The organism is Rhodococcus sp. WWJCD1, assembly GCF_002258735.1.
GTDB lineage: Bacteria > Actinomycetota > Actinomycetes > Mycobacteriales > Mycobacteriaceae > Rhodococcoides.
In genome coordinates, this window is record NZ_NOXY01000016.1 from 1 (window position 1) to 55,798 (window position 55,798).

Genomic DNA, 55,798 nt, shown 5'->3' on the forward strand with positions numbered 1-55,798 from the left:
CCCGCTGATCCTCTGTAAGTGAACTTCGTACACGCATGCACACGCTCCCCAGTAGTCGGAACTGAATTACTCAGTCCAACTTCCGGGGAGCGGTGCACATACGTCTGACCGGTGCAAGGGTCCATTGACGCGAACGGGGTGGGCGCGAACGGGGTGGGCGCGAACCAGGGCGGCCGGGTGAACACCCTCGCCTCGAACAGCAAGAAGCCCCCGTGACATGTCACGGGGGCTTCTCTGGCGGAGGATAGGGGATTTGAACCCCTGAGGGCGTTAACCCAACCCGCGTTCCAGGCGAGCGCCATAGGCCACTAGGCGAATCCTCCGTGGGGGAGCTTACCCGGTTACCCCCACCATCTCCCAAATCGGGAGGCGCGAAGGGTGGTGATGCGTTGCCCGCCGGGAGGCGGCTACACTTCCTATCGGATCCCGCGCGGCGCGCATCCTGTGAACTCCCCCAGGGCCGGAAGGCAGCAAGGGTCAATGGGCTCTGCCGGGTGCGCGGGGTCCCCTTTATTTCAGTGACATCAACACTGTCCGGGGAACCCAGTCACCGAGAGGCCGCTCCGCATGCCAGCGCAAACCCAGTTGGGTCTGATGAACCATGAGGAGCTCGCCTCCGAGCACGAGCGGCAGAGCGCGAAGTACACGCAGCTCAAGGCCGAGAATCTGAAGCTGGATCTCACCCGCGGCAAGCCGTCACCCGAGCAGCTCGATCTCGCTGCCGATCTGCTGACGCTTCCCGGCGCGGATTTCAAGGACGGCAACGGCACCGATTGCCGCAACTACGGTGGCCTCGCCGGTCTGCCTGAACTGCGTGCCATCTTCGGCGAGTTGCTCGGCATACCGGTGAAGAACCTGGTGGCCGGTAACAATGCCAGCCTCGAGATCATGCAGGACCTGGTGGTCTGGGCGCTGCTGCACGGACTACCCGATTCGCCGCGCGCGTGGTCGGCCGAGCCCAACGTTCGCTTCCTCTGCCCGGCTCCCGGTTACGACCGACATTTCGCGATCACCGAGAGCTTCGGCATCGAGATGATCCCGGTTCCGATGGGGCCCGACGGCCCGGACGTGCACGAGATCGCCACTCTGGTGGCGTCGGATCCGCAGATCAAGGGCATGTGGGTGGTGCCGAACTACGCCAATCCCACGGGTGCCGTGTACTCGGAGGAAGTCGTTCGCGCGCTGGCCACCATGCCCGCTGCAGCGCCCGACTTCCGTCTGTTCTGGGACAACGCCTACGCGGTGCACCCGCTGACCGAGGAGTTCGCGCCGTCCTACGACGTCATCGGGATGGCAGCCGAGGCAGGTTTCCCCAATCGTGCGTTCGTGTTCGCCTCGACGTCGAAGGTCACGTTCGCCGGTGCGGGCGTCAGCTTCTTCGGCAGCTCCGAGGAGAACCTCGCCTGGTATCAGAAGCACCTCGGCAAGAAGAGCATCGGTCCGGACAAGCTCAACCAGCTTCGGCATCTGCGTTTCTTCGGCGACGCCGAGGGGGTGCGGGCCCACATGGCCAAGCATCGCGAGATCCTGAAGCCCAAGTTCGCCCTGGTGCAGCAGATCCTCGAAGATCGGCTCGGGGCGTCGAAGATCGCCTCGTGGACCGAACCCAAGGGTGGTTACTTCATCAGCCTCGACGTGCTCGAGGGCACGGCCGCTCGCTCGATCGCGCTGGCCAAGGACGCCGGAATTGCGTTGACGGCCGCCGGCTCGGCCTTCCCGTACGGAAAAGATCCGGAAGACAAGAACATTCGCCTCGCCCCGAGCTTCCCCTCGCTCGGTGAGCTGGAGAAGTCGATGGACGGCGTCGCGACCTGCGTGCTGCTGGCCGCGACCGAGAAGTTGCTCGAAGGCTGAACGCACGTGAGCGGAACCTCGTAGCAGGCTACGAGGTTCCGCTCACATGCGGCGAAGCCGCTCTCAGTGCCCGACGACAACCGCACCTTCGGGAGCGGTGGGCAACGGTCCCTTCTTCAGGAGCGTGGCCGACAGCACTGCGCCGAGCAGGAAGATTCCCGACGCCCACCAGAACGTGGTGGTGTAGCTGGCGATCTCGGCATTGGCTTGCAGCAGACCCGCATCGGTTGCCGTTGCCATGTTGGTGCTGACGTAGCTGGTGGCTGCGTTGGCGGCGACGGTGCTCAGCAGCGCCGTGCCGATCGAGCCGCCCACCTGCTGCATCGTGTTCACGGTTGCCGACGCGACGCCGGAGTCGTCCGGGTCGACGCCGGAGATGGCGCCCTGCATGGCCGGTGCCATGGTGGCTCCGAGTCCGAGGCCCATGATGACCAGGCCGGGCAGGATGTGCGTGACGTAGCTGCTGTCGATGTCGATCTGCGTCAGCAGTCCCATTCCGACGGAGGCCACGATCAGGCCGGTCGTCATCAGGATGCGGGGTCCGAAGCGGGGCAGGATCAGTGCCGTGGACAGTGTCGCCGTGAGAATCAGGGACGCGATCATCGGCATGAATGCGAACCCGGTGGTGATGGGTGTGTACTTCAGCGTGTTCTGCAGGTAGTACGTCAGGAACAGGAACACCGCGAACATGCCTGCGCCGGTGACGAATACAGCGAGAAACGATCCCGCACGAGTGCGGTCAAGCACAATCCGCAACGGCAGCAACGGGTGCTCGACGCGCATCTGGATGGTCACGAACACCGCGAGCAGGACGACACCTGCGGCGAGGAATCCGAGGGTGACCGAGTTGCCCCAGCCGTCGGACTCCGCGTGGGCGAAGCCGTAGACGATCGAGAACAGCGCGGCCGAGACGGCGATCGTGCCGGGGATGTCGAGCTTGGGTCGGACGTCGACCTTGTGCTTGGCCAGGAACAGGAAGCCGCCGACGAATGCGAGCGCGGCGAAGATCAGGTTGACGTACAGGCTCCAGCGCCAGTTGGCCCATTCGGTGAGCATGCCGCCGAGCAGCAGGCCGAGTGCGCCGCCGCCGCCGGCGATGGCACCGAAGATGCCGAATGCCTTGGCGCGTTCCTTGGTATCGGTGAAGGTGGTGGCCAGCAGTGACAGAGCCGCAGGCGCGAGAAGAGCGCCGAAGAGGCCCTGACCGGCGCGGGCAGCAACGAGCATGCCGAAGTTGACGGCTGCGCCGCCCACGGCCGACATCAGCGCGAAGCCGACGAGTCCGATGAGGAAGGTGTTGCGCCGTCCGAACAGGTCGCTGAGCCGGCCTCCGAGCAGTAGCAGGCTGCCGAACGCGAGTGCATACGCGGTGACGACCCAGGAGCGGTCGGCGTTGTCGAAGCCCAGGTCGAGCTGGGCGGCGGGGAGTGCGATGTTCACGATGGTCGCGTCGAGCACGACCATGAGCTGGGCCAGTCCGAGCGTCGCGAGAATCAGCCAACGATTCCGATGCGCGCGCTCGTCGACCGGCGAAGTGGTCGACGTGGCGTCGCCCACGTTCTCCGATGAAATGGTGGTCATAGTGTCCTCGGTTCGACTATGCGGAGGTGTACCCTCCGGTTGTAGGGCAAAGGTAGCAGCTAAGTGGAGGAATGTCCTCCGCTTATCGGGTGAAACGGACATCGAATGAGTGTGAGAGCGGACACAACGGCATCGAAGCCCCTACGGGCAGATGCCGAACGCAATCGACGTCGCATCGTGGATGCGGCCCGTGAGCTGTTCGCCTCACATGGCATCGACATCACGCTCGACGACGTCGCGGCGCACGCCAAGGTGGGCGTCGGAACCGTGTACAGACGCTTCTCGTGCAAGGAAGAACTGATCGACGGTGTATTCGAGCAACGCCTCGAAGACATGCTCGCAACCGCAAAGCGGGCGTTGGAGGCGAAGGATCCATGGGAAGGGCTGGTGCAGTTCCTGGCCCAGGTCTGTGAGGGAATGTCGGCGGACCGTGGTCTCGGCGACGTCGTTCTCGGCACGGACGAGGGCTGCCGCGGCATCGCGCAGGTTCGTTCGCGCATCGATCCGTTCTTCGAGAAGATCGTCGATCGGGCACTGGCATCAGGGCAGCTGCGGCCGGACGTCGCGGTCAACGACTTCTATCCGGTGCTCGGCATGATCGGCGCGAGCGTCGAATTCTCCACCGCCGTCGACGCCGCCAACTGGCGTCGCTACTTCACCGTGTTGCTCGACGGGCTTCGGGGTGACGGCGTTCCTCGATCGACGCTGCCCGGCCGCCCGTTCACCAGCGAGGAAGTCGACGTGGCCAAAGCCGCGATGCATCGGCGACGACGCTGACGGTGAGGAATCCAAACTAGCCCTATGCGTTGTGTGACGCATCACGTAAGGTGCGTCACGATAAGTGCTACACGGGGTAGCGCTCACTTGAAGACAAGTGATCGACGTTGGGGGTTTCCAGGGTGCGGTACAAGCGCGTGTTCGGTTCGGCCGTCGCAGTAGCGGCAGTAATCATCGGGGTGACGGCACCGGCGGTGTCAGCGGCCCCCTCTACGGGTTCGACCGTCGAATCCGATTTCTACGTACCGCCGAGCCCGCTGCCCGCAGGTTCGCCGGGTGACGTGATCCGTTCGGAGCCTTCGCATCTCGCTCTGTCGGTCCCCGGGATCGGCGGCCCGCTGCCCGGTGCAGCCACCCGAATCATGTACCGCAGCACCGACTCCAACGACGCGCCCAATGCCGTCACCGGCACCTACATCGATCCTGCCGCGGAATGGACCGGCCCGGGTCCGCGTCCGCTGGTGGTACTCGCCCCGGGAACTCAGGGTCAGGGCGATCAGTGCGCGCCGTCGAAGATGCTCAACAACGTCATCACCTACACCCCGCCGCTCGGCTTCATGGTCGAGTACGAGGTGCTCGCGGCGTATTCGCTGCTGTCCCAGGGCTATGGCGTCGTCATCACCGACTACGAGGGCCTCGGTACGCCCGGTGCGCACACGTACGTCAACCGCGCCTCGGAGGCGCACGCTGTGCTCGACGCGGCCCGCGCGGCCCAGAAACTGCAGGGCACCAAGATTTCCGGAGACGGTCCGGTGGCCGCGTACGGCTACTCGCAGGGTGGTGGCGCAGCCGCTGCCGCAGCGGAACTCGCGGATGACTACGCACCCGAGATGAACCTCGTCGGCACCTACGCAGGCGCACCGCCGGCAGATCTGAAGGCCACTCTCGAGCAGGTGGACGGCACCATCCTCACGGGCGTCATCGGCTACACCCTCAACGGTCTGCTCAATTCCGACCCCGGTCTGCGGCCGATCGTCGACGAGAACATCAACGACGCAGGCAAGGCCATGCTGAACTTGGTGGCGAATCAGTGTGTGGGAGAAACGATTCTGAACGTCGGGCTGCACCGCACCAACGAGTACACCAAGACCGGCGAGCCGCTGTCGGTGGTGCTGGACAGGTTGCCCGTCGCTCAGGAGATCCTGGCCAAGAACAAGATCGGTGAACGTACGCCGAATGCTCCGGTGCTGATCCAGTCCGGTACGTCCGACGACATCGTGCCTCACGGACAGGCAGTCGGTCTGGCCGGTGACTGGTGCGGCAAGGGTGCCACCGTGCAGCTGAGCTCCGCGCAGGTTCCCGCGATCGTCCCCGGATCCGGTGCGGGACACCTCATTCCAGATATCTTGGGTCTCGGTGAGGCGCAGAACTGGATCAAGGATCGGTTCTACGGAGTGCCTGCACCGTCGAACTGCTGATCTGCTGAAGTACGGCCCGCGCGAGTCAGCGCGGGCCGTACATGATCACCGCGACACCGATCAAGGCGATCGACGCGCCGGTGATGTCCCAGCGGTCGGGCCGAAAGCCGTCGAGCACCATGGCCCAGAGCAGCGACCCGGCCACGAACACTCCGCCGTACGCGGCGAGGATGCGGCCGAAGTTGGCGTCGGGTTGCAAGGTTGCGACAAAGCCGTAGGCGCCGAGGGCGATCACCCCGGCTCCGGCCCACAGCCATCCCCGATGCTCGCGAATTCCCTGCCACACCAGCCATGCCCCGCCGATCTCGAACAGGGCGGCTACCGCGAACAACATGACCGACTTCACAATGTTCATGCGACAAAGGCTCCCACGGCACCGACCCGGTGTAGAAGGATGCGTTTGGGGGTACAGACCTACAGGCCCCGCGTCGAGGGCTGATTCGGTAGGGGTGAGTAGTACATGAGGGACAGTTACACGGAGGCGCTCGACACTTTGGCGTCGGACCTGTCCGAAATGTCGAGAATTGCCGAGAAGGCAATGGAGGACGCCACCCGGGCATTGCTGACGGCAGACATCGTCCTCGCCGAACAGACCATCGAATACCGCGATGAGATCGATGCACTCGCGGTCGAATGGGAGCACGGAGCGTTCGGCTTCCTTGCCTTGCAGGCACCCGTTGCTCACGACCTACGCCGAGTCGTCTCCGGCATCAACATCGTCGCCGATCTGCAGCGAATGGGCGGCCTTGCAGTGCATATTGCCGAACTGGCTCGTCGCCGCCATCCCGCGCACGTACTGCCGCCCGAAGTCGAGGGCGTGTTCGAGCAGATGGGTCGAGTTGCCGTCGCGCAGGCCGAGGCCACGCAACGCGTGCTGGAAACCAGAGACGCCGAACTTGCCGCAAGCCTGCGCATTCAGGACGAGGAAATGGACGCACTGCATCGCAGCCTGTTCATGTTGACCTCCGCACCCGATTGGCCGCACGGCGTGCCTGCCGCAGTGGACATCACGTTGCTCGGCCGGTTCTACGAGCGCTATTCCGATCACACGGTCGAGGTCGCCAAGAGAGTCATATTCCTGGTGACGGGCGAACGCCTCACCGACGAGTCATGATCTGCGCGAACGGCTCGGAGATGGCAGGATCGGCACGATGAAACGTGACGTCTCCGCGTACCTCGATGTCGACGTGACCGAGGCCAGCACCCTCGAGTTCCAGATCGCGATCGCACCGCATCCAGGAACCGAAGTGTGGGAAGCTCTGTCGTTCACACTCGACGGTCAGCCGGTCGAAGCGCAGGAGATCAGCGGCGCGCACGGCACCCGCATCCACAAGCTGTACGCCGGAGTCGGGAAGCTCGAGGCGTCGTACTCGGCAACCATCTACGGCAACACCGAGCCGGCCCCGGTCTCCGATTACGATCTCTCGCTGTACCTGCGGCCCAGCCGCTACTCCGAAGCCGACAAGTTCTTCGGCTTCGCAGCAACCGAATTCGGTTCCTACCCGCCGTCGGAGAAGTTGCTCGCCGAGGTCTCGTCCTGGGTCGGGGCGCGGCTGAGCTACGTCCCGGGCAGTAGCGACCCCATCGACGGCGCTGTGGACACTCTCCTCGCCGGTGCCGGAGTGTGCCGCGATTACACCCACCTCGTGGTGGCCCTGCTTCGTGCGGTCAACGTCCCTGCTCGCCTGGTAGCGGTCTACGCGCCGGGCTGCGATCCGATGGACTTCCACGCGGTCGCCGAAGCCTTCGTCGAAGGCCAATGGCGAGTGGTGGATGCGACCTGCCTCGCGCCGCGATCGACTCTGGTCCGCATCGCCACCGGACGGGACGCAGCCGATACCGCGTTCCTGGACAACCACGGCGGATCGATCATCCTCAACAGTGCCGTCGTCGGAGCCGTCGTCGACGGGCCCTTGCCCTTCGACGACATCACTCAACTGGTGTCCATCACCTGACTGGGTCGCTCCTGCGGGCTCCGCTCCTGGCACCTGATCGGGTCGAGTCGGAGCCGCGTTAGGCTGCGGCCGGAATTGCTCTCGTCCACACCAGTTCCGGATGGAATACTGCCGCTTCCGATTTCGTGTGACACCAATTCCGAGGGCACAGGGCAGTTCTCGTCTCGGACTGTCGAACGCCTCAATGCTTCACTGGACGACTTCTGGCAACCGGTTGAGATTCCAGTAGAACTCGACAGACCTCTAGACTCGATGCGAACCGCACCTTCAGGATCGGCCGAAGCGTGTGGAGCCCTGAAGGCCGGCGACGGCACCCTCTTGATCAGAGCGATCGACGCGGACTACGAGCCATCCGAGAACCCTGGTCGTGCAGTGACATTGGCGGACGGTTCGCAATTTCGTGACGACAATCCGGGTTCGAGCACAATGACTCTCGACGGAGACCCGATCGAGGAAGTCACGTTGGTCAAACCGTCGGGGACCCGAGTGGACGTGCAGATCGCGGCTCGCGCCACCAGTATCGACCGACCACTCTCACAGGCAATCGCGTTGGGAGTGGCCGGATCGGTCGACTGACGTCCGGCGCGCGGTTCGCCTCAACCCTCGTTGCACGTTTCGACGATGACAGGATCGATCGGATCAACTGTCAGCGCTACCACCCCGGCAAGCCGTGCCTGCAGGCAGAGGCCACCGGACATCCATTGCTCCCAGTCGATTCCGTCCTCCTCGTCTAGGTAGCCGTCGGGAGCAGATCGGTCGGTGGGGTCGGCTTCGCGGCCGAGCTCGAACTGCCGCTCGATCACACCATCGACTGCATATACGAAGGTGGAGAGCGTATTCACATCCCACTGCACGGTGATGCTGGTGCCGAATGTGTCGGACAGTTTCTCCGGAACAGGGGACAGCAAGCCTGAAATTGTGAACTCTTCGAGTACCCAGACCCAATCGCCCGCTACGCCGGCATAGCGTCTGGCCATGTCACCGTCGGGGAGGGAATCGGACCAATCGTCGACATCCATGTCGGCGGGCTTCCGAGATTTCGTGGGATTCACCGACGCGAAAACCGCGAGCACAGCCTCGGGATCCGTCGAGCGCACGAGCGTGAAACACAGGCCCAGGTCGAAGCGGTCGTCCTCATCGGCCCAGTCGAACTGGCTTTGCGAAATCTCGTTCGTAGTCATGAGACGAGCCTTTCATCATCGAAGACCCGGTACCAGAGCAGTGTTCGATGGCCTTCAAACATGTTCACGGTGGGAGGTGCATGGCAGGATCGGAGCCATGTCTCGCACACTGCACCTCGTCGGCGATCCGGAGGCCGATGCACTGCTCGCCGAGGATCCGTTCGCGCTGTTGATCGGCATGCTGCTCGATCAGCAGGTGCCGATGGAATCGGCGTTCGCCGGCCCGAAGAAGCTCGTCGACCGCCTCGGTGATCTGAAAGTCGACACCGTCGCCGACGCCGATTCGGACGAATTCGCTGCATTGTGTGCGCAGACCCCGGCCGTGCATCGGTTCCCCGGCTCGATGGCCAAGCGCATCCAGGGGCTCGCAGCGTTTCTGGTCGAGAACTACGACGGCACACCGCAGGAGATCTGGACCCGCGAGAACCCCGACGGTGCCGAGGTGCTGAAGCGTCTGAAAGCGCTCCCCGGATACGGCGATCAGAAGGCACGTATCTTCCTCGCGCTGCTCGGCAAGCAGATGGGCGTCACGCCCGACGGGTGGCGCAAGGCAGCCGGAGCGTACGGCGACGACGGCGCGCGTCGATCCATCGCCGACGTAGTGGACGAGAAGTCGCTGCTCGAGGTGCGCGAATTCAAGAAGGCAGCGAAAGCGGCAGCCAAGAAGAAGTAAGTCTGTCGGTGGCCGGCGGTACCTTCGGCAGAACTTTCACCGGGGGGAAGAAATGACCGAGAGTATCGGGACGTACGAGGGGTGGCTGGCGTCGCTCGGCGAGGACGAGCTGACCGGTCTGCTCCGCCGTCGGCCGGATGTGGCAACCGACCCCCCGCCGCGCTCGTTCGGATTGCTCGCACAGTTGCTCGGCTCGCCGTGGCGGGTGGCGGCCTTGCCTCGCAAACTTGACCGGGGTGCGCTGGATCTGCTCGAATTGTTCGCCCTCATGGGCGATCTCACTCGAGCCGAGGTCGGTCACTGGGTCTGCGAGGGAACGGCGAACCACACGCCGGACATCGAGGCCGCACTGGCCGAGCTGATGTCCTACGGTCTGATCCGGCCGCACACTTCGGAAGGCTCGGACACGGTCGAATTCTGTCCCGTCGATCTGTCCGGGGTGTTCTCGCATCCGTTCGGACTGGCTCTGCGGCAGCGAAAGTTGTTCCTGCGCTGCGCCGTCGAACAGGATCGGTTGGCCGTGCTGACCCGTGTTGGCGTCGACCCTTCGCTGGACCGGGCTGCACGCGCGGACGCCGTCGCAGCCGCGATGACCCCCGAACGAATCCGCGCCCTGTACGACGACGGCCCGGTCGAGATGCGAGAGATGTTGTCTCGCTTCGTCGATGGCAATCCGGTGTCGCTGATCTTCGATGTGCCGCCGACCGCAGGTGCCGCCGCTTTCGAACGGGGGTTGCTGTATCGACTGGACGGGCATCGCGTCGAGATGCCGCTGGAGGTGAGCATCGCGCTGCGAGGGCAGGGCTGGCGCTTACCCATCGAACTCGGTCCGCCGAGTTCTGCCGCGAGCGTGCTCTCGCAGGACGACGTACGGCGCGCACGTTCCATTGCGCTGCTGCAGTTCTGTGAGCACACACAGGCGCTGCTGACGGCCGTCGATACAGACGGCCTGACGATGATGAAGACCGGTGGTGTCAGCGCTAGAGAGCTCCGTTCGCTGACGACGCGCCTGGGATTTGCCGACGAGCACGACACCGCGCTGATGCTGATGCTGGCGCGCGAGGCCGGATTGATCGCTGAACGAGGAAAGACCGGCGTCGCTTTGACCTCGGCGTACGAAACGTGGTCGACGAGCACGCGAGCAGAGCAGGCGGCCGCGTTGCTGGCTGCCTGGTGGTGTTCACCGTTCACGCCCACCCATCGGGTACCGCGAGCCTCGCAGAAGACCGTGCCGGTGCTCAAGAAGATGCTCGACGATCCTGCGGCGGCAGACCTGCGCGCGACGGCACTGACGGCTCTCCTGCGACACGCCGGTCCCGACGCTCGGACGACCGTGCTGTCCGGCCAGGACGAATTCGCCTGCTACCTCGACTGGCACATCCCTGTCGTCTCGACGAGCGCCGGGGCAGGTCATGTGCGTGCGCTCTGGACCGAGGCCACTCGACTCGGGGTGCTGGCCGGCGGTGCACCGACCGATCTGTGCAGCATCCTCGCGGAGTTTCCCGTCGGCCGAGACGGTGATCGCCGTCAGATCGCCGCGGCTCTGACCGAGCAGCTGCAGGACATGGCCGACCGGGTGCCGTTCTCGGTGCGGTTGCTGCCCGATTCGACAGCAGTGGTCACCGGACCGCCGAGCACCGAGGTGGCGTCGATACTCGGCGCGGCCGCACAGCCGGAATCGAGGGAAGTGGCGTCGGTCTGGCGGTTCACTCCGGCGACCATCCGCAGCTTCTTCGACACCGGCGGCTCCGGCGACGAGCTGATCGAGGCCTTGACCGGGATGGCCGGGGGCGACGTCCCCCAAGCGCTGGCGTACACGATCAAGGATTGTTGGCGCACCTACGGCGCGCTCGCGGTGCGCAGGATTCCCTGCGCCATCGTCTCCGAGGACGTCGTACTGCTCACCACCATCGAGGAAGACGAGGCGCTGGCGGTGCTCGAGTTCCATCGGCTCGCGCCCACGGTCCTGGTCAGTTCGGCAACACCGATAGACACGATCGCCGTCCTTCGCAGGCACGGATACTCCCCGGTGCGGCACTCCGATACCGGGCAGCTCGAACTCGACAGCGCACCTCGGGTGCGCGCGGCGACCGAGAGGACAACGCATCAGGCCGGCCACCCTGCACCGCGTCGACACGATCCACGGGAGCTGGCACGGCTGTTGCGCACCGGCGACTCGGGCCGCGTCGACGAGGCCCGAGTGCGGGCGTCACTGCAACATCACAGCCGATTGCTGCCGAGGGAGCTCGATGTGTTGACCGACGCCGCAGCACGGGGCACGCCTGTCTCGATCGACTACCAGAACTCCAAGGGTGCCATCGTGCGGCACGCGATCTCGGATGCCCTGCAAGACGGCAACTGGCTGTTCGCGCTCTCCGATTCCACCGGTACCAGGGAGAGCTTCGCAATCATGAACATCAGAGCGGTCTCCACCGGCCCACGGTGACGCGCGGTGCAACTGTGTCCGTGGTCGCCGGTACCCTTTCGGGCGTGGCCCTCTACCGGAAGTACCGTCCCGCGACGTTCGCCGAAGTCGTCGGCCAGGAGCACGTCACCGAGCCGATCAGCGTGGCGTTGGACAGCAACAGAATCAACCACGCCTACCTCTTCTCCGGCCCGCGTGGCTGCGGAAAGACCTCCTCGGCGCGCATCCTCGCCCGATCGCTGAACTGCGCGGAAGGGCCGACGTCGACGCCGTGCGGAGTGTGCAACTCCTGCGTTGCACTCGCACCCGGTGGCCCCGGCAACTTCGACGTCGTCGAGATGGACGCGGCCAGCCACGGTGGCGTCGACGATGCCCGAGATCTGCGCGACAAAGCGGTCTACGCCCCGGCCGAATCGCGCTACGTCATCTTCATCATCGACGAGGCCCACATGGTGACCCCGGCGGGCTTCAACGCGCTGCTCAAGGTCGTCGAGGAGCCGCCGGAGCATCTGGTCTTCATCTTCGCGACCACCGAGCCCGAGAAGGTGCTCCCCACCATCCGCTCGCGTACCCACCATTACCCCTTCCGGCTGCTCGCGCCGTCGACGATGCGCGTTCTGCTGGAGAAGATCTGCGGCCAGGAACAGGTCCCGGTCGAGGATGCGGTCTATCCGTTGGTCATCCGCGCAGGCGGCGGCTCGCCCCGTGACTCGCTCAGCGTCATGGATCAGTTGCTGGCCGGAGCCGGGCCCGAGGGCGTTACGTACCCACGGGCTCTGTCGCTGCTCGGCGTCACCGACGTCGCACTCATCGACGAGGCTGTCGACGCATTGGCTGCGGGCGACGGCGGCGCACTGTTCGGCACCGTCGACAAGGTGATGGACGCGGGCCACGACCCACGCCGCTTCGCCGTCGATCTCCTCGACCGGCTGCGAGATCTGATCCTGATGAAGGCCGTGCCCGACGCCGGTGAGCGCGGGCTGGTCGACGTGCCGGGCGACGTCCTCGAACGACTCCGTGACGAGGCGGATCTGCTCGGTTCGGCGACGCTGACCCGCTATGCCGAAATCGTGCACTCGGGCCTCGGTGAGATGCGCGGTGCCACTGCGCCGCGTCTGCTGCTCGAAGTGATGTGTGCTCGGATGCTGTTGCCCTCGGCCTCCGATGCGGAATCGGCTGTGCTGCAACGGCTAGAGCGTGTGGAACGTCGACTCGATGTCACACTGCCGGCAGGGGAGCAGGCAGCCGTCGCGCAAGCAGCGGCCGACCCGACGCGACCGCAGGTGCACGCAGTCGAGCAGCCGTCCGCGTTCGATTCGGCGCAGTCGAGCTCGGCACCATCGAGTGTCACCCCGCCCAGTTCAGCCCCGCCGAGCAAGTTCCAGCGACCGTCCCAACGGCCCTCGGCTGCCGAAGCGACACCCGCGCCGGCACCGACACCACCACCGACACCACCGCCGGCGGCTCCTACCCCCGCCCCTGTTGTGGCACCCGAGCCCGTGGTGGAACCGGTGCCCGCCGCTCCGACTCCGGAACCTGTCGCGACGCCCGAGCCGTCTCCGACCTCCGAGCCCGTCGCGGAGCCAGAGCCCGTTGCGGAACTAGAACCGGCAGCGGCACCTGAACCGGCAGCGGCACCTGAACCGGCAGCGGCACCTGAACCCGATTCGACACCGAAATCTGCGGATTCCGTTGCAGCGCAGCAGACCGAGAGCCCAGTTGCCTCCGTGCCGCACGAGGACTTTCCCCCGGAACCGGAGGACGACTACGGCCCCGAACCGGAACCCGTATTCGAGCCGGAACCCGAACCTGTGGCGGCTCCTGCTGCTGCATCGAACGAGCCCGACGCGGCTGCGGTGCGCGCGGTGTGGTCCGAGGTACGCACCAAGGTGCGAGACCGGAGCAGGACCGTCGAGGTCATGCTCTCCGGCGCTTCGGTGCGCACCGTCGAGAACGGCACCATCACGCTCGGCCACGATTCGGCACCGCTGGCCAAACGGCTGGAGGAACCGCGCAACGCCGACGTCATTCGCGACGCCCTGCGTGATGTGTTCGGGGTGGAGTGGTCGGTGGTGTGTCTGGTCGGGGCGGCGGCCCCACCGGAAGCGTCATCAGCAAAAAAAGATGAACCGGCAGCGAAACCCGCGTCGCTGCCGAAGTTCTCGAGGCCGAGCCAGGCAGGGGCTTCCCGTCCCACGTCGGACGGTTTCGGATCAGCGGGCGACGGATCGACCGGCGACGCCGACATACCGATGCCCGAGGCACCGGATTATCCCGACGAGCCGGAGCCGGTAGGCCCACCGCCACCGGAGACGCCGGAGGACGAGGAAGAACTGCTCAAGGCTGCGGCCGAGCCTGCGGATCCGACGGTTCGCCGCGACCCGGAAACGGTGGCGATGGAGCTGTTGGTCAGTGAATTGGGAGCGGTACCGCTCAAGGAGACCTGACAGACAGCCGATTCAGCCGACGGTGAGATCCTCGTTGTCGGCGAACACGAGTCGCCCGCTGTCCAATGCCACGGCCCAGCGCCTGGCCACTGCCCACTCTCGCGATGTGGTGTCGGCTGCCTGAACGCCGAAATCCTCGACGATCGCGCCCGATTCGTAGGCTTCCTGGCCGGCGTTCTCGTCGGTGCCGGGGGTGCGAATGTGTACCTTGACGCGCGAACCCACGGTCAATTCGTTGTCGGTTTCCATGGTCGGTCTTCTTCCACGCTCGGTAAATCTGATCTTTCGGAGTGTCCCACGCACAGGTCGTTCAAACCTGAACCGGAGCGTCGGGTCATCTACAACGCTCGTTTCGGTCCTTACGCCGGGTCTTCTCGCGGCCCTACTGTGGCATGAGCTGAGGTCTGCCATGGCCTCGCACCGATGCGGTCGGCCGTGACGGCGACCGCGAGAAGATCGAGTATCTGGAAGGAACTGCGCGCTGTGACTACAGAGGCATTCATTTACGAGGCCATCAGGACTCCCCGAGGTAAGGGAAAGAACGGCTCCCTGCATTCGGTGAAGCCCATTTCCCTGGTGACCGGCCTGATCGACGAGCTTCGTCGACGTTTCCCGGACATGGACGAGAACCGGATCTCCGACCTCATTCTCGGAGTGGTCTCACCCGTCGGAGATCAGGGTGCCGACATCGCTCGTACGGCTGTGCTCGCTGCGAAGATGCCCGACACCGTCGGCGGCTTTCAGCTCAACCGCTTCTGCGCGTCCGGCCTCGAAGCGGTCAACCTGGCCGCGCAGAAGGTGCGTTCGGGCTGGGACGAACTGGTCATCGCCGGCGGCGTCGAGTCGATGTCGCGCGTGCCGATGGGCAGTGACGGTGGCGCGTGGGCCATGGACCCCGTCACCAACTACGACACCTACTTCGCCCCGCAGGGCATCGGTGCCGACCTCATCGCCACCATCGAGGGCTTCACCCGCGAGGACGTCGACGCGTACGCAGTCCAGTCCCAGGAACGTGCCGCCGCAGCATGGTCGGGTGGTTACTTCGCCAAATCCGTCGTTCCGGTCACCGACCAGAACGGCCTGCTGATCCTCGATCAGGACGAGCACATGCGTCCGGGCAGCACCGTGGAATCGCTCGGCAAGCTGAACCCGGCCTTCACCGGTATCGCGGCCATGGGCGGGTTCGACGACGTCGCGCTGCAGAAGTACCACTGGATCGAGAAGATCGAGCACGTCCACACCGGCGGCAACAGCTCCGGCATCGTCGACGGCGCGGCTCTCGTCCTCGTCGGTAGCGAGCAGGCCGGTAAGGACCTGAACCTGGTTCCGCGGGCCCGCATCGTTGCGACCGCGACCAGTGGTGCCGATACGACCATCATGCTGACCGGGCCGACTCCGGCGTCGAAGAAGGTTCTCGCAACCGCGGGCCTGACCGTCGACGACATCGATCTCTTCGAGCTCAACGAGGCGTTCGCCTCCGTGGTGCTGCGTTTCCAGAAGGATCTGAAGATCCCGAACGAGAAGCTGAACGTCAACGGCGGTGCCATCGCCATGGGTCACCCGCTCGGTGCAACCGGAGCCATGATCACCGGCACCGTGCTCGACGAGCTCGAGCGTCGCGGCGGCCGATACGCGTTGATCACCCTGTGCATCGGCGGCGGCATGGGCGTCGCCACCATCATCGAGCGAGTCTGAGGTATTACGATGTCTGACAACATGATTCAGTGGGACCAGGACGCCGACGGCATTGTCGTCCTGACGATGGACGACCCCAACCAGGGCGCCAACACGATGAACCAGCTGTACAAGGACTCGATGGGTGCCACCGTCGATCGCCTCGAGGCCGAGGTGGACTCCATCACCGGCGTCGTGATCACCTCCGCCAAGAAGACGTTCTTCGCCGGCGGCGATCTGCACACGCTCATCGCAGCCAAGCCGGAGGACGCCCAGCAGGTGTTCGACGAGGTCCAGGAAGTCAAGGGGCAGCTGCGTCGCATCGAAAAGCTCGGCAAGCCGGTCGTGTCCGCCATCAACGGCGCTGCACTCGGCGGCGGACTCGAGATCGCCCTCGCGACCCATCACCGCATCGCGGCCGATGTTCCCGGTGTCCAGATCGGTCTGCCCGAGGTCTCGCTGGGGCTGCTGCCCGGTGGCGGTGGCGTTGCCCGCATCACGCGACTTCTCGGTATCCAGACGGGCTTCATGACCGTCCTCGCCCAGGGCACCCGGTTCCGCCCGGCGAAGGCTCTCGAGATCGGTCTGATTCACGAATTGGTCGGCAGCGTCGACGAATTGGTGCCCACCGCGAAGGCCTGGATCAAGGCCAACCCGGAGGGTGGCGTCGCACCGTGGGACGTCAAGGGCTACAAGATCCCCGGCGGTACGCCGTCGAACCCGAAGCTCGCGCAGATCCTGCCTGCATTCCCGTCCAACCTGCGCAAGCAGATCAAGGGTGCACCGATGCCGGCTCCGCGCGCGATTCTCGCCGCCGCCGTCGAAGGTGCGCAGGTCGATTTCGACAACGCGTGCACCATCGAGTCGCGTTACTTCACCGAGTTGGTCACCGGTCTGGTGTCCAAGAACATGATTCAGGCGTTCTTCTTCGATCTGCAGGCGATCAACGCCGGCAAGTCCCGTCCCGACGGCATCGAGAAGACCACCTTCACCAAGGTTGCGGTTCTCGGCGCGGGCATGATGGGCGCGGGCATCGCGTACGTGTGTGCCAAGGCCGGAATCGACGTGGTGCTCAAGGACGTTGCCATCGAGTCGGCGCAGAAGGGCAAGGCGTACTCGGAGGCCATCGAAGCCAAGGCCCTCTCGCGTGGCAAGACCACCCAGGAGAAGTCCGACGCTCTGCTCGCGCGTATCCACCCGACGGCCGATGCCAAGGACGTCGAAGGCGCTGACCTCGTCATCGAGGCCGTCTTCGAGTCGGAAGAGTTGAAGCAGAAGGTGTTCCAGGAAATCGAGGACCTCGTCGATCCGACGGCGCTGCTCGGTTCCAACACCTCGACGCTGCCCATCACCAGCTTGGCTCAGGGCATCAAGCGTCAGGAAGACTTCATCGGAATTCACTTCTTCTCACCCGTCGACAAGATGCCGCTGGTGGAGATCATCCGCGGCGAGAAGACGTCGGATGCGGCCTTGGCCAAGGCATTCGACCTGGTGCAGATCATCAAGAAGACCCCGATCGTCGTCAACGACAGTCGCGGCTTCTTCACCTCTCGCGTGATCGGCACGTTCATCAACGAGGCCATCGCGATGCTGGGCGAGGGCGTCGAGCCGTCGACCATCGAGCAGGCTGGTCTGCAGGCCGGTTACCCGGCTGCGCCACTGCAGCTTTCGGACGAGCTCACGCTCAACCTGATGCAGAAGATCCGCAAGGAGACCTACGACGCCATCAAGGCTGCCGGTGGAACTCCGCCCGAGGACCCGGCCGGCGAGGTCATCGACAAGATGGTCGACGAGTTCGAGCGTCCGTCGAAGGCCAAGGGTGCGGGCTTCTACGAGTACGAGGACGGCAAGCGCGCCGGCCTGTGGCCCGGACTGCGTGATGCGTTCAAGTCGGGTTCGGCGGACATTCCGTTCGAGGACCTCAAGGAGCGCATGCTGTTCATCGAGGCCATCGAGACGCAGAAGTGCTTCGACGAGGGTGTGCTGAACACCACCGCTGACGCCAACATCGGCTCGATCTTCGGCATCGGCTTCCCGGCCTGGACAGGCGGCGTGCACCAGTACGTCGTCGGCTACCCGGGTGGTCAGGCCGGATTCGTCACTCGTGCAGACGAATTGGCCAAGAAGTACGGCGATCGCTTCCAGGTTCCCGCGTCGCTGCGCTGACCCATGTGAGCGGAAACTCGTAGCCCACTACGAGGTTCCGCTCACCTGCGCGTAGCGCTCACCCGCGGTGCGCGATCAACCTCTCGGCGCCGTCTGTGAATTGTTGCTTCATCAATTCGCAGGCGGCGTCGATGTCGTTTCGAACCAGTGCCTCGATGAGCTCCTCGTGGTTGCGCACTGCTGCTCGTCCCCACTCGCGGTCGGTCGCGTACAGGCGGGTGGGGGTGTAGCGGGTGGCGTTGTTGAGGAACCACGCCAGCTTGGACGAGTCGGCCAAACGGTTCAGCACACGATGGAACTCGAATTCGATGTTCTCGACGTCCTCGGCCCGGCCGTTCTCGACGGCAGTCGACAGCGCTGCGGTGAGTTCAGCGAGCTGATCCAGCTCGGTCTCGGTGATTCTGGGTGCGGCGCGCCGCACCAATTCGACGGCGATCCGTCCCTGCAACCAGAAGATGTCGACGATGTCGTTCGGCGTCAGCGGCGAGACCTTGTATCCGCGATGCGGGACGAGTTCGACGATGCCCTCACCCCGCAAGGTCAGCAGGGCCTCGCGTACCGGGGTGACGCTGACCCCGAGCTCGGCGGCGGTCTCGTCCAGTCGGATGAAGTCGCCCGGGCTCACTTCACCGGACATCACGCGGTGCCGGACGTGGCTGGCGACTTCCTCGGACAACTGCGGCCGTCGCCTCAGAGCCGTCCGCTTCTCTGCCATGTCGAAAAGCCAATCACACCGCGGGCTTGGTGCGTAGTACTACCCGCGCGACCGGTTCGACGACGCGGGCGGCGATCGGTCCCAGAATGGCCATCAGCAGCACGTATGCCGTCGCCAGGGCCGCCAGTTCGCCTTCGACCGCGCCTGCGGCGACGGCCAATCCGGCGATGACGATGGAGAACTCTCCGCGCGCCACCAAAGCCGCACCGGCGCGTAGTCGGCCCGGTCTCCCAATTCCCTGACGCCCCGCCGCCCACCAGCCGGTCGCGACCTTGGTGGCTGTCGTCGTGACCGCGAGCACGACGGCCCAGCCGAGCACCGGTGGGATGGTTGCGGGGTCGGTACCGAGCCCGAAGACCACAAAGAACATCGCCGCGAACAGGTCGCGGAGCGGTTCGAGAATGCGGGTGGCGTTGTCGGCCGTCGATCCGGAAATCGCGATTCCCAGCAGGAACGCACCGACAGCCGCGGAGACCTGCAGTTCCGACGCGACGCCTGCTACCAGCAATGCCGATCCGAGGACTTTGAGCAGGACCACCTCGCGGTCGGGGCTGTCGACGATGGCGGAGACGAACCTGCCGTAGCGCAGCGCGACCACGAGCACGAAGGTGATGACCAACAGTGAGATTCCGAGGGCTTCCAGCCCGCCGAGGAAACTCACTCCGCTCAGTACCGCGGTGAGGATCGGCAGGTATATGGCCATCGCCAGGTCCTCGAACACCAGGATCGACAGCACGACCGGCGTTTCGCGGTTTCCGAGTCGGCCCAGATCGGTGAGCACTTTCGCGATGATGCCCGACGACGAGATGTAGGTGACGCCGCCCAGCACGAGCGCTCCGACCCCGCCCCAGCCGAGGAGCAGCGCGGCCACTGCACCCGGCGCGAAGTTCAGTGCGATGTCCACCAGTCCAGCCATCCAGGATCGGCGGAGTCCGGTGACGAGTTCGGCGGCGGTGTATTCGAGTCCGAGCAGAAGCAGCAACAGGATGACGCCGATTTCGCTGGCGATCTCACTGAACTCGCCGATGCCGCCGAGGTCGATGATGCCGCCGTTGCCGAATGCGAGACCGCCGAGCAGATAGAACGGGATGGGGGAGACACCGATACGTCCCGCGAGACGGGCGAGAAGTCCGAGAACGAAGAACACTGCGCCCAGCTCGGTGAGGGCAAGGGCGCTCTCGGCCACTGCTCAGCCCCGACTGATCTCAGGCATTGCCGAGTAACTTGGCTGCTGCGTCCAGTCCGTCCGCGGTACCGACGGCGACCAGCAGGTCACCGGCGGCCAGTGTGAAGTCGGGGGTGGGGGAGGGCTGTACCTGGCCGGCGCGCATGACAGCAACGACCGACACCCCGGTTTTGGTGCGCATCGCGGTGTCACCGAGTGTGCGGCTGACGAACCGTGAATTCGCGCGAATGGGAAGTTGGCGAGTGTTGATTCCGGGGAGGTCACGATGCTCTTCCCCGAGCTGAGCGATGAGTTGCGGCGACCCGAGCAGATTGCCCAGGGCCGCCGCTTCCTCATTGCTCAGCGTGATCGATGCCTGCGTCGCATCGGGGTCGTCCTTGCGCGAGACGATCAACTCGTTCGCGCCGTCCTTGCGGGTGATGACGCCTATGCGACGCCCGGAAGCGAGGGCGAAATCCTTCCGCACCCCGATTCCCGGCAGCAGGGTCACTTCGACGTTCATGGTCGAAATGCTAGCCCTGCGGGTAACGCGTTATCGCAAGTTGCGAATCAGGATGCGACGGCAGCCAGCAGTGCTTCGCGCTGGTTGGCACCGAGGCCACCGATACGGCGGGTATCGGCGATGGACAGCTGCTCGAGCAGCTGTGCGGCGCGCACGGATCCAACACCCGGCAGGGCCTTGATCAGGGCGGACACCTTGGTCTTCTTGACGATCTCGTCGTTCTCCGCCTTGGCGAGAACGTCAGCGACGCTGAGTTCGCCGGACTTGACGGATGCGAGCAGCTTCGACCGCGCAGTGCGTGCCTCGGCCGCCTTGGCCAGCGCCGCGGTGCGCTGTTCCGGTGTCAGTACTGGTAAAGCCATGGCCTGTTCTCCTCGATTGTGGTGACCCGTCGCTCGTTGACAGGTCTCGACCCTCTTGCATCGTGCCTGGTGGCTCTTCCAATCTAACCGAACAACACGGGTGTCATTCACGGTCGAACCACCGAACCTTCCCAGCCAGGCTACGTCCTATCCGATTCGTGGTGTGCCCCGACCAGCACATCGGCCCGTCGGGACCCCGCAACGGCGGGTGTTCGACGCCTCGTATGGGGGTCGTCAGACTGTTGCCGGAGCGTAAGACTTCCTGAGGGCGACCTTGAGAACCTTGCCGCTCGCGTTGCGTGGGAGCGCGTCGACGACGACCAGTTCCTTGGGGTGTTTGAACCGCGCCAGATGGTCGCCGAGCCACACGATCAATTCGTCGAGCACGAGATCGGGCGCACCCTCGGAATCGTGCAGAGCGACCACCGCAACGGGTACCTCGCCCCAACGCTCGTCGGGCCGGCCGATCACCGCGGCTTCGCGGATCCTGGGGTGAGCGAACAGGACGTTCTCGACCTCGGCGCAGTAGATGTTCTCGCCGCCGGAGATGATCATGTCTTTCTTGCGGTCGACGACGAACACGAAGCCCTCCTCGTCCTGACGCACGAGGTCGCCGGAATGAAACCATCCGCCGTGAAAGGCATCGGCCGTCGCGTCCGGGTTCTCCCAGTATTCACGCATCGTTGTCGGTCCCCGATAGACGATTTCGCCGATCTCGCCTGGAGCCACGTCGTTCATCTCGTCGTCGACGATGCGCGCCGACACGGTCGGGATCACGTGGCCGACCGAGCCGATCTTGCGCAGGGCGTCGACTCCGTCGAGCACGCAGGTGATGGGCGACATCTCGGTCTGTCCGAACACCGCCACGTTCAGCGCATCGGGAAAGGTCTCCGACATCGCTCGCAGGACTGTGTCGGACGCCGGTGCGGCGCCCCAGGAAACAACCCGCAGCGCAAGCGTTCTGGGACTACGCGCCTGCTCGGCGCACATGGCCTGCCATTGCACCGGGACGAGGAACAGGTTGGTGACCCCTTCGGCCGCAAGGACGTCCAGCAGCGTTCCCGGATCGAAAGCGCCCACCGGGTGGACGACGGTCGGAATGCCGAGCAGCAGACTGGGGGCGAGGCTGCCCAGTGCGGCGATATGGAACATCGGCGACGCGCAGAAGCCGACCTCGTCGGTGGCGTTCATCTGCAGTGCCCGAATGCAGGTGAGCGCCTGTGCCTGCATGTTGGCGTGGGTCAGCACCGCACCCTTCGGCCTGCCGGTGGTACCCGAGGTGTACATGATCAGTGCCGGAGCGTCGTCGGGGACGTCGACGATGTGCGCAGGCTCGCTGCCCGAGAGCATGGTCTCGTACGACTCCCCGACGGTGACGGCGGCGTTCAGTGAATCACTCTGTGCGACCACTGATTCGGCCAGAGGTGCAAGGGTCTCGTCGGTGATCACTACGGTGGACCCGCTGTTCTGCGCGAGGAACGCCACCTCCGGTGCAGTCATACGGAAATTCACCGGCACGGCCAGTGCGCCGAGTGCGTTGATCGCCAGCACCGCCTCGAGATACTCCGGTCGATTGAGCATGAGAATGAGCACGCGATCACCGAATCCGACGCCGAGACCGGCGAGTGCGCCGGCGAACCGCGACACTCTGTCGTCGAGTTCGCGCCAGCTGATCGATCGCCCTTGGAACCGAAGCGCCACGGCCGCAGGCTGCATCAGGGCGTGTCGTCGAACCTGATTGTTCCAATTGTTCCGGCGTGCGAGATGGGGTTGCTCGATGTACTCGGCAACGCCGGACCGTTCGCTCATGGACTGCTCCTCTGGGCCTGTCGATAACGGTGAAATGTGATGCAGCTTACAGTGTTCGTCGGTCGCGCATCGGTAGCGAGCAGTACCCGAACGGGCGGTCGGATTGTTACTCTGGCTGCATGCTGCGTACAGGAAAACTGCTGGCCGCACTGGCCGCGTCGATGCTCCTTCTCGTCGGCGCGGGTACCGCTGCCGCTGCTCCGATCAATGTTCCGTGGTCGCCGGACGATGCGCTCGACTCCGAAGTGAGCTTCGAGTCCGGCGGCATCACCTTGTACGGAAGCCTTCGTATGCCCGCCGGCGAAACCCGCGGTGTCGCTTTGGTGCTGCCGGGCAGTGGGCCGACCGATCGCAACGGAAACTCCGGTGATCTGCACCTGAACACGACCGCGTACGTTGCCGACGAGCTGTCCAGGCGCGGCATTGCGAGCCTGCGATTCGACAAGCTCGGTAGCGGTCGTACCGGACTGGCCGGTGCGGATCCGAACAACCCTCCCGGCTTCGACGCGCAGGTCGACAATGCTGCGGACGCACTGGCATTCCTGCAACAGCGGACCGGTGTCGGGGCGGATCGCACGACGGTGATCGGGCACAGCGAGGGCGCGCTCACGGCACTGCGTCTGGCCGATGCCGACAGTGCGGCGTTCGCCCATGTCGGCCTGCTCGAGCCATTGTCGATCCGATACCTCGACCTGCTGACCGCGCAGGTCGATCGCAATATCGGCGAAGCCGTGGCAACGGGCCAGTTCACCGAGGAGCAGGCGGCTACGTCCCGGGATCGCTTCGCCCAGGCCGTCGCCGATATCCGCGCGGGACGGGCGTTGTCCGCCGAGCCCGACCCGATCGTCGACGGTCTGGGACTGCGGCAGAGCGCCACCTTCCTGCGCGAAGCCGATGCCACGGACCCCGCGAATCTGGCTGCCGCACTGCCGGATACGTACTCCTCGTTCCTGACCTGCTCGGACAAGGACCTCAACGTCTCTTGCGGGCAGGTCGAGAACGTGCGAGTGGCCCTGGGGCACACCGACCTCGACTTCGCGCACTTCGCCAACAGCTCGCACATGTTGGGCGAGCTCGGGCCGCTGCCCGCGGATCCGAACATCGCTCTCGCGCCGCTGCCGCTCTCGTCGGAGTTTCGCGATGCGTTCGGCAGGTGGGTGGACGGACTCTGACTCGTCGAGTTCGCAGTTACACCGAGACTTCCGGTGTTTTTGCACCACAACTGCGAATTCGCGGTGAGGCGAGGGTGCCCAGATCGCTCGGCTGATAGCCGACGGGATAGCCGGGGTAGGTCTTGTTCGACGCGTCGGCGGTGGCTCGCGATTGCGTTCGCTTGGGTAGGAACCGCTCCACGCGGGCTCGGGCACGCAGGGCCTGCACGGCGGCCCGCTCGACCGTCGGTGAGCCTGCGGGAAAGCCGAAGGCACCGGCCATCCGGTCGTCCAACAGTGCGAACACTGCCTGCTTCACTGCGGGGGTCAGCGCAACGGGGTACCAGGAGCAGTACAGATCGAGGGTGTACGTGCCGATGCGTCGATTGTCTTCGGTGAACCTGAACGTGCGCTCCTCGTAGTCGAGCTTGAACTGCGCGAATTCGGTGTACGACTCAGGAATGTTCTTGATGCCCATGCGCTTTCCCACTTCGCAGTAGAAGTGGAACGTTGCCAGTCGTTCCTTCGGATGCAGGCGACGCCATCCGTAGGTGTCGATCCACTCGATCGGCTCGTAGATGAACGTCGTCAACACGTAGAGCATGTCGTCGTTCGAGATGTCGAACTGACCGTGCATTCGGTTGACCATCCGAAGCGATTCACGTCCTCGCTCGGAGTCGTAGCCGTGCTCGAGCAATTCGGCCATCAGCAGCGAGGTGTCGTCGTAGCGCTTCTGCGGGCGGTTCTCGAATTCGCCCGTGCGGGCGAGCAGCGCCGAGATGGTCGGCACGCAGTACGTGCGGAACAACGCGAACTCGAGCGCGCGCTGGTAATCCCATGGGAACTCGTAGCCGGCGGTGATGCGGTGGATCGTATGGCAATCCCGCACCGGGTCGAGTTCCTCGATGCGCCGCAGCCAGCCGAAGCGCCCCTTCTTCGGCGTGATGTCCATGCTCAGCCCCGTCCGTGCCGAAGCTTCAGTGCCAGAACCGAGAGCTTCATGTTTCGTGCCTTGCGCTTCATCGTCAGCAGGTTCACCGGAGCTGCAAAGCTCTGCACCGTCATCGACTTGACGGTGCTGAACTCACGAAGGCCGTCGGCCCCGTGGATTCGGCCGAATCCCGAGTCGCCTGTACCGCCGAACGGCAGCGCCGGAACGCCGGCGAATCCGAGGACCGAATTGACTGTCACCACACCGCAATCGAGCTTCTCGGCGGCGCGTCGACCCACTGCTCCGTCCTTGGTGAACACCGATGCGCCGAGTCCGTACTTGGAGGCGTTGGCTCGCTCGATGCCCTCGTCCAGATCGCGCACCTTGTTGACCACGACCGTGGGGCCGAACGTCTCTTCGGTGATCGCAGTCGAGTCCTCGGGCACGTCGGTGAGAACAACCGGGTCGACGTACGGCCCGTGCAGTGAATCGAGACCGCCGACAACAGCTTTGCCGCCCTTGGCCAAGGCGTCCTCGATCTGGCCGCGCACGATGTCGCTCTGCTTGCCCAGCGTCATGGGGCCGTAGGACGAGGTCTTGGTTCCTCCGGGCTTCAGTGCCCGTACGGCGGTGGTGAATTCGGTGACGAACCGGTCGTACACCGGAGCCGCGACGTAGATACGTTCGACACCGGCACAGGTCTGGCCGGCATTGCCCATCGCCCCGAACGTCGCGAATTCCACTGCGGCAGCGATGTCCGCGTCCGCGTCGACGAGCATCGCGTCCTTGCCACCGCACTCGGCGACCAGTGGCGTCAACGACTTCGCGCACGTGGCCATGACCTTCTTGGCCGTGGCCGTGGAGCCGGTGAACGCGATCTTGTCCACGCCGGATTCGACCAGGGCGGTACCGGTGGAACCGTCGCCGGTGATCGTCTGGAACACCGGGTGAGGAGCGGCGAGCGACTGCCACTTCTCGGCCAACCAGACGCCGACGCCAGGGGTGAGCTCGCTGGGCTTGAACACGACGGTGTTGCCGGCGGCCAGGGCGTAGGCGATCGAGCCCATCGGGGTGTACAGCGGATAGTTCCACGGCCCGATGACTCCGACGACGCCGAACGGGCGGTATCCGACGTAGGCCTTCTGATTGACGGCGAGCAGACCCGATCCGACCTTGCGCTGCCGAAGAACCTTCTCGGCATTGCGGGCCGACCAATCGAGATGTTCGACGCCCAACATCACCTCGAGCAGGGAGTCCTCGTCCGGCTTGCCGGTTTCGGCGGCGATGACGGCGGCGAGGCTCGCGGCGTCACGCGCGATGGCAGATTTGAATTCGAGCAACCACCGCTTGCGCCCGACGAAGCCTTGTATGTCCCACCATCTGGCGGCCGACCGGGCGCGTTCGACGGCAGCGTCGACGTCGGAGGTGCCCGCGATCGGATACGTAGCGAGCGCGACACCTGTTCTGGGGTCGAGGCTTTCGAAGCTGCTCTCGGTAGTTCGTTCGATCTGGTCCGTCATGGGCTCTATCCTCCAGCGGATCGCATCACATATATTTGATGTGATTCAATGTTGTCCAGGACACACTATGCGTCACCTTCGGTTGCTACAACCCCCGTAGCCCCGCTGTGTGGGAGCAATGCAGGAGCAGATCAATGAGCATCGATCTCACCCGAACTGCGTCTTCCACGCGCCCGATTCCGCGTCGGCCACAGCTGTCCGAGGACGTCGCCGGGAGCATCCGCCAACAGATAGTCACCGGTGCACTGCAACCCGGCTCCTTCGTACGGATCGACGAGACCGCAGTGGCTTTGGGCGTCAGTGCCACCCCGGTGCGCGAGGCGCTCGTCGCATTGCGCGGCGAGGGACTGGTCGAGCAGGTACCTCATCGCGGCTACCGCGTGAACGAGTTGTCGCCGCAGGACGTGGACGACATCTTCTGGCTGCAGGGCATCATCGCGGGCACACTCGCCGGTCGTGCGGCAGGCGTGGTCGACGACGAACATCTGAAACAGCTGACCACTCTGAACGAAGGTCTACGCGATGCCGTGGCCCGCGCCGACACCGAATCGGTCGAGTACTACGAATTCGAGTTCCATCGCCTGGTCAACAAGATTGCCGGGGGCATGAAACTGGCATGGTTCCTGCTCGGCGCAGTCAAGTACACACCGCGGTCGTACGCGACCGACGCGCGCTGGGGTGACGACGCGGTGCGCAGCCACGAGCATTTGATCGAGGCCTTCGGGCGGCGCGACGTCGAGGCGGCCGCCGACGTGATGCGACGCCAGTTCCGGAAGTGGGACGTCCGCTAGAACGACTCACTTCCGGAATTACCGTTCAGCTCAAGTGGTGCGGCTGAGGGTGCGACTTGTGCCCCTCGTCCGAACCCTCGTTGTCCTGATGACCGTTCACCGTGCCCTGCATGCCCGTCCCTGCCGGAACCATCGAAATGATCACCGACTTCGAGGTGGGGCAATTACTCTGCAGCGCAGTCGAATCCAATGGAATCAGCGGATTGGTCTCGGGGTAGTATGCAGCAGCCGACCCGCGGGGGGTGTCGTACTGGACGATGCGGAACGACGGCGCACACCGTTCCACGTCGTCGTCGTCCCACTTGGTGACGAGATCGACCATGTCGCCGTCGCGGAAGCCGAGCGTGGAGATGTCTTCTCGGTGCACGAAGATGACGCGTCGGCCGTTCTCGATGCCGCGGTACCGATCGCTGAGGCCGTAGATCGTGGTGTTGAACTGATCGTGGCTGCGCAGCGTCTGAAGTATCAGATGGCCCGGCGGAACGTGCAACACGTCGATCGGTGAGACGGCGAACTCGCCTCGGCCGCTCTTGGTTTCGAACGTCCGACTGTCGCGCGGCGGGTGCGGAAGCACGACGCCGCCGGGACGTCGAACATTGACCTCGTAGCCTTCGCAACCGGCGACGACACGAGAGATGTGCTTGCGAATGTTGCGGTAGTCGTCGCGGAAACCCTGCCAGTCGAGACCGTATCGGGTGCCGAGCGTCGCCTCGGCGATACCGCTGACGATCGCGACCTCCGAGCGCAGGTAGGGGCTGGCCGGCTTCAGTGGACCACGCGACGAGTGCACCGAGCACGTCGAATCCTCGACCGAAATCCACTGCTCACCACTGGCTTGCACGTCCTTCTCGGTGCGCCCCAAGGTGGGCAGAATCAAGGCGGTCTCACCGCAGACGAGATGGGATCGGTTGATCTTGGTGGAGATCTGCACCGTCATTCGCATCTTGCGCAGCGCCTGGAACGTCACGTCACTGTCCGGCGTCGCCTGGACGAAGTTGCCGCCGAGTCCGAGGAAGAAATGTGCCTTGCCGTCGCGCATGGCACGGATGGAATCGACGGTGTCCAAGCCGTTCTCACGCGGTGGCTCGAAGTCGAATTCTGCAGCCATCGCGTCGAGGAAGGCCACCGGTGGGCGCTCCCAGATGCCCATCGTTCGGTCGCCCTGCACGTTCGAGTGGCCGCGCACCGGCAACAACCCGGCACCTGCCTTCCCGATGTTGCCTTGCGCGAACGCGAGATTGGTGACTTCCTTGATGGTCGCGACGGCGTTGCGGTGCTGCGTCAGGCCCATGGCCCAGCAGAAGACGGTGGCTTTGGAGTCGCGCAGCATCTCGGCGGCCTCGGTGATCTGCGCTACCGACAATCCGGTGACCTCGGTGACGAGATCCCAGTCGACCTCGGCGACGTGTGCCTTCCACGCGTCGAAGCCGACGGTGTAGCTGTCGAGGAACTCGTGATCGAGTGCGTCCCATTTCACCAGCAGCGAGCCGATGGCCTGGAACAGAGCGAGATCGCCGTTGAGCTTGATCGGCAGGTGCAGATCCGACAGGTCCGTTCCCGGTCCCACCATGCCGCGCGGGGTCTGTGGGTTCTTGAAATTCAGCAGACCCGCTTCGCGAAGAGGGTTGATGGACAGAATCTTTGCGCCGTTCTGCTTCGCCATCTCGAGCGCCGAGAGCATGCGGGGGTGATTGGTGCCGGGATTCTGGCCGGCCAGGATGATCAGTTCGGCAGTGTGAACGTCGTCGAGCGTGACGCTGGCCTTGCCGATGCCGATGGATTCCTGCAGAGCGATGGACGTCGACTCGTGACACATGTTGGAGCAGTCGGGCATGTTGTTGGTGCCGAACGACCGCGCGAACAACTGGTAGGTGAACGCGGACTCGTTGGACGCGCGACCCGAGGTGTAGAAGATGGCCTCGTCCGGACTGGCCAGGCTCTTCAGCTCGTCACCGATCAGACGGAAAGCGTCGTCCCATTCGATGGGCTCGTAATGGCTGCCGCCGGGCAGCTTGATCATCGGGTGCGTGATCCGGCCCTGCTGGCCGAGCCAGTGCTCGGTGTGGGAGTCCAGCTCGGCAATGCTGTGCTGCGCGAAGAACTCCGGGGTCGCCCGCGTCGTCGTTGCTTCCTCCGCAACGGCCTTCGCACCGTTCTCGCAGAATTCCGCCGCGTGCCGGTGGCCCGGATCGGGATCGGGCCACGCGCAGCTCATGCAGTCGAAACCCTCGGCCTGGTTGAGCTTGAGCAGCGTCTGCGCAGTGCGCTTCGGGCCCATGTGCCCCAGTGCTCGCTTCATCGACACCGCGACGGCGACGGGGCCCGCCGCGTGGGTCTTCGGCTTCTCGATGTCGAGCTCGGCCTCGTCGACGTCGCTGTCGGTGCGTCTCATGCGGGTCCCTTCGTTGCGTTACCCCCGCACTCGACCATAGCCGTAGGCTCAGCCGGCGAGGAGCTTGGTCACCAGATCCACGTACTGCTGCTTCGCCGAATCCTGGCTCGTACCTTCGAGCTTCGCCCAGGCATCGAACTTCGCGCGGTTCACCATGTCCAGTCGCCCGGGCCGCTTACCCGAGGCATCACCGATCGAACCCTGCTTGTAGAGCGAGTACAGGCTCAGCAGATCGTCGTTGCTCGGCTTGGACGTGAGCTTCTTGACGTCTACCTGCGCATCGGCGAACGACTGATCGAGATCGGACATGAAAACTCCTTCGGTTAGAGGTGGTGTCATCCTCGCACGGAGGCGTCGGAAATCAGCCGAATGCAGTGCGCCACGAGGGCTTCGCGGGTGACGGTGACGGTGCCGTCGAGGTAGCCGATGAACAGGGCGGTCAGTGCCCCGACGGTTCCGACGGCGATCAGCTGTCGGTCCTCGGTGTCGGGAAGTTGTGACTGCACCAACTCGACGAAACCGGGCAGCAGATCCAGACCGCGTCGACTCAGTGCCGGTTCCGCCAACGGCGCGATGAGCAGCACCCGTCCGGTTCGCGGTTCGTCGATGATGAGTTCGACGAACGCTCGGACCGGCGCGGCGATGGTGTCCTCGGGGGTGTCGGCCGCTGTGACGGCATCGAGCAACGCGGTCTGCGCTCGCGAACCGACCCACGCGTACACCGCGCGGACGAAGGTGTCCCGGTCGGTGAAGCTCTCGTAGAAGTACCGCTCGGTCAGCCCGGCGGTTCGGCAGACGGCGCGCACGTTGACCGCCGGACCGTCCGGAGAGCCGAGAAGCTCGACCCCCGCGGCGAGCAATGCGTCGTACCGCTTGGATCTACGCTCCTCCAACTGTTGACTACGCATGTTGTCAACTCTAGTCTGACAACATGCGTAGTCAGAGTGATCGTCCGGTCCCGCTCGGTCCCGATTCGCTCACCTGGAAGTACTTCGGCGACTGGCGGGGGATGCTGCAAGGCGTCTGGGCAGGGTCGATGCAGAACATGCACCCCGGCCTCGGAGCCGGGGTGGAGCAGCACTCGACGTTCTTCGACGAGCGCTGGCAGCGCCTCTACCGATCCCTGTATCCCATCGGCGGGGTGGTGTTCGACGGAGACCGCGCCGAGCAGACCGCGCTCGAAGTGCGCGGCTATCACACGAACATCAAGGGAATCGACGCCAAGGGCCGCAAGTACCACGCCCTCGATCCCGACACCTTCTACTGGGCGCACGCCACCTTCTTCATGGGCACGGTGCTCACGGCAGATCACTTCATGGGCGGTCTGACCGAGGAACAGAAAGTGCAACTGTTCGACGAGCACGTGCAGTGGTATCGCCTCTACGGCATGAGCATGCGTCCGGTCCCCGCGACCTGGCCCGAGTTTCAGCAGTACTGGAGGCACATGTGCAGCACCGTGTTGGAAGACAACATGGCAGCCCGCGGGGTGCTCGACCTGTCGGAGCTGGGACCACCGCCGTACGCAGCCTGGCTGCCGGATCGGGTCTGGGCGGTACTGCGGCGTCCGGTGGCCGCGTTGTTCGTGTGGATCACCGTCGGGCTCTACGACCCGCCGGTGCGCGAACTCCTCGGCTACCGCTGGTCCGCACGGGACGAGCAACGGTTCGCGTTGTTCGGTAAGGCAGTGAACCTGCTGTTCGGGCTGGTGCCACCGCGCCTCCGCCTGCATCCGCGGGGGCGAGCCGGATGGGATCGCGCCCGGGGTCGGACTCCGGCGACCTCACCGCTGGTGCACACGCCGGCCCGAAATCTGCCACCTCTCACGCGTCGCTCCGACCCGTCGCACTACAGCCCCAATGTGTAGATCGACGAGCTCCGGGTACAGCGGGGGTATGTACAACGTCAGAACCGGAACCGGTAAGCCGCTCGTCCTCGTGCACGGGCTCGGATCCTCGCACCGTAACTGGGATCCGATCGTCCCCGCCCTGGCCGCACATCGAGAGGTCATCGCCCTCGATCTGCCCGGATTCGGGCAGACTCCGCCGCTGCCCGAGGTCTCGATCGCGTCGCTCACCGATGCGCTGCGCACGTACCTCGACGACGAGGGACTGTCCGACGCCGATCTCGTCGGCAGCTCGATGGGCGCACGCATGGTCGTCGAGCTCGGCCGCCGTGGTCACCGAGGGTCGATGGTGGCACTCGATCCCGGCGGGTTCTGGAACGACCGTCAGGTGAAGATCTTCGGAGCCACGATCACCGCGTCCTTGGCGCTGATGAAGAACGTTCAGCCGCTGGTGCCGTTCCTGGCCGGTAACCCAGTGACGAGAACGGCTGCGTTGGCGCAGTTCTCGGCTGCGCCGTGGAAGCTGCCGAGTGGATTGGTCGAACGGGAGCTGAAGGGCTTCTCGGCCAAGACTTCGCCATCACTGGACGCCGCACGCAAGGCCTTGATCCACGGGCCGAAGCAGCTCGGTGCACCGAAGGGGTCGTTGCAGGGGTCGCTGCTCATCGGCTGGGGTCGTCAGGACAAGGTGACGACTCCCAGCCAGGCCGAGGTGGCGCTGGAGCGATTCCCCGACGCCACCCTGCACTGGTTCGACAGATGCGGACACTTCCCGCACTGGGATCAGCCCGTCGAAACCGCTCGCGTGATCCTGCGGGCGACAGGTCGCTGACGCTCGCATGTGAGCGGAACTTCGACCCCTGCTACGAAGTGTCTCCTGGTCGTTCCGCAGGCTCCACTCCTATCCCGCTCACCTGCGTCAGCCGTTCCACCAAGGCCGCAGCGGCACGTTCGCCTGACCCTTCGGCCCGAGCTTGACGGCCAGAACCTGGTGTAGCTGAACCACATTGCGCTCGAATCCCAAACGGGATCCGGCCATGTACAGACCCCACACGCGGGCTGTTCCTTCGCCGGCTTCGGCGACGCATGCGTCCCAGTTGTCGACGAGGTTCCGGCACCATCCGGCGAGGGTCAGTGCGTAGTGCTCGCGCAGGTTCTCCTCGTGGCGGACCTCGAGGCCGACGTCCTGGATCTCGGTGATGATGCGTCCGGAGCCGGTTAGCTCCCCGTCGGGAAAGACGTAGCGGTCGATGAAGCTGCCCGCTTTGGCGTGAGCGCGGTTGTCCGGTCGGGTGATCGAGTGGTTGAGCAGCCGGCCGCCGTCGCGCAGCTTGGACTGGATGAACGAGAAGTACGACGGGTAGTTGTGCACACCGATGTGCTCGGTCAGCCCGATCGACGAGATGGCATCGAAGTTGGTCTCGGCTACGTCGCGGTAATCGGAGAAGCGCACCTCGGCGAGCTCGGACAGGCCTTCCTCGGCGATGGCCTTCTGCGCCCACGACGCCTGCTCCTGGGAGAGCGTCACGCCGATCACCTTCACGCCGCGGCGGGCCGCGTAGCGCACCATCGAACCCCAGCCACAGCCGATGTCGAGCAGGCGATCACCCGGCTTCAGGCTGAGTTTGTCGAACACCAGCCGATACTTGTTCTCCTGCGCCGCTTCCAGTGTGCTGTCGGCGGACTCGAACGCGGCGCACGTGTACGTCATCGACGGGCCGAGCACCATCTCGTAGAACGCGTTGGATACGTCGTAGTGGTGATGGATCGCTTCCGCGTCCCGGGTCTTGGAGTGGCGCAAGCCTTCGGCGATACGACGCCACCGCGGAATCGCCTCCTGGGGTGGAGGAGCGATGGGCCGCAACACATCCCAGCCGAGGGAGCGGGTGATCGAGGCCAGTGTCATGGCCGAGGGACGACGGAAGTGGAGCTCGTCACCCATCAGTGCGAGCAAGTCGTACGGATCGCCGGGATGGACGCCGGTGGCCTCCAGGTCGCCCGAGACGTACGCCCGCGCCATGCCCAGATCGCCGGGAGCGGTTGCGAGATAGGTGGTTCCGCGCGGACTCTTGAGGTTGAGGCCGATCTTCGCGTCCTCGGGTCCGGCGGTACTGCCGTCGTACGCGGTGAAACGCAGTGGGATGTTGCCGTCGGAGATCAGCTCCAGAATCTCGGAGATCTTGAGCTTCTGGTTGCCGTTCGCCGTTCGATTACCGGAGTCCTTGAACGTCGTCATTTGCGTTGCACCGCCTTCGAGTACAAATCCAACAATCGGGTTTCGGGATCATATTTCTTTTTCAGCTCGAGGTATCTCTCGCCGCCGTACAGCACGGCGAATTCATCCTCGGTGTAGTAAGCGTCCGAGTACAGCGATTTATGCCCGTCGAAGTCGGTGACCTTCTTCTCGATCGCGCGGTTCGCTGCACCCTCGGGTTCGCCGGCGACGATGGGTACCGAGGACCAGAAGCCGATATTGACGTACGTGCGTTTGGGCTCGAGTGGGTACAGCGGCCACGGTCGGGCCGGATTGGCACCGGGGGCCGCCGGCTCGCGAAGTCGCAACGGGCACAACCACAACGGCTCGATGGGAATATTGCCGAGGAACCACGCCACGAAGCCTGCGGTGTGTTCGATCGGAACTTCCACATCCTGCACGACGCGTTCGCGCGGCGGATTTCCCTTGCGCTTCTCGAGTCGATCGGCGATGTCGTACTTACGGTCGAGGCCGATCAGCTTCCAGTAGAAGCTGCTGCGTCGATACTTGCGCGGCCAGAAGCGTCGAATTGTCGGGTTCTGGGTCCCGAATGCGCGAGAGCACCAGAACCAGTCGGTGTCCCAGCGCCACAGATAGTCGTGAATGGTCAGCCGATCGGTTTTCGGTGTGTCCGAATCGTGCTGGATCGAGCGGTAGAAGATGTCTGCACCGGTGTAATCGCTGACCGGGCCGGGTTCGTCGGTCTGAACGCCGAGCGTGAGGTAACTTTCGTCGGCGCTGAAGACCACGCCGTCGAGGTAGTGGACCTCGATGCCGTCGTACTCGCGTTGGGTGACGATGGTGTCCATCGTGGACTGAAGGGTCTCGAGGTCGTGAAATCGTAGGTGGCGCAACGCGACATACGGCAGCACGGGCTCGAGCTGGATCTTCAGCCGGGTCGAGTAGCCGAGGGTGCCGTAGGAATTGGGGAAGCCCCAGTAGAGGTCGGCATGTTCGCCCTCCGGCGTTGCGGTGACGATCTCGCCGCTTCCGGTGAGGACGTCGATCTCGAGTACCGACTCGTGCGGGAGCCCACTGCGAAACGACGTCGACTCGATGCCGAGGCCGGTGACGGCTCCGCCGAGGGTGATCGTCTTGAGCTGCGGGACGACGAGGGGAGCGAGACCGTAGGGAAGCGTCGCGTCGACGAGGTCCTCGTAGGTGCACATGCCCGCGACGTCGGCGGTGCCTGCGGCGGGATCGACCGTGATGACCTTGCTCAAGCCGGACACGTCGAGTCCCGGGGTGTTCGATGTCGTCCTGGCCCTGAACAGGTTGGACGTCTTCTTCGCCAGACGCACCGTCGCATCGGCGGGGATCGCTCGATAGCTGCGAAGCAACTGCTCGACACCCGATCGGTGCGCTGCGTAACCGCTCTCCCTCGGTTCTGGCCGTCGTCCGAGAAGAGCATTCACTGAAGCCACGTACAGACGCTATATCTCGTACTGCTCGGTATCCACCGGCGTGGGCGTCCGACCGGTGAAACTTCACGCAACTGTTGCCGAAACAGGGCCGGGAATCGCCATAATTCAGACAAAATGGTTGCAGCATGCATGTGTTTTCCCGATGTGCGATTCCATTGTGATGCATGCCACATGACGTTCGGCGCGATGCCGGGCGTGACCGCTCGGCGAGGCAGGATGGATGCACATCCCGCTCGCTATCGAAGGAGAACGTTTCCGTGGCTCAGGTCAGTGCATCCAGTTCCGTCACCATCGCAACCACACCGGATCGGGTGCTTGCCGCTCTCGCCGACTACGAGACGGTGCGCCCCCGCATCCTGCCCCAGCAGTACCGCGACTACGAGGTGGTCCAGGGCGGTCAGGGAGACGGAACGGTGGCGAAGTGGACACTGCAGGCCACCGAGAAGCGAGTACGCAACGTCGCCGCGACTGTCTCCGTCGCCGGATCGACCATCACCGAACGGGACGCCAACTCCTCCATGGTCACCACCTGGTCGGTAGCCCCGGACGGCGGCGGTACCGCGGTCACCACAACGACTGAATGGAAGGGCGCGGGCGGCATCGGCGGATTCTTCGAGAAGACGTTCGCACCGCTCGGCCTGAAGAAGATCCAAGCCGCGACGCTCGAGAACCTGCGTCGCGAGTTGATCTAGACCTGCTCGAAATCCGGGGCCGCGATTAACGTCAGGGTTCCGACCACCACGGTGCGCATCGACCACACGAACATCCCATCGGGTCCGCGGTCGATCGTGTCGTAGGCCCCGGGCAGGGTGTCGAGGTCGGTGCGCGCGGCAATCGCGTCGTCGTACTCACGATCGCGTCGGGCATCGTTGTAGACGATCTCCGCCAAGGCCAGAGCGTGCTCGACGACGGTGATGACGGCCCACGTCGCCTGCTTCGGAGTGAGGTCGTAGCGCAGTCGATAGCGCGTCTGCACCACATCGGCCATCCGAAGCGCGTCGATGGAACTGGGAGTCAGGCCGATCAGATACTCCGCGATGCCCGGGTTGCAGTGAACCAGCTCGCGCATCGCGGAGGCGAGTGTCAGCAGAGCGTCGTGCATCGATTCGTCGTCACCGGGAAGCGGCGGCGACCACCGGCGCAGAATTTCCTCCGCCACCAGGGCCTTGAGCGCACACAGATCCTCGATGTTGTTGTAGATCGCGACGATCGAAACACCCAGGCTCTGGGCCACCGACTTCACCGTCACCCTGGGCAGAGTCAGCGCGATGCCCGCCTCGGCCATGGTCTCGGCAGTCACCCGACGCTTGCGAGGAGAGCCGCGTTCCGGGGAGGTCGCCGGCTGATCCATTCCGTAAGACTACGTGCGCTCAGTACTGACGAATGTTCGGACGCGGGGCTCTAGAATCGCGTCGTGTCCTTCACTTCCGCGCTACCCGTGACCGACGGGGATCGGACGCTGGTCGAACTGGCCAGGCAAACAATCGATTCGACGACGGATACAAGCCCTGGTGAGGACGGCATCCACACGATGGGTGCCGCGGTGAGAGTAGCGGACGGCCGCACTTTTGCCGGGGTGAATCTTTATCACTTCACCGGTGGCCCGTGCGCAGAAACCGTCGCGCTTGCGGCGGCTCGGGCGGCCGGTGCGACCGAGCCGACTCATATCGTGGCCGTCGGCAACCACTTCGTGCGACATCGCCGGAAGGCACTGCGCTGAGTGTCCACTATTCGTCACCGCAGGCGCGATCCCGTGTCTGCCGCGAAATTGTGGACACTCAGGTCGGTACGTCGATTCGACGCGCAGTGAATCACAGCGATCCGAGGTGCGGCTACGCTGGTGTGCGCTTCGAACCCACGCGAGAGGACGGCACAGTGCAACCCGGTGAGCAGCCCGACATGGCATCGATCCTGCAGCAGGCCCAGCAGATGCAGCAGCAGCTGATGGCGGCGCAGGCGGAGATCGCGGAGACCGAAGTGACCGGCCAGGCGGGCGGTGGACTCGTCGTCGCCACCGTCAAAGGGACCGGTGAGGTGGTCGGTCTGACCATCGACCCCAAGGTCGTCGACCCCGAAGACATCGAGACCCTCCAGGATCTCGTGATCGGCGCTATCGCCGATGCGTCTCGCGCGGCTCAGGCCGTCGCGAGCGAGAAGATGGGCCCCCTCGCTGGTGGTCTCGGTGGCATGCCCGGCCTGCCCGGGTTCTAGGCGGTGTACGAAGGTCCGGTTCAGGATCTGATCGACGAACTCGGCAAGTTTCCCGGGGTCGGTCCGAAGAGCGCTCAGCGCATAGCTTTTCATCTCCTCGGCGTCGAGCCTCCCGAGGTGGATCGGCTCATGCGCGCGTTGCAGCGTATTCGCGACGGCGTTCAGTTCTGCATCGTCTGCGGCACGGTCTCGGACAAGGAACTGTGCCGGATCTGTGCCGATTCGCGTCGAGACAGATCGATGATCTGCGTCGTCGAAGAGCCCAAAGATGTGCAGGCCGTGGAACGTACACGAGAGTTCAAGGGCCGCTACCACGTACTCGGCGGAGCGCTCGACCCACTGAACGGAGTGGGGCCGGATCAGCTCCGCATCCGAGAGTTGTTGACCCGCGTGGGAACTCAGGACGACGGAGTGGACGTCACCGAGGTCATCATCGCCACCGACCCCAACACCGAGGGCGAAGCAACGGCCACGTACCTGGTGCGCATGATGCGAGACTTCCCCGGCCTGGCCATTACCCGCCTCGCCTCCGGCCTGCCCATGGGCGGAGACCTCGAATTTGCCGACGAACTGACGCTGGGCCGCGCTCTGACCGGACGTCGACGAATGTGAGTGCCCACGGAAGTGGTGCGATCAAGTGCCGCCCAGGCCACTTGACCGCACCACTGCCGTAGGCACTATCGCAGCCGCTCCTTGCGGAGTTGCGCAACCTCGGGCAGGTCGAGGGGAGCGAGTGTGGTGCCCAAGGCACGCTCCAGCAAGTAGTCTGCCAACTCCGGGTTTCGGGCAAGTACCGGCCCGTGCATGTACGTGCCCAGTACCGACCCTTGTACGACGCCTTCGCGTCCGTCGCCGACGCCGTTGCCCACCCCGTGGGTGACCTTGGCCAATGGGGACGCGTCCAGGCCGAGAGTTGTTCCACCGCGGTGGTTCTCGAATCCGGTGAGTTTCTGAGTGAGGCCGTCGAGTGCAGGCTCGGTGACGACCTCGCCGATCGAACGTGTGGCCTGCGGTGCGGTGGTTACGTCGAACAGCGAGATGCCGTCGACACGTTCGCCGGCGGACGTCTCGTACCAGTGGCCGAGTACCTGGATCGCGGCGCAGATCGCCAGCACGGGGGCACCGCGAGCGGCTGCGTTCTGCAATCCCGGGTACCGAGTGAGGTGACGCGTCGCCAGGCGTTGAGCCGAATCCTCTGCTCCGCCAAGGGTGTACACGTCGAGTGAATCGGGAACCGGATCGCTCAGGGTGATCTGCACGACCTCGGCGTCGATATCGCGCATGCGCAGCCGCTGTCGCAGAATGAGCGCGTTGCCGTTGTCGCCGTACGTGCCCATTACGTCGGGCAGAACGAGGCCGATGCGAACGGTGGACTCAGACATCTTTCACCTCACGTGCCAGCGCGCGACCGAGGTCGCGGAACGCGGTGTAGTTGGCGAGTACCTCGACGCGTCCCGGCGGGCAGGAAGCAATGGCCTGCAACGGATCTGCGACGGTGGTGTGCTGCGAGCCCGCGTAGAGCAGTCGGACTCCGAGGTCGGTCGCGCGTTCACCGGCGGCGACCACGGCGACGTTCTCGAAGTGCTCGAAGCGAACGTCCCACAGCCACGACAGGTCCTCGCCGTCCGGTACCTGACCATTGACTGCGATGACGAGTCCGTCGCAGGTGGGGTCGATCATCGACAGCGCCTCCTGCCAGCCGGCAGGGTTCTTGGCGAGAAGCATTCGGACGGAATGGGATCCGTGCTGGATGGTGGAGTAGCGCCCGGCCACCTCGTCGACGCTCGACGCGGCCGCGACGGCATCTTCTGCGTTCGCGCCCAGCGTCACGGCAGCGGCTACTGCCTGAGCTGCGTTGCCGCGGTTGGCTTTTCCTGGCAGCGACAACGTCATCGGCAGGACGAGCCCGTCGGGCCCGTAGAGATTCTCGTCGTCGAGCCACCAATCCGGCGTCGGACGCTTGAAGTCGCTGCCGGTGCTGTACCAGTGCTCGCCCTCCCACAGGATGGGCTCGCCTGTACGGGGGCAGCTGACCGAGTCGCCTGCCCATCCGCCACCGGCGGCGACCCATACGACGTTCGGTGCGTCGAATGCCGCCGACGTGACCAGTACGTCGTCGCAGTTGGCGATGACGACGGTCTCGGGGTGCCGGGCCAATCCGGCGCGCAGCTTGCGTTCGATCATGTTGATCTCGCCCACACGGTCGAGCTGATCGCGACTGAGATTGAGCAGCACGATGGCCGCCGGGTCCACAGCGTCGGATACGTGGGGGACGTGCAGCTCGTCGACTTCGAGGGCAGCCAGCTCGGCGTCGAAGTGCGCGTGCAGTGCGGCGACGATGCCCGCGTCCATGTTCGCGCCGTCGGCCTGGGTGGCGACGTCGCCGAGAGTGGACAGGGCTGCGGCGGTCATTCTGGTGGTGGTGGATTTACCATTGGTGCCGGTGACGATGACGGTGCGTCGACCACGCCCGAGCCCGCCGAGGATGTTCGGGTCGATCTTGAGTGCGACGAGTCCGCCGATCATCGAGCCCTTGCCTCGGCCTGCTTTGCGAGACGCCCAGGTCGCCAGCTCCGCCGCGCGCAGTGCCACGCGGCCCCGTGCGCCGATACGCCTGCGCTCACCCACTTCAACCATCCGCCGAGTCTGGCACAGAAGAGCGCGCAGTTTCACGTCGGCGCGTGCTGCCCCTCGGTCATGCCGCAGGCTCCACTCCCGCTAACCCTGGGTCATTCCGCGGGCTCCACTCCCGCCCCTCACACCGGCGCTTTCTCCCGCACTTCGGCGGGCCGGCGGACGACCATTCCGCCGAGGCAGCCGCCGATCACGACGACTCCGCCGATCAACGCCAGCACGGACGGGTTCTCGCCGAGGAAGATCCATGCACCGGCAATGCCCACCACGGGAACCAGAAGTGAGAACGGTGCGACCAGTCCGGCGGGGTTGCGACTCATCAGAATGCTCCAGAGGCCGCTGCCGATGATGGTGGCCGGAATCACGATGTAGGCCAACGCGACCAGGCCGGGCCAGCCCTGCGGACCGAACGACTCGGCGAGGGCCTGCCAGCCGGTGCTCGGACCCTCGACGATCGCCGAGAGCGCCAGCATCGGCACCGGTGGGATGACGGTCATCCACAGCATCAGCGTCATCGGGGAATCGGATTTGGCGAGTCGGTTCCCCAGGTTGCCGAACGCCCAGCCGAGGCCGGCGAGCAGGGTGAGGATCACCGGGAGCAGGGTGGCGTTCTGGGCACGGTCCCACCCGATCAGCACCATGCCGACCACGGCGATCGCAATGCCGATGGCCTGCCTGCGGGTGACGTGTTCGCGCAGCAGAACCGCACCGAGAACGACGGTGAACGGCGCGGACGACTGCAGTACAAGCGATGCCAAGCCCGTGGGCATACCGGCCGCCATCGCCGCGAACAGGAAGGCGAACTGCAGAAATCCGAATCCGAATCCGTACAGCAGCAACCACTTCAGTGGGACGTTCGGGCGTGGGACGAACAACACGACGGGGATTGCGATGACCAGGAACCGCAGCGCGGCGAAGAAGAAGGGTGGAAAGTGATCGAGCCCGACGCGGATGGCGAGGAAGTTCAGCCCCCACAGCACGGCGACGGTCAATCCGAGCAGGCGGTCGCGAGTGGTCATGCCGTCAATCGTGACGGGAGCAAATGATGAGCACAATCGAATATATCCGCATGAACAGTTAAGATTTTCTGTATGAACGTGGAGCGGCTTCGGATCCTGGCGGAACTTGCCGACCGCGGAACCGTGGCCGCCGTCGCCGAGGCCCTGTCGATGACGCCGTCGGCGGTGTCTCAACAGCTCAAGTTGCTGGCTCGCGAGGCCGGCGTGACACTGCTCGAACCCGATGGGCGTCGGCTGCGCCTCACCGACGCCGGCCGCGCGTTGGTGCTGCGAACCGACGATGTGCTCGCGGCCCTCGCCCGCGCCACGGCAGAGATGGATCGATACCGAGCGTCCCCGCAGGGACGCGTCCGTGTGGCACTGTTCCCGTCCGGTGCCGCGCTGCTCCTACCCGGAGTGCTGACCCGTCTCGCGGGCTCGGACGTCGACATCGATGCGCGTGACGAAGATCTGCCGGCATCGTCGGTGCCCGAACTACTCGCCGACTACGACGTGGTGCTCACCCATCGGGACGATCGGGCTCCGTCGACGGCAGGCCCGCGCATCGAAGTGACGACCCTCATGCGCGAACCCATCGATCTGGTGTTGCCTCCCGATCATGCACTGGCACAGCACAAAACGGTTGACCTGAGAGAGCTGACCGACGAGCGGTGGATCAGCGTCCGCGGCGGATTCCCTGTGGACGACGTGCTGCTCTCTGTTGCCGCCGTCACCGGCGTCGAGCCACGAGTAGCGCAGCGTATCAACGACTTTCGAGTGACTGAGACTCTTGTTGCCGCCGGGCACGGGGTAGCGCTGATGCCGCGCTATGCCGTCGTTCATCCGGGCTTGGTGCGGCGAGAGCTGTCCGGTGTGCGGGCCGGCCGCATCTACGAACTCGCCACGAGGCCCGGTGCGCGTCGACTACCGGCGATCGCCGCTGTGCTCGACGCGTTCCGACTCGAAGCCGAGTTCAGGACAGCGCTTTGGCCTTCAGCGTCCTGAACTCGTCCTGATCGATGGTCCCGTTGTCCAGCAATGCCTTTGCGTGTGCGATCTCTTCGGACGCGGAATGTCCGGCGACGTGTTTGATGTACTCCTCCTGCTGGTCCTTCGCGTGCTGTAGGGCAGCGACCTGGCGCTTGGCCATGCTGCTGCCGTTCACGATGAGGTACACCAGCGCGGTGAGGAACGGCGCAACGATGAGGAAGAACACCCACACCGCTTTCAGAACCCCGGATGTCTTGTGGTCACGGAAAAGGTCTCCGATGATCGAGAACATCACCATCAGATAGGCCACGAAGGCGAACCCGACGACGAGAAGCCAAAGAAAATCCCAGAAAGAATCCATGGCGAACTTTCATTTCATTGTGTGCCCCGACGGCAGAACTATTGTTGCACGTGGCCTTGCAGTGCGCTGTCGTTTTCGCGGCGGTTGCTCGACCGATCTGTAGCGCCCACGGCGGGTTGCGGTTCCATGGAATCGACGAGGTGGCATGCGGACATCGAACCGTCTGCATGCTGCTCGAGCATCGGCTCCACCTGTCGGCACAGGTCCACCGCGTACGGACATCTCGAGACGAAGGCACACCCGGTAGGTGGATGGGCCGGATCGGGGGAGTCGCCCTCGAGGATCGTCCTGGGGCGTGCGCGTTGAATCGCCGGGTCGGGAACCGGGATGGCTGACAGTAGTGCTTTGGTGTACGGGTGCGAGGGACGCCCGTACACCTTTGCCGCGGAGCCTATTTCGACGATTCGGCCCAGGTACATCACGGCAATTCGATCGCTGATGTGCCGAACGACGCTGAGGTTGTGAGAGATGAAGATGCACGTCAGATCGAATTCGTCGGTCAGGTGCACCAGGAGATTGATCACCTCGGACTGCGTCGACACATCGAGGGCCGAGACCGCCTCGTCCGCAATGATCATCTTGGGATCCAGGGCCAAGGCTCGAGCTATAGCCACCCTCTGGCGTTGCCCACCGGACATTTCGGCGGGGTAGCGAGCGGCGAAATCGCTGCGCAGACCGACCTTCGACAACAGATCGGCAACCTTGGACTCGCACGTGGATCGATCGGCGCGATCGTATATCCGAAGCGGCTCGGCAATCGATGTTCCCACCGTCTTACTGGGATCGAGGGAGGCGAACGGATCCTGAAAGATCATCTGGAGGTCTCGGCGTTTCCTGCGCATGGCTCTACGGCCGAGGGTCAGGAGGTCGTCGCCTCCGTAGACGATCTTGCCGCTCTCGGGCTTTTCCAGCCGCAGGATGGACCTACCGAGAGTGGATTTGCCGGATCCCGACTCGCCGACGATTCCGAGCGTTTCACCCTGTCTCACAGCAAGACTGATGTCTCGAACTGCCTGAACTGTCTCGCGTGGACGACCGAGGAGGTCACGCGAGCGCACGAACGACTTCGACAGCCCGACGACGTCCAACAACACGGGCTTTTCGATGGTGGTCACAGTTGATCCTTCCTTTCGGAGTCGACCATGGTCGTTCTCTCCGCTGACATGTCGGCCTGTGGAGAGGGAATCTCGGGCACCAGTGTCGTCACGGTGCCGTCGACGACGCGGATGCATCGGGTGCTTCGTTCGTCGTCCATCGCAACGAGCGGTGGGTGATCCGAATCGCACAGTCCTGGTATGGAATAGGTGCAGCGCGGGCTGAACCGGCATCCAGGTGGCATGTTGTCGGGCCTGGGCACCATTCCAGGAATCGCAATGAGGTCGTTCCCGGGTTCGATGCGTTGGGGCAGTGACTCGAGTAGGGCGGCAGTGTAGGGGTGCAGTGGTCGAGTGAAAAGGTCCCCAGCGTGGGCGATTTCGACCGGTTCACCCGCGTACATCACAGTGACCTCATCGCAGAAGTCGGCCACCACGCCCAAGTCGTGCGTCACGAGCAGGACGGCGGTGCCCATGTCTTCCTGGAGTCTGCGTAGCAGCTGGAGAATGCTGGCTTGGACCGTGACGTCGAGGGCGGTGGTGGGTTCGTCTGCAATGAGAAGCTTCGGATCGCATGCGATCGACATCGCGATCATCGCTCGCTGCCGCATTCCCCCGCTGAAGCTGTGTGGATAGTCCTTCGCCCGTCTGGCTGCAGCGGGTATTCCGACGAGGTCCAATACTTCCACCGCACGGTTCCACGCGTGCTTTCGCGATGTGCCGAAGTGGGTTCGCACGGTCTCCGCGATTTGCTCGCCGACGGTGAAGACTGGATTCAGACTCGTCATCGGTTCCTGGAAGATCATCGCGATCTCGCGGCCGCGGATCGCACGCATCTGTCGCTCGGATTTCTGCAGAAGGTCTGCACCGCAGAAATCGATGCGACCGTGCGTTGTTCGACTGTTGTGCGCCGGCAACAAACGCAGAATCGACAGGGCGGTCACGGTTTTGCCCGAGCCCGATTCTCCGACCAGAGCCCGTGTTCCACCGCGCCCGAGATCGAGCTGTCCTCCGAGAACAACGGGGGTCCAGCCGTTTTCGGTGCGAAACTCGACCTGGAGATCCTGTATCGAGAGCAGGCTGTCGGTCTCGAGTAGTTCGTCCTTGATATCGAGCGCGGTCATGCCTTTCTCCGTTCCTGTCCGACGGCATCGCGAATGCCGTCACCGAGCATGTTCAGCGACAGAATCGTCAGCATGATGGCAAGCCCGGGTGGCACCACCATCCATGGACTCTGGAATCTGTTGTCGAACGCACCGCGCAGCATCGAGCCCCAGCTCGCGGTCGGTGGTTGTACGCCGAGGCCGAGGAAGCTCAGCCCTGCCTCGGCGAGCAATGCCAAGGACAACATCAGGGTGAGCTGCACCAGGAGGGGAGACCGGACGTTGGGCAGTACGTGGACCAGAACCGTTCTCGACGTGGAACACCCGACCACCTTGCTCGCCTCGATGTAGGTCTCTTCCCGAACGTTCATCGCAGCACCGCGGACAACGCGGAACAGTCGAGGAGCGGTGGCCGCTCCTACCGCGAGCATGGCGTTCATCAACCCGGGTCCGAAGATCGCAATGATCGCGAGCGCAAGAACCAGAGCCGGCAGTGCGATGAGGGCGTCGGCCACGCGTCCTGCGATCCAGTCGAATTTGCCACCGAGGTACCCGGCCAGCAGGCCGAGCGGCAAGCCGGTGACAGCCGCGAATCCGACTGCGATCAGCGGTGCGACCAGTGATATCTGTGTCGCGTAGATGAGTCGACTGAGGGTGTCCCGTCCGAGCTGATCGGTTCCGAGCAGGTGATTATCCGAGAACAGCGGGAGGAATGCCGAGGCCAACTTCTGGTATGCGGGATCGTAGGGTGCGATCCACGGTGCAGCTACGGCCACCACCGCCAGCAGTCCGAGAAAGACCAGGCAGGCCACGTTGGTGCGGGACTTGAGGATTCGACGGACGAACACCCGTCCGGGAGACGGCGGTGCGGGATTGGAATGCACTGCGCCGATCGGTGCGCCCACACTTCTGCGGACACCCGGTGCAACGCGCGGTACCGAACGACTGATGGTCATGCCTGCCTGACTTTCGGGTTGAAGTACGCGTAGGAGATGTCCACGGCCAGATTGATCAGCAATACGAACAGCGTGATGACCACGACGAACGCTTGGATGACGGGGAAGTCTCGTTCGAGAATCGCCTTGAGCGCTACCGAACCCAATCCAGGCATTCCGAAGACCTGCTCGATGATGACCGCACCACCGACGAGTGCTGCAGCCTGCAGCCCGAAGACGGTGACGACCGGTATGGCGGCGTTCTTGGCCGTGTGCTTGACGACCACCTTCCACCGTGGGAGTCCCTTGGCCGTTGCCGTTCGGATGTAGTCCCGCTCGAGAACGTCGATCACTCCGGCACGAGCCTGGCGGGCGATCTCGGCAGCGGTGACGGTTCCCAGTGCGAAGGCGGGCAGCGCGAGATGGGCGAACCAGGCGAAAAAACCGTCGCTGAGCGGGGAGTATCCGGTGGCGGGGAAGAGTCGGAGTTGCAGCGAGAAGAAGGTCACGAACAACAGGCCGAGCCAGAAGCTCGGCATCGAGATGCCGAGTGTCGTCAGGCCGGTCAGTGTCCGGTCGATCCAGGTGCCTCTGCGCAGTCCGGCAAAAACGCCCGCGAGGACGCCGACGACGAGTGACCAGGACAGGGCAACGAAGGCCAGCGACAACGTGACCGGAAGTGCCTCGAGAATGGCGTCGATGTTGCGGTGGCTGCTCAGCAACGAGGTGCCCAGGTCGCCGGTCAGCAGGTTCCCGATCCAGCCGAAGTACTGCACCACGATGTTCTCGTCGAGGCCGAGTTGGCTCCTGGTGGCTGCGATCTGCTCGGCGGTGGCTGCATCCCCGGCCGCGACCACCGCGGCATCACCGGGGATCAGATGAATCATCGAAAAGCTCAGTATCGTGACGATGAACAGGACTGGAATGGCTGCAAGAATTCGTTTGACCATGAAGATCAACACAATTCGATCACCTCTTCTTCGTACGCGGCGGACAGCTACTTGCTGACGTCGAGGGTTCGTAGGCCGGTTCCACCGGTCTTGTAGAACTCGTAGTTGGCGAGATTTCCTTGCGTCGCGACCGATGCGACGGAGTGGCAGAGGACGATCTGGGCGGGCCCCATGTCGAATGCCTCGGCGAGCAGATCGGCATACGCTGCCGAGCGCTGCTCGACGTCGGTGGAGCGCGCTGTTTCGGCGAACAGCTCGGCCATCTCGGGAGTCGATAGGTTGCCGGGGTTGTCGCCACCGCCGGACATGTAGGCGGACTGGACGTAGAGGCCGGGGTCGGTTCCGCCGCCGTACTGCCCGACCAGTGCGTCTGCATCGCCGGTGACGAAACGCGCCCTCGCCTGGGTCGCATCCATCACCTCGATCCGCATGTCGATGCCGACGTCGGCGAGATTCTGTTGAACGACCTGCGCATTGTTCTGGTAGATCGACAGGCTGGGAACGGCTGCGGTGAAGGTGAACCCGTTCGGCAGTCCGGCCTCGGCGAGTAGCTCTCGGGCGCGGTCGGGGTCGTAGGACGACCAACCGGAATCGTCCAATTCGTCGCTGTGCGCAAAGTACCCCTCGGGATACGGCTGAGCCCCGGGTATGCAATCGCCCGAATACAGCACCCTCGATATCGCTTCACGATCGATCGCGAGGTTCATCGCCTGACGTACTTGTTTCTTGGCGAATTCGCTCCGTTCGGTGTTCAGAGAAATTCGAGCCATGCTGGTACTCGCGCCGGAGGAGGTGAACACTTGAAGTCCGCCTGCCGCGGCTTCCTCCTTCTGCGGACCCACTACACCGGTCATCGTGGACTCGCCTGCCTGCAGCGAGTTCATCCGAGTAGCTGTATCGAGTTGGATGAGAAAGGTCAGATTGCTGAATCGGTACGCGTCGTCGTCCCAATAGTCCGGTCGGCGCTCGAAGTAGTACGCGGTTCCCGGGATGGAGCGGGTCATCGTGAATGCTCCGGCACCGACGGGGTTTTGATCGAGGTCGGGGTTGGCCAGTGCTGCCGGCGACACGAGCATTCCCGGACGAGAGGCGAGCAGCGTGGGGAGCGCTCCACCCGGTCCGACCAGATTGAGTCGAACGGTGCGTGCGTCGAGGACGTCCACCGAACCGATCGTCGTGGAGATCTGTCCCCTGATCGTCGATTGAGGGTCGGTGAGGATCCGATCGAAGTTGGCCTTGACCGCCGGTGCGTCGACAGGGGTTCCATCGGAAAATGTTGCATCCGAGCGCATTACGAGCGTGAACGTCTTACCGGACTCGTCGAGCGACCAGCTCTCGGCGAGCATCGGAATCGGGTTGCCGTCGGTGTCGACGTCGGTGATTCGATCGTAGATGACCGCGAGCAGTGGCAGGTCGTTTTCGGTGACTCCACGATGCGGGTCCAGGCTACTGGGCACCACAATCTGTCCGTAGACGACTTCGGCCTCGCGATCCAAGGCATTCGGATCGAACGTTCGTTGGTCGATTCCCGCGCAGCCGGTGCCGAGTAGGCAGACGGTGAGAATCGAGACTGCGACGGTGAACAGCGGCCTGGCCGGCATTGGCCCTCCAATTCGATGCAGCGGACCACGTCCCGGTCGGGTGGCGAAGCCGCAGCGTTCCCAGATCGACTGGGAGGGTGGGCCGTCGAGACTTCACTGGTGGTCGGTGCCTGTGTGATAGGCGATTTCTAGAAGGATGTTCTAAAACATCAGGACTGTCAAGGGTTCGACCGAATTGGTATGAACCGGACATGGGGGTCTTGACAACCGAGGTGCGCGTCGGTCACGATTTGCTAGATTTCAGTTCTAGAATCGTATTCTGGATGCGCTGCAAGCGTCCCCGTCACCGATCGAAAGGAAGTCAGGACATGGTCGATTTCGCCCTGAACGAAGAAGAAGAATTGATGCGCAAGTCGGTGCGCGCATTCCTGGAGAAGGAAGTTTTCCCCTTGGAGAACGAGGTCCTCAGGAACGAACGCGAGGGCCGACCCGGTTTGCCCGACGGCGAGATCAAAGCATTGCGGGAGAAAGCCAAGAAATCGGGATTCTGGGGCATCAACACCCCGGAGGAATACGGTGGCGCGAATCTCGGCCCCGTCATGAGCGCGATCATCGCCGCCGAGGCCGGCCGCACTTTCGTACCGTTTTCCTTCGGTGGCTCGGCCGACAACATTCTCTACGGTGCCAACGAGGAGCAGAAGCAGAGATACCTGATCCCGACGATCGCTGGTGAGCGCCGATCATGCTTCGCCATCACCGAGCCCGGAGCCGGCTCCGATGCCCGCAGCATCAAAACTCGCGCGGTCAAGAACGGATCGGACTGGGTGATCAACGGCGAGAAGATCTTCATCACCGGCGGTAACGAAGCCGATTTCGTCATGGTCTTCGCGGTGACCGACAAGGAGAAGGGGGCCAACGGCGGCGTCACGTGCTTCATCGTCGACCGCGACATGGGGTGGACGTCGACTCCTATCCCCACCATGGGCCAGTGGGGTCCTGCTGCGCTGTCGTTCGTGGACGTCCGGGTACCCGAGAGCAATGTTCTCGGCGAGGTCGGAAAGGGCTTCGACCTGGCTATGAGTTGGATCGGTCAGGGGCGATACATGATCCCGGCGCGTGCGATCGGCTCGGCCGAGCGGCTACTGGACATGGCGATCGAACATTCCAAGAATCGCGTTTCCATGGGTCATCCCATCGCCGAATATCAAGCCATTCAGTGGCAGATCGCGGACTCCCACGTGGAGATCGAGTCGACCAAGCTGCTGACGCTACGGGCCGCCTGGGCGGTGTCGCAGGGCGTCGACGCGCGCCACGTCTCGTCGGTCGCAAAGTTGCACGGCAGCATCATGGCCAACAACGTCGTCGACCGAGTACTGCAGATCCACGGCGGAATGGGCTACACGAAGGAACTCCCGATCGAGCGCTGGTACCGCGAATTGCGCCTGCTGCGCATCTTCGAGGGAACCGACGAGATCCAGCGTCGGACCATCGCTCGAAATCTGATCAAGGGATATGTCAATTCCGACGGCTTCGGACACTGACCACAGACATGCTGGCTCACAACTCGTAGTCACACGAAGACAGGATTCTTCATGACCAAAGCGACAGTTCAGGGCATGGACCTACGCGCACTGTTCGAACCCCGGTCCATCGCGCTGATCGGAGCCACGGACAAGTCACCGTGGTCGCTCAACACCTACCAGAACATCAAGGACAGCGGATTCGGGGGAAGCGTCTATCTCGTCAACCCCACCAGCCCGATCGTGCACGGAGAGAGAACATTCGACTCGATCGCAGGCCTGCCCGAGGTGGTGGACCTGATCTTTGTCATGGTTCCCACCACCGTGGTGTTGCCGACCCTGCGTGCGGCCGTCGAGCACGGCGTGCGTGCCGCGGTCATCCTCACCGCCGGATTCGGCGAGACCGGTGCTGTCGGGCAGCAGATGGAAGACGAGATCATCGATTTCGCTCGATCGAGTGGATTGACCGTACTCGGGCCGAACGGAAACGGCTTCATCAATGCGGCCGAGAACATCACTCCGTACGGTCTGCCGATCGGTCGTCCGCTGATCGAGGGAACGGTCGGCTTCGTGCTGCAGAGCGGTGCGTTGGCGAGTTCGGTTCTGCAGTTCGCACAGTCGCGGAACATCGGGGTCAGTTTCCTGACCGCAATGGGCAACGAATCGTTGATGTCGGTCACCGACGTCATGAATTACCTGGTCGACGATCCGAACACCTCGGTCATCGCGTTGTTCCTGGAGTCCGTTCGGGACCCGGTCGAATTCCGGCGAATTGCACTGCGTGCGTTGCATGCCGGAAAGCCGATCGTCGCGTTGAAAATCGGCCGCAGCGTTCTGGGTGCCCGCGCCGCTCTCGCCCACACAGGGGCTCTGGTGGGGGACAACGCCGTCATCGACGCGGCCTTCGAACAGATGGGTGTCATCCGAGTTCGTTCGCTCGAGGACCTGATCACGACCGCCGGTCTCATGGCGAGCCTCGGTGGTGGCCTGCCGGGGCCACGAATCGGAGTGGTGACGCCGTCCGGCGGAGCCTCCGAGATCATCGCCGATCGCGCGGAAGACGAAGGGCTGGTGCTGCCGGGGTTCTCGGAGGAGACCACCGCCAGACTCGGTGAGATCGTGCCTGCATTCGCGACGGTGCAGAACCCACTCGACGTGACCGGCTACGTTGTCATCGATCGCACGTTGATGCGGCGCTCGCTCGCCGTGGTGGCTCAGGATCCCAATGTGGACTTCGCAGTTCTGCTCTCGGAACTGCCTCGGGTACAGGCGGTCGATCCATCGCTGACGCTGACCGCCTACGGCGAGTCCGCTCGCAACATTCGCGAGACTGCCGTACCGACCGTGGTGCTGAGCACCGTCCTGACCGACGTGACCGAGTACGGGCGCTCGGTAGCCGACGCAACCGAATTCCCGCATGTGGTCGGCGGGATCGAACACGGCTTGACCGCGCTGGGCAACGCAGTTCGGTGGTCTGTACTTCGTGCCGCCGCGTCTGCGACGCCGGAAGAGCTCGATCCCTTTGTGGCACCGGTGGACTTCGAGACCGAGCCGACCGGAATCTGGACCGAGTACCGGTCCTCGGAATTGCTCTCCCACAACGGAATACCTGTGGTCCCTTCGAGCCTGGTCGACTCGGTGGAGCAAGCGCAGGAGCGCGCGGCCGCGTACGGGTATCCGGTGGTCCTCAAGGCGGTTGCCGACGGACTCGGCCACAAGAGCGACATCGGCGGCGTTCGCCTCGATCTACGATCGGCGGACGATGTGGCAGAGGCCTACAACTCGGTGCTCGCCACGCTCGCCGATGCAGGTGCCACCGGGGCTGCGGCGCTGATACAGCCGCAGCGGCCGTCGAACGGCCTGGAGATACTCGTCGGCGTGGTCCGCGATCCGGTGTGGGGCCTGACCCTGGCCGTCGGTCTGGGCGGTGTGTGGGTCGAGGTGTTGGCGGACGCGGCGATTCGAGTGTTACCGGTGAGCGTGGCAGACGTTCGAGATGCGATAGAAAGCCTGCGCGGAATCGCTCTTCTGCGCGGAACCCGAGGTTCCGAACCGGTGGACATCGACGCGCTCGCGACGTGCGTGGCCGAGATCGGCGACTTCGCCTATCGACTGGGAGATCGACTGCAGGCGTTGGAGATCAATCCACTGATGGTTCGCGGAGGCGAGTGCGAGGCGCTCGATGCGCTGATCACATGGTCGGAGACAGGTAGCGAGACGGAGGCAGTGTCATGACGGGAATATGCGACGGCCGCGTGGTCGTGGTGACCGGGGCCGGCCGCGGAATCGGCCGAGCTCACGCTATCGAGTTCGCGAGGGAAGGCGCGTCGGTCGTGGTGAACGACATCGGTGCGGAGGTCGATGGATCAGGAAGCGCCGAGGGGCCGGCAGGTGAGGTCGTGGAAACGATTCGTGCTGCCGGCGGGCAGGCTCGGGTGGACGGGTCCGATGTCTCCGACGACGACGGCGCACGTCGTCTGATCGAGAGCACCATCGAGCACTACGGGGACCTGCACGTGCTGGTGAACAATGCCGGGATCCTGCGCGATCGCATGATCACGAACATGACCGTCGCAGAATGGGACGATGTCATCAGAGTGCACCTACGGGGCACTTTCCTGACGCTGCATCACGCCTCGAATCATTGGAAGACACAACACAAGTCCGGATCCGTAGTGGACGCACGGGTGATCAACACGACGTCGTCGTCGGGGATCTACGGCAATATCGGACAAGGAAACTACGGTGCCGCCAAGGCGGGAATCGCAAGCCTGTCCATCATCGCATCGATGGAGTTGGCTCGGTACGGCGTGACGGTCAACGCCGTCGCGCCGGCCGCGCTGACCCGAATGACCGAAAATCTGAACGGTAGCCTCTCACGCTCGGTGCCTGAGCCAGGAGAGTTCGATGCGGCGGCACCGGAGAACATCTCCCCCCTGGTGGTCTGGCTGGGAAGTGAGGAGTCGCGGAGCATCACCGGGCGGGTGTTCAACGTGCGGGGAGGTTGGATCAGTGTTGCGGAGGGCTGGAAGTCCGGTCCGGAGATGGACAAAGGTGCCAAGTGGGCACCGGGTGAGCTCGGTGAGGTGATTCCTCGCCTCGTGTCGGAGGCGGCGGACAATGCCGCCATGAACGGGCGCGTCCCCGAGCAGGTGCCCTGATGGCACTCGATCACGGGGTCATCGGCACACCGAGCTCACCGAGACGTAAGGCCTGGACGTCGAAAGACGCGCTCCTGTACGCGGTAGGAGTGGGGGCAGGCCAGGACTCGGCGCTGGACGAACTGGCATTCACGACCGAAAATTCAGCCGACATCGAGCAATTGGTGCTTCCGACCTTTGCCGTGTTGGCCACTCAAGCCCCATCGGGCCGCACACTCGGTGATTTCGACCCGGCCAAGCTGGTCCACGCCGAACAAGCCTTCGAGCTCTTCGGAACTCTCCCGGTGGACGGCTGTGTCGACGTCACGTCCACTGTGACGGCGATCGAGGACAAGGGGTCGGGGGCCCTGGTGGTCAGTGACGCCGAGGCCCTCGATGCGAAAACCGGTACGGTACTGGCGACATCGCGATCGTCGGTGTTCATCACCGGGGAGGGCGGCAGTGGCCGTCGGGGCTCTCCGGCGTCGGCAGCACCGATGCCCGACACGGCTCCCGACTCCCAGGTGACGTACTCGACCCGCCCCGAACAGGCATTGCTGTATCGACTGTCGGGCGACAGAAACCCGTTGCACTCCGACCCGAAGTTCGCCGCCAGGGCGGGCTTCGCACGCCCGATCCTGCACGGACTCTGCACCTACGGTGTCACCGGACGGGCGCTGCTGCATGAACTGTGCGGATCGGACCCCACGCGACTTCGATCGATGGCCGGCCGCTTCACCCACCCCGTGTACCCCGGTCAGGACCTGACGGTCTCCATCTGGGATACCACCGACGGGATCCGCTTCCGTACCTCGCTCGAGGACGGCACGACGGTGATAGACCGCGGAACCGTGGCAATCCGATGATCGAGGCATCGGCGCAGGCCGAAAAAACCGTGTCGAGAGGATCCGAATCCCTCTCGGCGGGTGAGGCTTTCTTCGAATCCGTCGGCGGCGCATTCGTCCCCAGGGCTCATGCACGCAGTCCGTGGTCCGAGGATCTCGTTCACGGCCGACTGGTGTCGGGATTGATGGCACGCGAGGTCGAACGACGGCACCTGGGGGCCGATCTGCATCCCGCGCGGATGACCACCGATCTGTTCAGGCCGATCCCCATGTCGCCGTTGACGATCGACACCGTGATCCGCCGCGAGGGTAAGCGGTTGATCGTGGTGGAGGTGACCGTGCGGTCCGGTGATGTGCCGGTCGCGCTGTCGACCGTGCAGATCCTGCGGTCCGGCCCGCCCGGTCCTGACGTCGCCTGGGTACCCGAGTATTACGCCGCTCCATCCCCGGAGGTGATCGGCCCACCGCCTCGGGTGGCACCGAAGCATTTCGGAGAGGTCCGACGCGTCGAACAGTCGGTCGGTGGTCGTCGCTTCTCCTGGTTCCGCGAGACGTGCGAGCTACTCCAGGGCCACCGCGACACCCCGTTCGGGACGTTGGCCGCCGCGGCGGACTGGGTCAGTCCCTTCACGAACATGGGTACGGATCGATTGGCGTACATCAACGCAGACGTGACCCTCTATTGCAGCCGTCTCCCGGTGGGGCCGTGGATCGGCTTCGAGAACCTCGACCACGTCCAGAGCGGCGGTGTGGCGGTGTCGGTGTGCGCTTTGCACGACACTGTCGGTCGCATCGGAACGGCCGCGTCCGCGGCGCTTCCCTATTGAGCACAATTCCTGCACTACAAAAGAATTCGACGACAGAATCGAGCGACCGATCATGACCGGAACGATCGAAGAAATCCGAGGCAAGACCGAGGGGCTCAGGCGTCCACGCGCGAAGATGGCGCCGTCACCCACCCCCGAGACGAGACCGTACTGGGATGCGGCGGCGGACGGGCGTTTGTCCGTCCAGCGCTGCCGGGCGTGCTCCCACGTGTACTTCTATCCGCGAGACTTCTGCCCGGTGTGCAGTTCGGACCTCGTGGAGTGGATCGACTGCTCGGGCCGTGCGACCTTGTATTCCTACGTGATCGAACACAGGCCCGGGCCGGGGTTCGAGAACGACGGCCCGTACGTCGTGGCCGTCGTTCAGCTCGAGGAGGGGCCGCGCATGATGACCAATATCGTCGGCGTCGAACCGCTTCCGGAAAACCTGCCGCTGGATATGGAGTTGACCGTGCGGTTCGAGCCGCGCGGTGAGATGTGGGTGCCCGTGTTCGCGCCTGCGGGAGCATCGGCATGAGCGGCGGGGTGGTCATCGTCGGAGCGGCGGAGACCGACGACATCGGAACTCTGCCGAACCACTCGACGATGAGGCTGCACACCGAAGCTGCACGTAATGCGTTACAGGACTGCGGAATCGACAAGCGCGAGGTCGACGGTATCGCGGGCGTATCGATGCCGGGACCGATCTCGGTTGCCCACAGTCTGGGGATCGAACCACGCTGGGTGGATACCACCAGCGTGGGAGGAACGTCGTTCCTCACTCATGTTCGGCATGCAGTGGCGGCACTGGAAGCCGGGCATTGCTCCGTCGTGCTGATCACGCACGGTGAATCCGGTCGATCACAGGTCGGCGCGCCTCGCTACACCCCCGATCCGGCCTCGGTCGTCGGACAGTTCGAGGCTCCGTACGGCGTGACCGGGCCACCGAGTAGGTTCACCGTCCCGTTCCTCCGGTTCATGAAGGAGACCGGAACGCAGGCGCGGCATCTCGCAGATGTGGCAGTCGCGCAACGGAAGTGGGCCGCGATGAATCCACGCGCGAAGTTTCGTGACCCGATCACGGTCGACGATGTGCAGAATTCTCCGGTCATCGCCTGGCCGTTCCACCTCCTCGAGTGCTGCTTGGTCACCGACGGTGGTGGTGCTCTGGTGCTGACCACCGAGGAACGGGCGAAGGATCTCGACGTTGCGGCGGTTCGTGTTCTGGGCACCGGTGAGGGTTACGAAGCCTCGGGTATATCGATGATGGAGGATTTCACCACGTTCAAAGGATTCAAGAATTCGGCTGCCGACGCCTTCCGTGCTGCGCAGATGACGCCCGCCGATATCGACCATCTGATGATCTACGATGCGTTCGCGCACTTGCCCCTGTACGGCCTCGAGGACCTGGGATTCGTCGGAAGGGGAGAGGCGGGCGAGTTCGTCCGGGCGGGCCACACGTCCCCAGGTGGCGCGCTGCCGATGAACACCAACGGCGGTGGGTTGTCGTACACCCATACAGGGATGTACGGCATGTTCGCCATCATGGAGTCGGTCCGTCAACTACGGGGAACGGCTCCAGCGCAGGTGGCCGGCGTACAGACGAGCTTGGTTCAGGGCAACGGCGGAATGTTCGCGG

Annotated in this window: 53 protein-coding genes, 1 tRNA gene and 1 other RNA gene (1 of these 55 cut by a window edge); 28 read left to right on the forward strand and 27 right to left on the reverse strand. The window is 64.3% G+C overall.

The features are described from left to right. Nucleotides 1-235: 235 nt before the first annotated feature. A tRNA-Ser gene (locus tag CH286_RS11290) sits at nt 236-323 on the reverse strand. Nucleotides 324-418: 95 nt separating this feature from the next. Between CH286_RS11290 and ffs the strand changes: the two genes are divergently transcribed. Continuing rightward, an RNA gene (ffs, locus tag CH286_RS11295) (signal recognition particle sRNA small type) lies at nt 419-513 on the forward strand. Between the two features lie 54 nt (nt 514-567). Next, nucleotides 568-1,854 carry an aminotransferase class I/II-fold pyridoxal phosphate-dependent enzyme gene (locus tag CH286_RS11300; RefSeq protein ID WP_037150063.1) on the forward strand — a complete coding sequence of 429 codons (1,287 nt, stop codon included), beginning with the start codon at nt 568-570 and terminating at the stop codon, nt 1,852-1,854. Between the two features lie 63 nt (nt 1,855-1,917). Here CH286_RS11300 and CH286_RS11305 read toward each other — a convergent pair whose 3' ends face one another. Further along, nucleotides 1,918-3,435 (reverse strand): MFS transporter, encoded by a 1,518-nt coding sequence (locus CH286_RS11305; protein WP_037150060.1) that lies wholly within the window; start codon nt 3,433-3,435, stop codon nt 1,918-1,920. 105 nt (nt 3,436-3,540) lie between these two features. On the opposite strand from CH286_RS11305, the gene CH286_RS11310 reads away from it, so the two are divergent. Together CH286_RS11310 and CH286_RS11315 are read left to right on the forward strand one after the other, a co-directional pair. Next, on the forward strand, nt 3,541-4,212 hold the full coding sequence (locus tag CH286_RS11310; protein WP_037150057.1) for a TetR/AcrR family transcriptional regulator: 672 nt from the start codon (nt 3,541-3,543) through the stop codon (nt 4,210-4,212). A 122-nt stretch (nt 4,213-4,334) separates the two neighbouring features. Then, complete coding sequence (locus CH286_RS11315; protein WP_037150055.1) at nt 4,335-5,630, forward strand: lipase family protein; 1,296 nt, start codon at nt 4,335-4,337, stop codon at nt 5,628-5,630. Between the two features lie 25 nt (nt 5,631-5,655). On the opposite strand, the gene CH286_RS11320 is transcribed toward CH286_RS11315, so the two are convergent. Then, complete coding sequence (locus CH286_RS11320; protein WP_037150053.1) at nt 5,656-5,985, reverse strand: YnfA family protein; 330 nt, start codon at nt 5,983-5,985, stop codon at nt 5,656-5,658. A gap of 105 nt (nt 5,986-6,090) precedes the next feature. Here CH286_RS11320 and phoU point away from each other — a divergent pair, with 105 nt between their 5' ends. From phoU to CH286_RS11335, 3 genes are all read left to right on the forward strand, one after another. Then, a complete protein-coding gene (gene phoU, locus CH286_RS11325) occupies nt 6,091-6,744 on the forward strand; it encodes a phosphate signaling complex protein PhoU (protein ID WP_032404535.1) in 654 nt (217 codons plus the stop codon). A 37-nt stretch (nt 6,745-6,781) separates the two neighbouring features. Further along, nucleotides 6,782-7,585 carry a transglutaminase-like domain-containing protein gene (locus CH286_RS11330; RefSeq protein ID WP_052058346.1) on the forward strand — a complete coding sequence of 268 codons (804 nt, stop codon included), beginning with the start codon at nt 6,782-6,784 and terminating at the stop codon, nt 7,583-7,585. A 252-nt stretch (nt 7,586-7,837) separates the two neighbouring features. Next, nucleotides 7,838-8,161 (forward strand): hypothetical protein, encoded by a 324-nt coding sequence (locus tag CH286_RS11335; RefSeq protein ID WP_037150050.1) that lies wholly within the window; start codon nt 7,838-7,840, stop codon nt 8,159-8,161. A gap of 20 nt (nt 8,162-8,181) precedes the next feature. On the opposite strand, the gene CH286_RS11340 is transcribed toward CH286_RS11335, so the two are convergent. Beyond that, nucleotides 8,182-8,766: a DUF6461 domain-containing protein gene (locus CH286_RS11340; RefSeq protein ID WP_037150047.1), complete on the reverse strand. Its 585-nt coding sequence runs from the start codon at nt 8,764-8,766 to the stop codon at nt 8,182-8,184. A gap of 97 nt (nt 8,767-8,863) precedes the next feature. Here CH286_RS11340 and CH286_RS11345 point away from each other — a divergent pair, with 97 nt between their 5' ends. From CH286_RS11345 to CH286_RS11355, 3 genes are read left to right on the forward strand one after another with little or no spacing between them, the layout of a single operon-like run. Beyond that, complete coding sequence (locus CH286_RS11345) at nt 8,864-9,439, forward strand: HhH-GPD-type base excision DNA repair protein (protein ID WP_037150100.1); 576 nt, start codon at nt 8,864-8,866, stop codon at nt 9,437-9,439. A gap of 52 nt (nt 9,440-9,491) precedes the next feature. Continuing rightward, the gene (locus CH286_RS11350; protein WP_037150044.1) at nt 9,492-11,885 is read left to right on the forward strand and encodes a helicase-associated domain-containing protein; all 2,394 of its coding nucleotides are present in this window, start codon (nt 9,492-9,494) and stop codon (nt 11,883-11,885) included. A 44-nt stretch (nt 11,886-11,929) separates the two neighbouring features. Further along, nucleotides 11,930-14,311: a DNA polymerase III subunit gamma and tau gene (locus CH286_RS11355; RefSeq protein ID WP_037150098.1), complete on the forward strand. Its 2,382-nt coding sequence runs from the start codon at nt 11,930-11,932 to the stop codon at nt 14,309-14,311. A gap of 12 nt (nt 14,312-14,323) precedes the next feature. Here CH286_RS11355 and CH286_RS11360 read toward each other — a convergent pair whose 3' ends face one another. Next, nucleotides 14,324-14,560, reverse strand: coding sequence for a hypothetical protein (locus tag CH286_RS11360; protein WP_032379974.1), 237 nt, complete (start codon nt 14,558-14,560; stop codon nt 14,324-14,326). Between the two features lie 234 nt (nt 14,561-14,794). On the opposite strand from CH286_RS11360, the gene CH286_RS11365 reads away from it, so the two are divergent. Together CH286_RS11365 and CH286_RS11370 are read left to right on the forward strand one after the other, a co-directional pair. Further along, nucleotides 14,795-16,006, forward strand: coding sequence for an acetyl-CoA C-acetyltransferase (locus tag CH286_RS11365; protein ID WP_032379975.1), 1,212 nt, complete (start codon nt 14,795-14,797; stop codon nt 16,004-16,006). 9 nt (nt 16,007-16,015) lie between these two features. Then, on the forward strand, nt 16,016-18,151 hold the full coding sequence (locus tag CH286_RS11370) for a 3-hydroxyacyl-CoA dehydrogenase NAD-binding domain-containing protein (protein WP_032404540.1): 2,136 nt from the start codon (nt 16,016-16,018) through the stop codon (nt 18,149-18,151). A gap of 58 nt (nt 18,152-18,209) precedes the next feature. Here the strand turns inward: CH286_RS11370 and CH286_RS11375 are convergent, their stop codons facing one another. The 5 genes from CH286_RS11375 to fadD5 all read right to left on the reverse strand — a co-directional run bounded on the left by CH286_RS11375 (nt 18,210) and on the right by fadD5 (nt 22,725). Further along, nucleotides 18,210-18,866 carry a GntR family transcriptional regulator gene (locus tag CH286_RS11375; RefSeq protein ID WP_052058345.1) on the reverse strand — a complete coding sequence of 219 codons (657 nt, stop codon included), beginning with the start codon at nt 18,864-18,866 and terminating at the stop codon, nt 18,210-18,212. A 13-nt stretch (nt 18,867-18,879) separates the two neighbouring features. Next, nucleotides 18,880-20,052 carry a cation:proton antiporter gene (locus CH286_RS11380; RefSeq protein WP_032404541.1) on the reverse strand — a complete coding sequence of 391 codons (1,173 nt, stop codon included), beginning with the start codon at nt 20,050-20,052 and terminating at the stop codon, nt 18,880-18,882. Nucleotides 20,053-20,071: 19 nt separating this feature from the next. Then, nucleotides 20,072-20,554: a cation:proton antiporter regulatory subunit gene (locus CH286_RS11385; protein ID WP_027494547.1), complete on the reverse strand. Its 483-nt coding sequence runs from the start codon at nt 20,552-20,554 to the stop codon at nt 20,072-20,074. A 47-nt stretch (nt 20,555-20,601) separates the two neighbouring features. Further along, on the reverse strand, nt 20,602-20,916 hold the full coding sequence (mihF, locus tag CH286_RS11390) for an integration host factor, actinobacterial type (protein WP_008712632.1): 315 nt from the start codon (nt 20,914-20,916) through the stop codon (nt 20,602-20,604). A 234-nt stretch (nt 20,917-21,150) separates the two neighbouring features. Next, nucleotides 21,151-22,725 carry a fatty-acid--CoA ligase FadD5 gene (gene fadD5, locus CH286_RS11395; protein WP_052058344.1) on the reverse strand — a complete coding sequence of 525 codons (1,575 nt, stop codon included), beginning with the start codon at nt 22,723-22,725 and terminating at the stop codon, nt 21,151-21,153. 119 nt (nt 22,726-22,844) lie between these two features. Between fadD5 and CH286_RS11400 the strand changes: the two genes are divergently transcribed. After that, a complete protein-coding gene (locus CH286_RS11400; protein ID WP_052058343.1) occupies nt 22,845-23,897 on the forward strand; it encodes an alpha/beta hydrolase in 1,053 nt (350 codons plus the stop codon). Between the two features lie 16 nt (nt 23,898-23,913). Here the strand turns inward: CH286_RS11400 and CH286_RS11405 are convergent, their stop codons facing one another. Both CH286_RS11405 and CH286_RS11410 read right to left on the reverse strand, forming a co-directional pair. Further along, nucleotides 23,914-24,828 (reverse strand): oxygenase MpaB family protein, encoded by a 915-nt coding sequence (locus CH286_RS11405; RefSeq protein ID WP_052058342.1) that lies wholly within the window; start codon nt 24,826-24,828, stop codon nt 23,914-23,916. A 2-nt stretch (nt 24,829-24,830) separates the two neighbouring features. Further along, nucleotides 24,831-26,327, reverse strand: coding sequence for an aldehyde dehydrogenase family protein (locus CH286_RS11410; RefSeq protein WP_037150041.1), 1,497 nt, complete (start codon nt 26,325-26,327; stop codon nt 24,831-24,833). A gap of 134 nt (nt 26,328-26,461) precedes the next feature. Between CH286_RS11410 and CH286_RS11415 the strand changes: the two genes are divergently transcribed. Next, nucleotides 26,462-27,118, forward strand: coding sequence for a GntR family transcriptional regulator (locus CH286_RS11415; RefSeq protein WP_032404543.1), 657 nt, complete (start codon nt 26,462-26,464; stop codon nt 27,116-27,118). Nucleotides 27,119-27,143: 25 nt separating this feature from the next. Here CH286_RS11415 and CH286_RS11420 read toward each other — a convergent pair whose 3' ends face one another. Genes CH286_RS11420 through CH286_RS11430 form a run of 3 tightly spaced genes read right to left on the reverse strand, consistent with a single transcriptional unit; the run spans nt 27,144 to nt 30,418 of the window. Continuing rightward, on the reverse strand, nt 27,144-29,510 hold the full coding sequence (locus CH286_RS11420) for an FdhF/YdeP family oxidoreductase (protein WP_094609264.1): 2,367 nt from the start codon (nt 29,508-29,510) through the stop codon (nt 27,144-27,146). Nucleotides 29,511-29,558: 48 nt separating this feature from the next. Continuing rightward, the gene (locus tag CH286_RS11425; protein WP_032379982.1) at nt 29,559-29,819 is read right to left on the reverse strand and encodes an acyl-CoA-binding protein; all 261 of its coding nucleotides are present in this window, start codon (nt 29,817-29,819) and stop codon (nt 29,559-29,561) included. A gap of 26 nt (nt 29,820-29,845) precedes the next feature. After that, a complete protein-coding gene (locus CH286_RS11430) occupies nt 29,846-30,418 on the reverse strand; it encodes a TetR/AcrR family transcriptional regulator (protein ID WP_037150034.1) in 573 nt (190 codons plus the stop codon). Nucleotides 30,419-30,441: 23 nt separating this feature from the next. On the opposite strand from CH286_RS11430, the gene CH286_RS11435 reads away from it, so the two are divergent. Continuing rightward, the gene (locus CH286_RS11435; protein WP_037150031.1) at nt 30,442-31,374 is read left to right on the forward strand and encodes an oxygenase MpaB family protein; all 933 of its coding nucleotides are present in this window, start codon (nt 30,442-30,444) and stop codon (nt 31,372-31,374) included. Nucleotides 31,375-31,402: 28 nt separating this feature from the next. Beyond that, complete coding sequence (locus tag CH286_RS11440; RefSeq protein WP_094609265.1) at nt 31,403-32,185, forward strand: alpha/beta fold hydrolase; 783 nt, start codon at nt 31,403-31,405, stop codon at nt 32,183-32,185. A gap of 87 nt (nt 32,186-32,272) precedes the next feature. Here CH286_RS11440 and CH286_RS11445 read toward each other — a convergent pair whose 3' ends face one another. Further along, nucleotides 32,273-33,589 (reverse strand): class I SAM-dependent methyltransferase, encoded by a 1,317-nt coding sequence (locus tag CH286_RS11445; RefSeq protein ID WP_094609266.1) that lies wholly within the window; start codon nt 33,587-33,589, stop codon nt 32,273-32,275. Continuing rightward, a complete protein-coding gene (locus CH286_RS11450) occupies nt 33,586-35,031 on the reverse strand; it encodes an FAD-binding oxidoreductase (protein ID WP_052058341.1) in 1,446 nt (481 codons plus the stop codon). The genes CH286_RS11445 and CH286_RS11450 overlap by 4 nt, the downstream gene beginning before the upstream one ends. Before the next feature lie 257 nt (nt 35,032-35,288). Here CH286_RS11450 and CH286_RS11455 point away from each other — a divergent pair, with 257 nt between their 5' ends. Next, a complete protein-coding gene (locus CH286_RS11455; RefSeq protein ID WP_032379987.1) occupies nt 35,289-35,723 on the forward strand; it encodes an SRPBCC family protein in 435 nt (144 codons plus the stop codon). On the opposite strand, the gene CH286_RS11460 is transcribed toward CH286_RS11455, so the two are convergent. Next, nucleotides 35,720-36,382 (reverse strand): hypothetical protein, encoded by a 663-nt coding sequence (locus CH286_RS11460; protein WP_094609267.1) that lies wholly within the window; start codon nt 36,380-36,382, stop codon nt 35,720-35,722. The two genes, CH286_RS11455 and CH286_RS11460, sit on opposite strands and share 4 nt — an antisense overlap. Before the next feature lie 63 nt (nt 36,383-36,445). Between CH286_RS11460 and CH286_RS11465 the strand changes: the two genes are divergently transcribed. From CH286_RS11465 to recR, 3 genes are all read left to right on the forward strand, one after another. Beyond that, nucleotides 36,446-36,751, forward strand: a complete 306-nt coding sequence (locus CH286_RS11465) for a hypothetical protein (RefSeq protein WP_212709793.1) — start codon at nt 36,446-36,448, stop codon at nt 36,749-36,751. 179 nt (nt 36,752-36,930) lie between these two features. Beyond that, nucleotides 36,931-37,242: a YbaB/EbfC family nucleoid-associated protein gene (locus CH286_RS11470; RefSeq protein WP_217901741.1), complete on the forward strand. Its 312-nt coding sequence runs from the start codon at nt 36,931-36,933 to the stop codon at nt 37,240-37,242. Between the two features lie 3 nt (nt 37,243-37,245). Next, nucleotides 37,246-37,854 (forward strand): recombination mediator RecR, encoded by a 609-nt coding sequence (gene recR, locus CH286_RS11475; protein WP_032379989.1) that lies wholly within the window; start codon nt 37,246-37,248, stop codon nt 37,852-37,854. 65 nt (nt 37,855-37,919) lie between these two features. Here the strand turns inward: recR and CH286_RS11480 are convergent, their stop codons facing one another. From CH286_RS11480 to CH286_RS11490, 3 genes are all read right to left on the reverse strand, one after another. Continuing rightward, nucleotides 37,920-38,624 carry a type 1 glutamine amidotransferase gene (locus CH286_RS11480; protein WP_094609268.1) on the reverse strand — a complete coding sequence of 235 codons (705 nt, stop codon included), beginning with the start codon at nt 38,622-38,624 and terminating at the stop codon, nt 37,920-37,922. Continuing rightward, nucleotides 38,617-39,879, reverse strand: coding sequence for a Mur ligase family protein (locus CH286_RS11485; protein ID WP_094609269.1), 1,263 nt, complete (start codon nt 39,877-39,879; stop codon nt 38,617-38,619). The genes CH286_RS11480 and CH286_RS11485 overlap by 8 nt, the downstream gene beginning before the upstream one ends. Before the next feature lie 119 nt (nt 39,880-39,998). Continuing rightward, nucleotides 39,999-40,895 (reverse strand): EamA family transporter, encoded by an 897-nt coding sequence (locus CH286_RS11490; RefSeq protein WP_037150018.1) that lies wholly within the window; start codon nt 40,893-40,895, stop codon nt 39,999-40,001. A gap of 72 nt (nt 40,896-40,967) precedes the next feature. Between CH286_RS11490 and CH286_RS11495 the strand changes: the two genes are divergently transcribed. Continuing rightward, nucleotides 40,968-41,879, forward strand: coding sequence for a LysR family transcriptional regulator (locus CH286_RS11495; RefSeq protein WP_094609270.1), 912 nt, complete (start codon nt 40,968-40,970; stop codon nt 41,877-41,879). Here the strand turns inward: CH286_RS11495 and CH286_RS11500 are convergent. The 6 genes from CH286_RS11500 to CH286_RS11525 are packed head-to-tail and all read right to left on the reverse strand — an operon-like array spanning nt 41,848 to nt 47,908. Further along, nucleotides 41,848-42,225 carry an SHOCT domain-containing protein gene (locus tag CH286_RS11500; protein ID WP_094609271.1) on the reverse strand — a complete coding sequence of 126 codons (378 nt, stop codon included), beginning with the start codon at nt 42,223-42,225 and terminating at the stop codon, nt 41,848-41,850. The two genes, CH286_RS11495 and CH286_RS11500, sit on opposite strands and share 32 nt — an antisense overlap. A 38-nt stretch (nt 42,226-42,263) precedes the next feature. After that, nucleotides 42,264-43,340, reverse strand: coding sequence for an ABC transporter ATP-binding protein (locus CH286_RS11505; RefSeq protein WP_176458215.1), 1,077 nt, complete (start codon nt 43,338-43,340; stop codon nt 42,264-42,266). Next, nucleotides 43,337-44,443 (reverse strand): ABC transporter ATP-binding protein, encoded by a 1,107-nt coding sequence (locus CH286_RS11510; protein WP_094609272.1) that lies wholly within the window; start codon nt 44,441-44,443, stop codon nt 43,337-43,339. The genes CH286_RS11505 and CH286_RS11510 overlap by 4 nt, the downstream gene beginning before the upstream one ends. Continuing rightward, nucleotides 44,440-45,378: an ABC transporter permease gene (locus CH286_RS11515; protein WP_094609273.1), complete on the reverse strand. Its 939-nt coding sequence runs from the start codon at nt 45,376-45,378 to the stop codon at nt 44,440-44,442. Before CH286_RS11515 ends, CH286_RS11510 begins: the two co-directional genes overlap by 4 nt. Then, nucleotides 45,375-46,319, reverse strand: coding sequence for an ABC transporter permease (locus CH286_RS11520; protein ID WP_032385985.1), 945 nt, complete (start codon nt 46,317-46,319; stop codon nt 45,375-45,377). Before CH286_RS11520 ends, CH286_RS11515 begins: the two co-directional genes overlap by 4 nt. A 35-nt stretch (nt 46,320-46,354) precedes the next feature. Then, entirely contained in the window at nt 46,355-47,908 is a 1,554-nt protein-coding gene (locus CH286_RS11525; protein WP_094609274.1) for an ABC transporter substrate-binding protein, read from the reverse strand. Nucleotides 47,909-48,216: 308 nt separating this feature from the next. Here CH286_RS11525 and CH286_RS11530 point away from each other — a divergent pair, with 308 nt between their 5' ends. The 7 genes in view from CH286_RS11530 to CH286_RS11560 are tightly spaced (at most 52 nt apart) and all read left to right on the forward strand, a layout consistent with a single transcriptional unit that may run on beyond the window. Beyond that, nucleotides 48,217-49,389, forward strand: a complete 1,173-nt coding sequence (locus CH286_RS11530) for an acyl-CoA dehydrogenase family protein (protein ID WP_045198358.1) — start codon at nt 48,217-48,219, stop codon at nt 49,387-49,389. 51 nt (nt 49,390-49,440) lie between these two features. Continuing rightward, nucleotides 49,441-51,603, forward strand: coding sequence for an acetate--CoA ligase family protein (locus tag CH286_RS11535; RefSeq protein WP_094609275.1), 2,163 nt, complete (start codon nt 49,441-49,443; stop codon nt 51,601-51,603). Beyond that, nucleotides 51,600-52,529 carry an SDR family oxidoreductase gene (locus CH286_RS11540; protein WP_094609276.1) on the forward strand — a complete coding sequence of 310 codons (930 nt, stop codon included), beginning with the start codon at nt 51,600-51,602 and terminating at the stop codon, nt 52,527-52,529. The genes CH286_RS11535 and CH286_RS11540 overlap by 4 nt, the downstream gene beginning before the upstream one ends. Beyond that, nucleotides 52,529-53,374, forward strand: coding sequence for a MaoC/PaaZ C-terminal domain-containing protein (locus CH286_RS11545; RefSeq protein WP_094609277.1), 846 nt, complete (start codon nt 52,529-52,531; stop codon nt 53,372-53,374). Before CH286_RS11540 ends, CH286_RS11545 begins: the two co-directional genes overlap by 1 nt. Continuing rightward, nucleotides 53,371-54,180: an acyl-CoA thioesterase domain-containing protein gene (locus CH286_RS11550; RefSeq protein ID WP_094609278.1), complete on the forward strand. Its 810-nt coding sequence runs from the start codon at nt 53,371-53,373 to the stop codon at nt 54,178-54,180. The genes CH286_RS11545 and CH286_RS11550 overlap by 4 nt, the downstream gene beginning before the upstream one ends. A gap of 52 nt (nt 54,181-54,232) precedes the next feature. Beyond that, nucleotides 54,233-54,697 (forward strand): Zn-ribbon domain-containing OB-fold protein, encoded by a 465-nt coding sequence (locus CH286_RS11555; protein ID WP_217902922.1) that lies wholly within the window; start codon nt 54,233-54,235, stop codon nt 54,695-54,697. Beyond that, a protein-coding gene (locus CH286_RS11560; RefSeq protein WP_094609302.1) for a thiolase C-terminal domain-containing protein crosses the window boundary here: on the forward strand, nt 54,694-55,798 show its 5' portion. It continues 35 nt past the right edge of the window; only the first 1,105 of its 1,140 coding nucleotides appear in the window; it begins with the start codon at nt 54,694-54,696; its stop codon lies beyond the right edge, outside the window. The genes CH286_RS11555 and CH286_RS11560 overlap by 4 nt, the downstream gene beginning before the upstream one ends.

Excerpts from the sequence above, each read along its gene's own strand:
- CH286_RS11370 (WP_032404540.1), top strand. The coding sequence starts at position 16,016 with ATGTCTGACAACATGATTCAGTGGGACCAGGACGCCGACGGCATTGTC.
- CH286_RS11330 (WP_052058346.1), top strand. The coding sequence starts at position 6,782 with ATGAAACGTGACGTCTCCGCGTACCTCGATGTCGACGTGACCGAGGCC.
- CH286_RS11535 (WP_094609275.1), top strand. The coding sequence starts at position 49,441 with ATGACCAAAGCGACAGTTCAGGGCATGGACCTACGCGCACTGTTCGAA.
- CH286_RS11345 (WP_037150100.1), top strand. The coding sequence starts at position 8,864 with ATGTCTCGCACACTGCACCTCGTCGGCGATCCGGAGGCCGATGCACTG.
- CH286_RS11495 (WP_094609270.1), top strand. The coding sequence starts at position 40,968 with ATGAACGTGGAGCGGCTTCGGATCCTGGCGGAACTTGCCGACCGCGGA.
- CH286_RS11550 (WP_094609278.1), top strand. The coding sequence starts at position 53,371 with ATGATCGAGGCATCGGCGCAGGCCGAAAAAACCGTGTCGAGAGGATCC.
- CH286_RS11515 (WP_094609273.1), bottom strand. The coding sequence starts at position 45,378 with ATGACCATCAGTCGTTCGGTACCGCGCGTTGCACCGGGTGTCCGCAGA.
- CH286_RS11490 (WP_037150018.1), bottom strand. The coding sequence starts at position 40,895 with ATGACCACTCGCGACCGCCTGCTCGGATTGACCGTCGCCGTGCTGTGG.
- CH286_RS11340 (WP_037150047.1), bottom strand. The coding sequence starts at position 8,766 with ATGACTACGAACGAGATTTCGCAAAGCCAGTTCGACTGGGCCGATGAG.
- CH286_RS11545 (WP_094609277.1), top strand. The coding sequence starts at position 52,529 with ATGGCACTCGATCACGGGGTCATCGGCACACCGAGCTCACCGAGACGT.
- CH286_RS11320 (WP_037150053.1), bottom strand. The coding sequence starts at position 5,985 with ATGAACATTGTGAAGTCGGTCATGTTGTTCGCGGTAGCCGCCCTGTTC.
- CH286_RS11470 (WP_217901741.1), top strand. The coding sequence starts at position 36,931 with ATGGCATCGATCCTGCAGCAGGCCCAGCAGATGCAGCAGCAGCTGATG.
- CH286_RS11435 (WP_037150031.1), top strand. The coding sequence starts at position 30,442 with ATGCGTAGTCAGAGTGATCGTCCGGTCCCGCTCGGTCCCGATTCGCTC.
- CH286_RS11375 (WP_052058345.1), bottom strand. The coding sequence starts at position 18,866 with ATGGCAGAGAAGCGGACGGCTCTGAGGCGACGGCCGCAGTTGTCCGAG.
- CH286_RS11300 (WP_037150063.1), top strand. The coding sequence starts at position 568 with ATGCCAGCGCAAACCCAGTTGGGTCTGATGAACCATGAGGAGCTCGCC.
- CH286_RS11500 (WP_094609271.1), bottom strand. The coding sequence starts at position 42,225 with ATGGATTCTTTCTGGGATTTTCTTTGGCTTCTCGTCGTCGGGTTCGCC.
- CH286_RS11430 (WP_037150034.1), bottom strand. The coding sequence starts at position 30,418 with ATGCGTAGTCAACAGTTGGAGGAGCGTAGATCCAAGCGGTACGACGCA.
- CH286_RS11440 (WP_094609265.1), top strand. The coding sequence starts at position 31,403 with ATGTACAACGTCAGAACCGGAACCGGTAAGCCGCTCGTCCTCGTGCAC.
- CH286_RS11460 (WP_094609267.1), bottom strand. The coding sequence starts at position 36,382 with ATGGATCAGCCGGCGACCTCCCCGGAACGCGGCTCTCCTCGCAAGCGT.
- CH286_RS11510 (WP_094609272.1), bottom strand. The coding sequence starts at position 44,443 with ATGACCGCGCTCGATATCAAGGACGAACTACTCGAGACCGACAGCCTG.
- CH286_RS11485 (WP_094609269.1), bottom strand. The coding sequence starts at position 39,879 with ATGGTTGAAGTGGGTGAGCGCAGGCGTATCGGCGCACGGGGCCGCGTG.
- CH286_RS11310 (WP_037150057.1), top strand. The coding sequence starts at position 3,541 with ATGAGTGTGAGAGCGGACACAACGGCATCGAAGCCCCTACGGGCAGAT.
- CH286_RS11305 (WP_037150060.1), bottom strand. The coding sequence starts at position 3,435 with ATGACCACCATTTCATCGGAGAACGTGGGCGACGCCACGTCGACCACT.
- CH286_RS11480 (WP_094609268.1), bottom strand. The coding sequence starts at position 38,624 with ATGTCTGAGTCCACCGTTCGCATCGGCCTCGTTCTGCCCGACGTAATG.
- CH286_RS11335 (WP_037150050.1), top strand. The coding sequence starts at position 7,838 with ATGCGAACCGCACCTTCAGGATCGGCCGAAGCGTGTGGAGCCCTGAAG.
- fadD5 (WP_052058344.1), bottom strand. The coding sequence starts at position 22,725 with ATGAGCGAACGGTCCGGCGTTGCCGAGTACATCGAGCAACCCCATCTC.
- CH286_RS11415 (WP_032404543.1), top strand. The coding sequence starts at position 26,462 with ATGAGCATCGATCTCACCCGAACTGCGTCTTCCACGCGCCCGATTCCG.
- CH286_RS11405 (WP_052058342.1), bottom strand. The coding sequence starts at position 24,828 with ATGGACATCACGCCGAAGAAGGGGCGCTTCGGCTGGCTGCGGCGCATC.
- CH286_RS11445 (WP_094609266.1), bottom strand. The coding sequence starts at position 33,589 with ATGACGACGTTCAAGGACTCCGGTAATCGAACGGCGAACGGCAACCAG.
- CH286_RS11540 (WP_094609276.1), top strand. The coding sequence starts at position 51,600 with ATGACGGGAATATGCGACGGCCGCGTGGTCGTGGTGACCGGGGCCGGC.
- mihF (WP_008712632.1), bottom strand. The coding sequence starts at position 20,916 with ATGGCTTTACCAGTACTGACACCGGAACAGCGCACCGCGGCGCTGGCC.
- CH286_RS11410 (WP_037150041.1), bottom strand. The coding sequence starts at position 26,327 with ATGACGGACCAGATCGAACGAACTACCGAGAGCAGCTTCGAAAGCCTC.
- phoU (WP_032404535.1), top strand. The coding sequence starts at position 6,091 with ATGAGGGACAGTTACACGGAGGCGCTCGACACTTTGGCGTCGGACCTG.
- CH286_RS11525 (WP_094609274.1), bottom strand. The coding sequence starts at position 47,908 with ATGCCGGCCAGGCCGCTGTTCACCGTCGCAGTCTCGATTCTCACCGTC.
- CH286_RS11555 (WP_217902922.1), top strand. The coding sequence starts at position 54,233 with ATGACCGGAACGATCGAAGAAATCCGAGGCAAGACCGAGGGGCTCAGG.
- CH286_RS11530 (WP_045198358.1), top strand. The coding sequence starts at position 48,217 with ATGGTCGATTTCGCCCTGAACGAAGAAGAAGAATTGATGCGCAAGTCG.
- CH286_RS11360 (WP_032379974.1), bottom strand. The coding sequence starts at position 14,560 with ATGGAAACCGACAACGAATTGACCGTGGGTTCGCGCGTCAAGGTACAC.
- CH286_RS11350 (WP_037150044.1), top strand. The coding sequence starts at position 9,492 with ATGACCGAGAGTATCGGGACGTACGAGGGGTGGCTGGCGTCGCTCGGC.
- CH286_RS11400 (WP_052058343.1), top strand. The coding sequence starts at position 22,845 with ATGCTGCGTACAGGAAAACTGCTGGCCGCACTGGCCGCGTCGATGCTC.
- CH286_RS11420 (WP_094609264.1), bottom strand. The coding sequence starts at position 29,510 with ATGAGACGCACCGACAGCGACGTCGACGAGGCCGAGCTCGACATCGAG.
- CH286_RS11385 (WP_027494547.1), bottom strand. The coding sequence starts at position 20,554 with ATGAACGTCGAAGTGACCCTGCTGCCGGGAATCGGGGTGCGGAAGGAT.
- CH286_RS11425 (WP_032379982.1), bottom strand. The coding sequence starts at position 29,819 with ATGTCCGATCTCGATCAGTCGTTCGCCGATGCGCAGGTAGACGTCAAG.